Here is a 44,872-nt window from a genome sequence, read left to right on the forward strand (position 1 = left end):
CCACCCCTGCACCGCATCGCAGCGCAGATCCCGCAGTCGCTCCCAGGTTTCGTCGTCCTCGACCCCTTCCGCGACCACCAGCAGACCGAGCGAGTGGGCCAGGTCGATGGTGCAGCGGACGATCTCCGCGTCCTCGTTGTCGACGGCCAGACGGGCCACGAAGGACCGGTCGATCTTCAGCTCGCTGACCGGCAGCCGACGCAGGTGGACCAGCGAGGAGTACCCCGTACCGAAGTCGTCGAGGGACATCTTCACGCCGTGCCCGGTGAGTCCGGCGAGGGTGTCGGCAGCGCGCTGCGGGTCCTCCAGCAGCACGTGTTCCGTTATTTCCAGCTGCAGCGCCCCGGCCGGGACGCCGTGCCGGGCGAGCCGTGCCGCGACGCCGCCCGCGAATCCGGGCGTGTGGACGTCGCGCGGGGAGACGTTGACCGCGACCGGGACGAAGAGCCCCTGCGCCCGCCATCGGGCGACCTGGGCCAGCGCCGTCTCCAGGACGTACTCCGTGAGGTGTGGCATCAGGCCGGACGACTCGGCGATGGCGATGAACTCGTCCGGAGGGACCCGGCCGCGCTCCGGATGCACCCAGCGCACCAGAGCTTCGAGGCCGGCCACCTGGCCGTCGAAGCGGACCTTCGGCTGGTAGTGGAGCTCCACCTCTCCGGCGTCCAGCGCACGACGGAGATCGCCGAGGAGCCCGAGCCGGTCCGGGGTGTTGCTGTCCCGCTTCGACTCGTACACCTCGACGCCCGTACGGTCGCGCTTGGCCTGATACATCGCCACGTCCGCACGCCTGAGAAGCCCTTCGGCGTCCAGCGCGTGGTCCGGGTAGACGGCGACTCCGGCACTCGCCTCCAGCACCAGGGTCAGACCGTCCAGGTCCAGCGGGGAGGACAGCTCAGCGACCAGATGGCGGGCGACTCGCTGGGCGCTGGTGGTGGAGTCCGCGGTCGGCAGGAGCACGGCGAATTCGTCACCGCCCAGCCGCGCGGCCTCCGCTCCTCGCGGGAGCGCCAGTCCGAGACGTTCCGCTATCTGCAGCAGCAGCCGGTCCCCGGCCAGATGGCCGAGGGTGTCGTTGACCGCACGGAACCGGTCGAGGTCGATCAGGACGAGAGCGGATCTGGCGCCGGTGGACTCGGCATCCTCCAGGGCCGCCCACGTGCGTTCCAGCAGCCACTGCCGGTTGGGCAGCCCGGTCAGCGGGTCGCGCAGCTGCTCCTCGGCCCGGGCGCGGGCGATCCAGAGGGTGGAGTCCAGGGCGATCAGCGGGACCGCGAAGAGCGGCAGGAGTACGGGCATGGCCATCGAGACGACGCAGATCAGCGGTGCGATGCCGAGCAGGGCCACCGCGACGAGGCCCTGGCGCAACAGGGCGGTGCGGGCGGTGGTCGGCAGCCCGCCGCCCTGGGGAGCCCGCGCGTACCACAGCAGGACCCGGGTCACCAGAAGGTAGGTGGAGGCGGCCAGCAGGACTTCCGGAACGGCGGCAATGCCCCAGTCGAGTGGGTGCCAGGGCGATTCGACGGTCTGCACCTCACCGAACGCGGCGAGCACCAGGGCTGCCGCGCCTATCCCCAGGATGTCCACCGCGCCGTACAGCAGCCCTTGCCACCAGCGGTGTCTGCGAGCCACGCCGACGAGGACGACGACGACCAGACTGACCAGACCGGCGGGCACCCAGCCGTAGAGGAGCAGCACGGCAAGGGTGAGGGCAGCTCCGGAACCGGTGCCGCCCCACCATCGGTCGCGTCCCAGCGCGACCAGATGCCCGACGACGATTCCGGTGAGGACGGCGAGGGACCAGCCGGCCCTGCCGTCGGGGAAGAGTGCGTGTCCTTCGCTCACGGTCCGGTAGAAACCGGTCGCGAGCTGAACAACGGCGATCGCCACGACGACGGCACCCACTTTGGGCGTGAGGCCGACGAAACCTTGCAGCCGCGACACCGGTGCGGCGCTCTCGGTCGGTTTCATTCCGTCCCTCTCACAGCCGGCGGTGCCGATGTCGCCCGATGGTTCGGCTCCATGCCACCACGACCCGATTTCCCACACCGTGGCCGGGCACGGCAGGTGCGCATCTCAACAGTAGGGCGCAGAAGGCTCCTACGGGCAGCGCTCTACAGCTCTTGCCCGAATGCGAACCGACCGTCCGTCAGCATCTGCTATGCGCCGATCGGGTGAACCCGGCCCCCCGACGGCAACCCTTGTCCCTGTCCGTCCGTCTACACCCTTTCTGCCCACCCGTTCACCACTCACCCACCGATCGACCTCATTTCGGAGGCCACCCAACGGGGTTCTGTCCCGTTGCGCCGGTTATGCGACGGAGAACTGTTCTATTCCGCCGGTTCCTCGACGGGTACGGCCGCCTCGCGCGCGGCATCCGGGCCCTGTTCGAGCAGTACGGCGAAGCCGTCCTCGTCCAGCACGGGCACCTTCAGCTGCATCGCCTTGTCGTACTTCGAACCGGGGTTGTCACCCACGACGACGAAGGAGGTCTTCTTCGAGACGGAACCCGTGACCTTCGCCCCCCGACTCTGGAGCGCCTCTTTCGCGCCATCCCTGGTGTGTCCGGCCAGTGTGCCGGTGACGACGACGGTCAGCCCTTCGAGCGGGCGCGGCCCGACCTCCTCCCCCGCTCCCTCGTCCTCCATCCGGACCCCGGCCTCCCGCCACTTGCGCAGGATCTCCCGGTGCCAGTCCTCGGCGAACCACTGCTTCACCGAGGCAGCGATGATGGGGCCGACCCCGTCGGCATCGGCCAGCTCCTGTTCGGTCGCCTCGTCGATCCGGTCGATGGAGCGGAACTGACGGGCCAGCTCCTGGGCCGCGACCGGGCCCACATGGCGGATGGAGAGCCCGGTGAGGATCCGGGCCAGCGGGGTGTCCTTGGCCGCGGCGATGGCGTCGAGCATGCCGAGGGCGTTCTTCTTGGGCTCGCCCTGCTGGTTGGCGAAGACCCGGGCGGTCTTCTCCTCCCCGGTCTTCGGATCGCGCTTGGGCAGTCCGCTGTCCTGGTCCAGGACATAGGCCCGGATCGGCAGGAGCTGCTCGACCGTCAGCCCGAAGAGATCGCCCTCGTCGCGCAGCGGCGGCTCCTCGGGCTCCAACGGCCTGGTCAGGGCCGCGGCCGCGACATAGCCGAAGTGGTCGATGTCGAGGCACTTGCGGCCCGCGAGATAGGAGACGCGCTCCCGCAACTGCGCGGGGCAGGAACGCGCGTTGGGACAGCGGACGTCGATGTCGGCCTCCTTCATGGGCCGCAGCTCCGTACCGCACTCGGGGCAGTGCGTCGGCATCACGAACGCCTGCTCGGTACCGTCACGCAGATCGACGACCGGGCCGAGGATCTCCGGGATCACATCGCCCGCCTTGCGGAGCACCACCGTGTCCCCGATGAGGACGCCCTTCGCCTTCACCACGTTCTGGTTGTGGAGGGTGGCGAACTCGACCTCGGAGCCCGCCACCTCGACCGGTTCGACCTGTGCGTACGGAGTGACCCGACCGGTGCGTCCCACACCGACCCGGATGTTCACCAGCTTGGTGTTGACCTCCTCCGGCGGGTACTTCCAGGCGATCGCCCAGCGCGGGGCGCGCGAGGTGGAACCCAGCCGGCCCTGGAGCGGGATCTCGTCGAGCTTGACGACGACGCCGTCGATCTCGTGCTCCACGGAGTGCCGGTTCTCGCCGAAGTACGCGATGAACTCCCGTACCTCGTCGAGGGAGTCCACCACCTTGTTGTGTCTGGCGGTGGGCAGACCCCATTCGTGCAGCAGCTCATAGGCGTGCGAGAGACAGTCGATGTCGAAGCCCTCGCGGGCGCCGATGCCGTGCACCACCATGTGCAGCGGGCGGGTGGCGGTGACCTTCGGATCCTTCTGGCGCAGTGAACCCGCCGCCGCGTTGCGCGGGTTGGCGAACGGCTTGTCGTCGGCCTCGACCAGCCGGGCGTTGAGCTCCTCGAAGGCTTCCATCGGGAAGAAGACCTCGCCGCGGATCTCGACCAGCGCCGGAATCCGCTCGCCCTTCAGCCGGTGCGGGATCTCGGCGATCGTACGGACATTGGGGGTGATGTCCTCGCCGGTGCGCCCGTCGCCGCGGGTCGCGGCCCGGGTCAGCCGCCCGTGCTCATAGGTGAGGTTGACCGCGAGTCCGTCGACCTTCAGCTCACACAGGAAGTGGTAGCCGGTGGTACCGACGTCCTTGGCGATCCGCTCGCCCCAGGCCGCCAACTCCAGGTCTTCGAAGGCGTTGTCCAGCGAGAGCATCCGCTCGCGGTGCTCGACGGAGGTGAATTCCGTCCGGTACGGCCCCGCGACCTTCTGCGTCGGCGAATCCGGCGTGCGCAGCTGCGGATACGTCGCCTCCAGGGCCTCCAGCGCGCGCATCAGCCGGTCGAACTCGGCATCGCTCACGACCGGCTGGTCGTTCACGTAGTACCGGAAGCGGTGCTCCTCGATCTGCTCGGCAAGCAGTGCGTGCTGCTCCTGAGCCTGTGCGGGCACTGACATCTGCTGTTCACCGGCCATCGTCTCGTCCTCCCGTTACCCGTTGCCCCGTTACTCAGGGTTGTCTGCGAGCGATCTCGCGGCCCGGGCGCAGTGGGCGAGCGCGGCGCGCGCATACGCGGGCGAGGCACCCGCGAGCCCGCACGACGGGGTGATCACCACGGACTCCGTCAGAGTCCCCGGATTCAGCCCCAGCCTGCGCCACAGCGTCCTGACACCCATGACGCTACCGCCCGGGTCTGACAAATCACCCGAGGCCGGGTCGGTGCCCGGCACCACCCCGAGGAAGAGCTGGGTGCCGCCCTCGACCGCTTCCCCGATCGCATCCTCCTCACGCTCGGTGAGGAGCGAGAAATCGAACGAGATGCCGTCGGCCCCGGCCCGGCGCAGCAGCGCGAACGGCACGTCGGGTGCACAGGTGTGCACGACCGTCGCCCCGTCCCCGGCCGCCGCCAGGACATCGCGCAGGGTGCCCTCCACGACCTGGCGGTCGACGGCCCGGTAGGTGCGGTAGCCGCTCGCCGTCCTGATCCGCCCGCGCAGTACGCCGGTCAGCGACGGTTCGTCGAGCTGGAGGATCACTTCGGCGCCCGGCACCCTGCGCCGTACCTCCGCCAGGTGGGCGCGCAGTCCCTCCGCCAGTGAGCCCGCCAGGTCGCGGCAGGCCCCCGGGTCGCCGAGCGCGGCCTCGCCGCCCCGCCGTTCCAGTGCGGCGGCCAGCGTCCAGGGACCGACCGCCTGGACCTTGAGCGGGCCCTCGTACCCCTGGGTGAACTCCTCCAGCGCGTCGAGGTCCTCGCCGAGCCAGGACCTGGCCCGGCGGGTGTCCCGTCCGGGCCGGTCACTGATCCGCCAGCCGCTGGGCTCGACATGGCCGTACAGGTCGACGAGCAGCCCGATGGTCCGCCCGATCATGTCCGCACCGGGCCCGCGGGCCGGCAGTTCGGCCAGATACGGCAGGCCCTCACCGTCCCCGAAGGACCCGGTGACGGTCTTCGCCGCCTCCCGTGCGTCTCCCCCTGGCATGGAACCGATTCCGGTGGCCGGGCAACCCCTGAACTTGCTCTTCTCGCTCACACGGGAAGCCTAAGGCCGTGCCCGGCCCGTCCGGTCGGTGGTGGTCAGCCGGTCGGCAGGAGGCGATCACGCCCGTCGGCCGTAGCCCGCCCGTCCGGTCCGCACGGCCACGGGCCGGGCGACGTGGCGGTCAGCGCCCGGGGCGCACCGTGAGGTCGTTGACCTCGGCGTCGCGCGGCAGGTCGACGGCCATCAGGATCGTGGTGGCCACCGACTCCGGGTCGATCCAGCGGGAGGGGTCGTACTCCTTGCCCTCCTGCCGGTGGACCTTGGCCTGCATGGGGCTGGCGGTGCGCCCCGGGTAGACGGACGTCACCCGGACGCCGTTGGCGTGCTCCTCCTGGCGCAGCGAGTCGGCGAGCGCCTTCAGGCCGTGCTTGCTCGCGGCGTACGCGCTCCACTCGGCGTGCGCCGCGAGACCGGCGCCCGAGTTCACGAAGAGCACATGGCCCTGGGCGACCCGCAGTTGCGGCAGGAAGAGCCGGGTCAGCTCGGCGGGCGCGACCAGGTTGGCGTTGAGCTGGAAGTGCCATGCCTTGGGCGTGAGGTCACCGACCTTGCCGAGCTCGACGACGCCCGCGACATGCAGCAGCGAGTCGACCCGCTCCGGCATCGCCTGCTGGGCGAACGCCCAGGAGAGCCGGTCCGGGTTGGCGAGGTCACCGACGAGCGTACGGGCGCCGGGGTGGAGCGCGGCCAGCTCCTTCGCGCGCCCGGCGTCACGGGCCAGCAGCACGGTCTCGTCACCGCGCTCCAGAAGACGACGGGTGACGGCTGCGCCGATGCCGGAGCCTGCGCCGGTGATGACATGAGTGGACATGGCCCCCATGATCGCACCCTGCCCGACCGCACCCGCCGACCGGTCGCTGCGGGCCGGTCACCGGTGGCCGGACGTCGCAGGCGGCTCACCGCGGCCCGGTCACTGCAGGCCGGACCACTCCTCCAGGTAGGCCAGGGCGCCCACGCCGTCCTTCGCGAAGAACACCAGGTCGCTCAGCGGGAGGGGCAGGAAGCCCTCGTCCTCCATGCGCTGGAACTGCTGGCGCAGCCCGTCGTAGAAGCCCGCCGTGTTGAGCAGGACCACCGGCTTGTCGTGCTTGCCGTGCTTCTTCAGCTCCAGGATCTCGGTCGCCTCGTCGAGCGTCCCGGTACCCCCCACCATGATCACGACCGCGTCGGCCTTCTCCAGGAGCAGCGCCTTGCGCTCGGCGAGATCGCGGGCGATCACCATCTCGTCCGCGTCGGTACGCGCCTTCGCGGCCAGGAAGTCGACCGACACCCCGACCAGCCGTCCACCCGCTTCCTGCACGCCGTCGGCGACGACCTTCATCAGCCCGCTCTCCGACCCACCCCAGACGAGTGTGTGTCCGCCCCGGCCGAGCCTTTCGGCGAATTCGCGAGCGGGCCGGGTGTAGCGGTCGTCGAGGTCGGCGGCGGAGAGGAAGACGCAGATATTCATGCAGTAACCGTAAAGGGAACCACTGACACACCCGGTGACACGCCCTGGCGGCCGGGTAGGGATCCGGCCGGCGTCGGGGCAGAAAGGGGAAGAAATCGGCCCGCGAGGCGGCTGAACCAGACATGACTTCCACACAAGGCCACATCATCACCGTCGAACCGGGCACCGAGCATGTACACGTGGTGCGCGACGGGCAGGTGCTCGCCGAGAGCCGGCGCCCGCTGGTGCTGCGCGAGACGGGCTGTCCGGTCCGCTACTACCTGCCGCCCGAGGACGTCCGTACAGAACTCCTGACCGCTTCGGACACGCACACCCACTGCCCGTTCAAGGGCGATGCCTCCTACTGGTCGCTGCCGGACGCGGCCGATCTCGTCTGGGCGTATCCGGATCCCAAGCCCGAAGTCGCCGCGATCAAGGACCACTTCTGCTTCTATGACACCGAGACGGCTTCCGACTGATCGCCAAGCGCGTTACTGGCCTGGGGAATTGAAGAATCTCAAAAAATTCTGGGCCGAAACGATGACTTTTCCGCAGCATCGCAGTCAACCCTCACATGGACAGGACTCTCTCCCGCGACGGCACTTCGATCGCGTATCGGCGCCGGGGTGAAGGACCGCCGGTGATCCTGGTGGGCGGGGCACTGAGCACGGCGGCGACCGAAGCTCCCCTCGCTCGCCTCCTCGCGCCGCACTTCGAGGTGGTCACGTACGACAGGCGCGGCCGCGGCTCCAGCGGCGACAGCGGGCCGTACGCGGTGGAGCGCGAGATCGGGGACCTGGCCGCGCTCGTCGCCGTGGTCGGCGGCCGGGCCTCGGTGTTCGGGGTCGGGGCCGGCGGGGCACTGGCCCTGGAGGCCCGGGCCGCGGGGCTTCCCGTCGACCTGCTGGCGGTCTACCAACCGCCCTGCACCGTTCCTAGCCAGTGTGCATGAGTGGGTCCTGGACCCACTTGTGCGTTCTGGGCGCATCCCGAACGGTGTTGGATGCACTGGGTTTCCCGCTTCCTCGTCCCGTTCGGCGGCACGTCTCTGGGGGCGTGGTCCGTTGCGGGTGGGCGGGTTCCCTCACGTCCTCGGGTGCCTGGCCTGGCCTGGGCGGTCCGATGCCCCGCACGATCACTCCGGTCGTGTGGGGGCGGTGCCGTCCGACGCCGGACCGGGTGTCCGAGGGCGCGTCGTCCGATCGCGATGCCGGCGGCATCATGACGGGACATCTTTCGCTTGGGGGTGGCCAGCGGTTTCTGCCAGTGCTGAGCACCCCACATCGAGGTATAGGCGGGATCGACCGCGACAATGCTCAGGCCCTGTTCGGCGGACATGGAGACGAGCCGGGCCTTGAGTTTGCCGGTCGGGATGCCGGAGATCAGCTGCCGGAACCGTTTCTTGCGGCCGTGTTTCTCCCGCGTTTTCTCGGTGGTGAAGTCGAGGTCTTCGATGGCGATCGCGGTCACGCCGCACCGCTTGGCCCAGTTGATCAGGCGGGTCAGGGCGTGGCGGATCTGGGCATCGCGGTGAGCGGTGGTGCCGGAGAGGTCGTAGAAGAACCGCCGGGGCTCGCCGATAGGGTTGCCGTGTGGGTCGAGGTGGTAGGCGGCGAAGTGGTCGGCGTTGGTGTCGACGCCGATCATGCCCCGGGCGCGGGCAGTCTCCAGCGGGATCGTGTGCATGGCGGGGCGTTGCCAGGATGCGGTGAGGTACCAGCGGCCACGCTGGGTGTCGAGGTGGATGCGGTAGGCGACGGCCCGGTTCGCGGTGATGCGGTCGGCCCACTCCACGCCCCGGTGCGCGAAGCCGATACGGACGGTGAGGGTGTAGCGGCCATGAGGGGTGTTGGCCAGGTGTGCGAGCGGGGCGGGCAGTTTGATGCTGACCTCGCCGTCCGGGGTGACGTGGATCGTTTCGTTCCCGAACCGTTTCCCGGACTCGCCGTCGGCGGCGATGAACCAGCGTTCCGCTTCCCAGCGTTCTCGCCACTGCTCTTCGGTCAGCCGGGCGTCGGTGAGGTGGTGGCGGGTGTTCAGGAGGTGTCTGCCGCCCCGCACGACCCGGACACGTCCGGCCTGCCGATCACGGACCGCGGCATCGTGCCGGGCCTCCAGTACAGCGAGGCGGCGGGACTTGTGGAACCACTCGCCCTTGGAGCGGTAGCCACCGGCTGCCCGCTTCGTTCCCCTCGCGCCGATGGGGAGGGACAGGCGGTGCCGCAGCGTCCCGATCCCGGCCTCCAGATTCCGGATGTGCGCCGCCTGACAACGGCGGGCCAGCGCCCACTGATCGTGGGTGGCTTTGGTGATCGCACCGGCGATCCGCGACGACGACAGCGGCGTCAGGTCCCGCTTGCGCGACGCCCAGGTGTCCGCGCTGTGCTCCAGACCATCCGCACAACGCGCCCTGAGATCACGGGAAGCCAGACGACCCTGATGCTCACCGACCGCACGCAGAACCTTCTCGTCCCGGGGCGTGAGGCGCTTCAGACGGTCCCGGACCGCCACCCCACAAGGCCCGGGCACCACGAAGGATGCCGCCAACTCCCGCACACCACCCACCACAACACCCCCTCCCACGAGACCGGACAACCACTACCCAGCCCAACGAGCACCAGACGCCAAGGTCACCCATTCGGCCCCAGAACTACCGTTCCCGCCCCGCGAAGCCGCCGACAGGACCCACTCCTGCTCACTCCAACGCACTTCAACTCAGCAAACCGACAGCAGCTCACAACCCCCGGGGCCTCGGGGGTGCAGTTCAATGCCTGCTGCACGGCCCGGCTGCACCGGCTGCTGTCCGCCAGGGACCGCGGCGGGGCCGTGGAGCTGTTCCTGTCCGTGACGGGCGTCCCGGCCGACGTGATCGTCCGGATGCGACGTGCACCGCTGTGGCCCGGCCTGGTGTCGTTGGCCCACACGCTCGCGTACGACGGCGCGCTGCTCGGGGACAGCTCGATCCCGGCCGAGCGGTTCGCGTCCGTCACGTCACGGACGCTGGTGGTCTGCGGCGGCTTCAGCCCCACCCGGGCCTGGCTGTCGACCCGCGCCCTCGCGGACGCACTCCCGCGCGCCCGCCACCGCACCCGGACAGGCCAGACGCGCGATCTGGCTCCCCAGGCGTTGGCCCCGGTGCTGGCGGAGTTCTTCGGCAGGGACATGTACGCGCGCCAGGCTTCCTGAGCCCGGGGCCTTCGGGCCCCTCCTCGATCCGCCCCGCCGAGCTCAGGCTCCGAGCCCGAGCTCGAACCAGACAGTCTTGCCGCCCGGCCCGTACGCCCCCTCTCCTATGGCACACCCGCCCCAGCGGTCGGCGACGAGTTCGAGGATGGCCATGCCACGCCCGGCTTCGGCGTGGGGGTCGGCGGGCGGGGCGTACGGCTTGGGCAGGTCCGGGCTCATGTCCCAGACGCTGATCCGGAGCACGGGGTGCCGCCACTGGAGCCGAACGGCGGCGGGCCCTTTGGTGTGCCGCACGGAGTTGGTGGTGAGTTCGGACGTCAACAGCTCGGCGCGGTAACTGAGTTCGTCGAGTTCATGAGCACCGAGGATGGCCCGGAGGGTCGTACGGGCGATGCGGGGGCTGCGCGGGTCGCAGGGGAAGGCGAGCTCGTACTGCCAGGGTTCGGCGAACGGGATGGGGGCGGGGTGGTGGATGTGCGGGGCGTAGGGGGTGGGTTCAGCCCTCACGGACACCTCCTGAGGTGCGTGCGAGTGGTCGAGTGGTCTCAAGTGGACGTGCGCCACGGGTGGTTGCGGCTGGGGTGGCGGTGGCAATGCCGGTCCGGGGCCCGCCGTTCCCGGGCGGGCGGGGTGGATCGGTGCGCTTCCGTCATCGACTGCGCGAGTGGCACGCATCACAGAGTAAGAGAGAAACTCATAACGGTGCTACCAAGTCACTCCGAAGAGTTAACTTCCCACACTCGGTGGAACGTCGCGCTCTGAGTAGGCACACTGTGCGCGAACCAAGGAGAGGACGCATGGCACCGCGACAGACCCCAACCATCCTGCAACGTCGATTCGGCATCGAACTTCGGCGGCTACGCGAAGGGGCAGGAATGACCGCCCCTGCAGCGGCCGATCTCCTGGGCACTGACCGCACGGTCATCTCCAACGTGGAAGCCGGCCGCTTCGGCATCAGCGAAGAGCGCCTCCATCGACTCGCCAGCATCTACGAGTGCAACGACTCCTCCCTTGTCGACGCACTGGCCGGGCTGACCGGCGGACGGAAGTCAGGCTGGTGGGAGGAGTACCGGGGCAAGATCCCGCCAGGCTTTCTGGACGTATCGGCCCTTGAGCACTACGCCGTGCGCCTACGAACCGTCCAGATCGCGCACCTTCCTGGCCTGTTTCATACTGAGGACCATGCACGCGCGATTTTCGAACTCTTCGTCCCGGCCATGCCACGCCTCGAAATCGAGCTACGCGTGGCACACCGCTTGGCCCGCCAGTCCGTGGTCACTGGAGAGCACCCGATCCCCTACACCGGCGTGATCCACGAAGCCGCGATCAGGATGCAGATCGGAGGCCTCGGTGTCACACGCGCTCAGCTTCTGCACCTGCTGGATGCAAGTGAACGCCCCAATGTCACGCTGCACGTCATCCCGTTCGCAGCCGGTGGCTTCCCGCTCCTCGGCGACTCATCCGTCCTGTATGCAGAGGCTCCCAATCAGCATCTGGACACGGTGCAGTTGGACTCGCCCACCGGAGCCGTCTTCATCGACTCCCCCACACAGCTGGCGAACTTCCGTACCAGGCTGGACATGGTCGAGAAGGTGGCGTTGACTCCCGTCAAGTCCAGGGATTTCATCCGCTCAGTCCTCAGAGAGTTGTAGAGGGGTCTCACGTGTCCGGCCTGCATTGGCTGAAGTCGTCGTTCTCCGACGCAGGAGGCAACAACTGCGTCGAGGTTGCCGCAGCAGAGGGCACAGACATCGCGATCCGCGAGAGCGCGCGCCCGGAACGCATCGTCACGACGAACCGGGCCGCACTCCGTGCGCTGGTGCTCGGAGTGAAGGCCGACGGGGTCGGCCTCAGCTGAACGAGAGAGACTGAACTCCGGGAAAGCCACCCGGGCGGCCACACTGTCAGGGTCGGCACAGCGCCGTTGCAACCGGGCTCGGCCGCCGGGTTCAGGGGCTCTTGACCGCCCGCCTTCTGCGGACTCGCGGGAGTGCCGCATTTCGGCCAGTAGGCAGCGTCACATTGCAGTAGGAAATTAGAGCATGTGGTGATCTCGCGCATGACCACGGGTGGGGACGGGATACCGAGGTAGCAACGACCGTTACGACTGGACGACTTGGCCGGTCCGGCGCCGTCATCGGCGTCGGTGCCGGAGCGTCGGAGACATCACAGGCTGCGTCCGGCGCCAAGGGCGTCCCGTCGGATGCTGCGGCGCGTACGGAATTCACGGTGCTGCTGGGTGAGTTCCGTCGTACTGCGGTCCTGGTCCCGTTCGACGCTTCGGGGAGTCCGTGGTCGGCCGACCGGAACGGTGTGCGGTGGATCTGTGCGTTCTCGGACGAGGAGGCGCTGGCCAGATTTGCCTATTGGCGGAGTGCACTTGTTCTGCAGGTGCGGTATTCCGGTATGGGGCAGTCGCAGATGCCCTGGCGAGCGAGAAATCTGTTGGCCGCTGCACGAGTCCGTGAGGGATGCTGCACGCGTGATTGAGCGAGATGCCGCGGTTCGGATCGTCGAAGAAGAGCTCGAACGCGACTACCAGCGTGAGTTGTCGGCAGGACTGGATCCGATGCGCATGGCTGTGGCGCACGTAGAGCAGCACGAGCTGGTCTGGGTGGTCTCCTGGACGTCCGAGGAGTACCTGCGGACCCGGAATCCAGACTTCATGCTCGCCGGGAACGGGCCGTACTTGGTTGACCGCCTCAACGGGGGTCTCCACCAGATCGGTGTCGTCTCCGCGGTAACTAAGGCTTGGGAGGTTGACTACCGAGTTCGCATACGAGGTCAGGTCGTGCGGACCGCGGTGGACGATCTGCACGATGAGGTTCGGGCAGCAGCGGCTGCTCGCGGACGGATCCATGCCATGCACACCTTGCGCCAGAGGCTGCCGGTGCTGACCCACGCCCAGGTCATCGAATACGTGACCGCCTTGAAGGACGGCGAGGCTCCGCCACACCTCGTCGAGGTCGCTAACAGAGAGCTGGTGCCGCCTGTCGATCCAGTTCTGTCAGTGCAGACCATCCGCAGGCCTGGGCAGTGCTGAAGAACGCTGGCCTGGCAACGGCCCTTCAGTGCCGCCCCGCCGATCAGCCGGACGCCGCCGCGGTCTCCCGCCGGACAGTCGTCGCGATCGTCGCCGAGCCGACCACGCGGGTGCCGTCGTACAGCACGACCGCCTGGCCGGGGGCCACGCCCCGTACCGGTTCGGTGAACGAGACGTTCAGCGTGCCGTCGACCAGTTCCGCCGTCACCTCGGTCTCGCCGCCGTGGGCGCGGAGCTGGGCGGTGTAGGTGCCGGGGGCGGCCGGGGCCGTGCCGCACCAGCGGGGCTTGATGGCAGTGAGCGCGGTGACGTCGAGGGATTCGACCGGGCCGACCGTCACCGTGTTGTTCACCGGGGAGATGTCCAGGACGTAGCGCGGCTTGCCGTCGGGGGCGGGGTGGCCGATGCGCAGGCCCTTGCGCTGGCCGATGGTGAAGCCGAAGGCGCCCTCGTGGGTGCCGACCTTCGTACCCGACTCGTCGACGATGTCGCCCTCGGCCGTGCCGAGCCGACTCGCCAGGAAGCCCTGGGTGTCGCCGTCGGCGATGAAGCAGATGTCGTGGCTGTCGGGCTTCTTGGCGACGGCGAGGCCCCGGCGCTCGGCCTCGGCACGGATCTCGTCCTTGGTGGTGAGGGTGTCACCGAGCGGGAACATCGCGTGGGCGAGCTGCTTCTCGTCCAGGACGCCGAGGACGTACGACTGGTCCTTGGCCATGTCGGAGGCGCGGTGCAGCTCGCGGCTGCCGTCCTCGTTCAGCACGACGGTGGCGTAGTGGCCGGTGCACACGGCGTCGAAGCCGAGCGCGAGGGCCTTGTCGAGCAGCGCGGCGAACTTGATCTTCTCGTTGCAGCGCAGACACGGGTTGGGGGTGCGCCCGGCCTCGTACTCGGCGATGAAGTCGTCCACGACGTCCTCACGGAAGCGTTCCGCGAGGTCCCAGACGTAGAACGGGATGCCGATGACATCCGCGGCGCGGCGCGCGTCGCGGGAGTCCTCGATCGTGCAACAGCCGCGCGCTCCGGTGCGGAAGGACTGCGGGTTCGCGGAGAGGGCGAGGTGCACACCGGTCACGTCGTGGCCCGCCTCGGCGGCACGGGCCGCGGCGACGGCGGAGTCGACACCGCCGGACATGGCGGCGAGCACACGGAGGGGGCGCTGGGAAGTCTCAGTCATAGCTCCACCAGAGTACGGGGCTCCGGGAACCGAACGCTCGCGGATATGCGTTGTGGATCACATGGGGACCAAGGGGACGCCGGGCGCCAAGAGCTCCGGGGGCGCGAAGTCCGGGCACGGCATCAGCCGGCGCGGGCTGCTGATCGGCGCTGCCGTCACGGCCGCGGGTACGGCTGTGCTGGCGCGGGAGCAGCTGGAGCACGCCTGGTGGCGGCTGCCCGGGGTGGACAAGCCCCGCAAGCCCGGCGAGGTGGATTACGCGCGGGCCCAGTGGATATCGGCCTCGTCGGCGAACTGGCGGAAGGCCGACCGCCCCGACGACTACACCATCGACCGGGTCGTCATCCATGTCACCCAGGGCAGCTACCAAAGCGCGGTGAAGGTCTTCCAGAACCCGGGGCACGGGGCTGCGGCGCACTACGTGGTGCGCAAGGACGGCCATGTGACGCAGATGATCCGCGAGCTGGACGTGGCGTTCCACGCGGGGAACAGGTCGTACAACGAGCGCAGTGTCGGCATAGAGCACGAGGGGTTCGTGGACCGTCCACAGGACTTCACGGCGGCGATGTACGGGGCGTCGGCGCGGCTGACGGCGGCGATCTGCGGGCGGTACGGGATGCCGGTGGACCGCGAGCACATCATCGGACATGTGGAGGTGCCGGGCACGGACCACACCGATCCGGGGACGCACTGGGACTGGGACCGGTATCTGAAGCTGGTCCGGGCGGCGGGCGCGCGGTGACGACGAGGCCCGCCCGATCGCCGGACGGGCCCGATGTCAGCTGAGTCCCGCCGTCCGTGCCCGTTCCACCGCCGGGCCGATCGCGCGGGCCACCTCGTCGATGTCCTGCTTGGTGGACGTGTGGCCGAGCGAGAAGCGCAGGGTGCCGCGGGCCAGGTCCGGGTCGGTGCCGGTGGCCAGCAGTACGTGGCTCGGCTGGGCGATCCCCGCGGTGCACGCGGAGCCGGTGGAGCATTCGATGCCCTGGGCGTCCAGCAGCAGGAGCAGGGAGTCGCCCTCGCAGCCGGGGAAGGTGAAGTGGGCGTTGGCCGGGAGCCGCCCGCCCGGTGTCGGGTCGCCGCCGAGGACGGCGTCGGGGACGGCCGCCAGCACGGCCGCGACCAGGTCGTCGCGGAGTCCGCCGATCTCGTGGGCGAACTCCTCGCGCCCGTCGGCGGCCAGCCGCCCCGCGACGGCGAAGGCGGCGATGGCGGGCACATCGAGGGTGCCCGAGCGCACGTGCCGCTCCTGGCCGCCGCCGTGGAGCACGGGCACGGGGGTGTACTCGCGGCCGAGCAGCAGCGCGCCGATGCCGAACGGTCCGCCGATCTTGTGCGCGCTGACCGTCATCGCGGCAAGCCCGGACCGGGCGAAGTCGACTTCCAGCTGCCCGAACGCCTGCACCGCGTCGGCGTGCATCGGTACGCCGAACTCACGGGCCACGTCCGCCAGTTCACGCACCGGCATGATCGTGCCGATCTCGTTGTTGGCCCACATCACGGTGACCAGCGCGAGATCGTCGGGGTTACGGAGGATCGCCTCGCGCAGTGCGTCCGGGTGGACACGTCCGTACGGGTCGACGGGGAGGTATTCGACGTTCGCGCCCTCGTGCTCGGCAAGCCAGTCGACGGCGTCCAGCACCGCGTGGTGCTCGACGGGGCTGGCCAGTACCCGGGTGCGGTGGGGGTCGGCGGCGCGGCGAGCCCAGTACAGACCCTTCACCGCGAGGTTGTCGGCCTCGGTGCCTCCGGAGGTGAAGACCACCTCGCTGGGGCGTGCGCCGAGGGCATCGGCGAGGGTCTCTCTCGACTCCTCGACGGTACGGCGGGCCCGGCGCCCGGCGGCGTGCAGTGAGGACGCGTTACCGGTGACGGCGAGCTGGGCGGTCATCGCCGCGATCGCCTCCGGAAGCATCGGCGTGGTCGCGGCGTGGTCGAGGTAAGCCATGGTGGGCTCGATTCTACGAGCCTGCGGCGGGGCGTACGGCGGGCGCATGGTGCCCCGGCACCCGCGCACGGCCGGATGCGGTCTTCCTCGCCCCGTTCCCGGGCCCGTCCGGGCGGGGAGGGCGTCGGGCTCCGCGCCCGGTTCAGCCGGCGAAGTCCCGGGCGACGAGGCCGTTGCCGGTGACGAGGAGGGGCCGCTCGGCCCCGGTGACTCCGCCGGTACGCGCGGCGGGGCGCGCCATGTCGTTTCGGCGACATGTCGCAAGCACGGCACGGAAAAGGCTGGTGCGGCCGATCAGCGGAGCCCCAGTCTTGAGCCGCACCGCGTGTCCATTTCCTTGCCTCCTGGAAAGGTTCCGATGCACAGACGGTATCGCTCTGCCGCCGTACTGGCGGCAGGAGTCCTCATCGCCGCCCTCGCCCCCACCTCCTCCGGCGCGAGCGCCGCCCCGGCGCCCGCCTCCGTCGGCGCGAACTCCGCCGGCCGCCCCCAGGTCAGCTCCGTCACGCTCGTGACCGGTGACCGGGTGCGGCTGGAGACCTTCCCCGGCGGCCGGAAGGCCGTCTCCGTCGAGCCGGCCCCGGGCGCTTCGCAGGCCGACTTCACCCAGCTGGAGATCGACAAGCAGCTGTACGTACTGCCCCGCGCCGCGCTCCCGTACATCGCCTCCGGCAACCTGGACCGGCAGCTGTTCAACATCACTTCCCTGGTCAAGCAGGGGTACGACGACGCCCACACTTCCGCCATCCCGCTGATTGCCCGCTACACCGGCGGCACGAACCCCACGTCCAAGGGGGCGCCCACCGGTTCGCGCAAGGGCCTGGTCATCAAGAGCCTGCGCGGCTCGGCACTGAAGGCGGACAAGAAGCAGGCCGGGCGCTTCTGGAAGGCCATCGACGACGACGCGCTCGCCAAGAGCGGCGCCGAGGGCGGCGCGAAGAACGCTTCCAAGAACGCTTCGTTCAAGAACGCGGCCTTCGAGGGCGGCGTCGAGAAGCTGTGGCTGGACGCGAAGGTCCACGCCTCCCTCGATCGCAGCACCGCGCAGATCGGTGCGCCCGAGGCGTGGAAGGCCGGCTACGACGGACACGGCGCGACCGTCGCCGTCCTGGACACCGGCGTCGACGCCACCCACCCCGACCTGACCGGAAAACTCGGCGAAGTACGCAACTTCACCGACGAATCCACCGCGAACGACGGCCACGGCCACGGCACCCACGTCGCCTCCACCATCGCCGGCAGCGGCGCCGCCTCGGGCGGCTCGCGCAAGGGTGTGGCGCCGGGGGCACGGCTGCTGATCGGCAAGGTGCTCGACGACAACGGCTCCGGCTCGTACTCCGCCATCATGGGCGGCATGGACTGGGCCGCCCACTCGGGCGCCGACATCGTCAGCATGAGCCTGGGCGGCCAGCCCACCGACGGCACGGACGTACTCAGCCTCGTCCTCGACGGCCTCAGCGAGGAGACCGGCACCCTCTTCGTCGTCGCGGCGGGCAACACGGGCTCCGACTACTCGGTGGGCTCCCCGGGCACCGCGGCGAGCGCGCTGACCGTGGGCGCCGTCGACCGCGACGACAAGCTGGCCCCCTTCTCCAGCCGCGGCCCCCGCGTCGGGGACAACGGCGTCAAGCCCGACCTCACCGCCCCCGGCGTCGGCATCGTCGCCGCCCGCGCGGCCGGCACATCCATGGGCAGCCCGGTGGACGCGGCCTACACCGCCGCGTCGGGTACGTCCATGGCGACCCCGCACGTGGCGGGCGCGGCAGCGATCCTGGCCGGGCGCCACCCCGACTGGAGCGCCCAGCAGCTCAAGGACGCGTTGATGAGCACGACGCGTACCGCCCCCGACCAGACGGTCTACGAGCAGGGCACCGGCCGGGTGGACGTGGCCCGCTCGGTGCGCCAGCAGGTGCGCGCCACCGGCACCACCACCTTCGGCGCCCTGGCACCGGACTCGGGCCCGCGGCAGGTGAGCGTCACCTACACCAACGACGGGGACGCGCCCGTGTCGCTCACCCTGGGCACCACCTTCGACAAGCTCTACGGCTCCCCGGCCCCGGCAGGCGCCATAGGCACCCCCGCGCAGGTCACCGTGGACGCCCACGGCACCACCGACGTGACCGTGACCCTCGACGCGCCTGCACTGCCGGAGGGCGTCTACAGCGGCCGCCTCACCGCCACCTCGGCCGACGGGCAGGCCATCGCGCACACCGTTCTCTCCGCTGTGAAGGACCCGGTCACGCACAAGGTCACCGTGCGCGGCATCGACCGCGCCGGGCAGCCGGCGACCATCTTCCCGCTGATCCTGCTGGGTCCCACGGGCCGCTTCGATGTCGTCCAGGAGGTGCCGGCGGGGAAGAGCCTGACGGTGGACATGCCCGAGGGCATGTACTACCTGCACGGCGTCATCACACAGCACACGGAGGACAACGTCACCAACAGCCTGATAGTCGACCCCCACCTGCGGGTGGACGGCGCCACGGAGCTGGTGCTCGACGCACGCAAGGCGGTCCCCGTGAAGATCCAGACCCCCAAGCGGGCCGAGCAGCGGGGCCCGCTGGTCTTCTCCACCCACTGGAAAAAGGGCGACCGGGAGTTCGCCAGCTTCTTCACCAGCGGACACAGCGGCGGACAGCTCCTCTACGTCACGCCCACCGAGGAGTTCACCGAGGGAACCTTCGAGTTCTCCTCCCGCTGGCAGCTGACCGCACCGATGCTCCGCGCACGCGCGGTCTCCGCCGCCGCCGCGGCCGGTGTCCCCGTCCGTCTGCTCCACAACTCCCCCGCTGTGGAAGGCGTGCGGCGCCTGCGGGTGGTGGACGCCGGTCACGGACGCCCCGAGGACTACGCGGCGCTGCGCGCACGGGGCATAGACGTCCGCGGAGCGGCGGTGCTCGTGGAACTGGAGGGGGTGGAGTACGACGAGGTGGTGACCTCGGCCGCCCGAGCCGGAGCCGCGGCCGCCGTCACCACCGCCGGCGGCAACAGGTACGCGGCCGCGACCTGGCAGCCGGTGGGTCAGCGGCTGCCCGCGATCGGGCTGTACGCCTCCCACGCTGCCGCGCAGCGGCTGCGCGCGCCGGGCACCGTGCTGGAGTTGAAGGGGACCCCGGAAAGCCCCTACCTCTACGACGTCGTGCAGCTCTCCGAACAGCGCGTCCCCGAGCACGTGGTCCACAAGGTCGGGCCGAAGAACACGGCCACCGTGGTCTCGCGCTACCCGGACACGGGCGGGGCGCGCTACGCCGCGGAGGACCGGCTGTCCTGGCGTCCGTGGGAGGGGGAGGATGTGCAACTCTCCATTCGGGCCCGGTATGTCCGCACCGGGCAGGTGCGGACGGAGTACCTGAGCGGTCCCGCCGACACCCGGTGGCTGCACTGGGTCAACCCCCGCAACACCTGGGCGATCCAGGCAGCGGGGACCGGCATGATCGGCCCTCTGCGCACCTACCGGCCCGGTGAGCACGCCACGGAGAGCTGGTACGCCCCCGTGGTGCGCCCGGCGATCCCCCGAGGTGTTGAAGGGCTCGCCCACCGCAAGGGCGACAAGCTGACCATAGGGATCCCCGAGTTCGCCGACACCGCCTCCGGCCACTACGGCTACGCCCTGCCCCGCCAGGACGCCAACACCCCCTACCCCGACGAGACCCGGGCCGTACTGCGTCACGACGGCGAGATCCTCGCCGAAGGCCCCCGGGCGTGGGGCGCCTTCCCCGCGGGCGGGGACGACGGCCGCTACCAGTTGGACCTGAATGTGAAGCGCACCAGCCCCGAGGGCACCCTCTCGCGGGCCACCAGCACCCGCTGGTCGTTCACGGCCCCTCGCCCGGCCGAGGGCAAGGAGTCCCTGCTTCCCCTCCTCCAGCTCGACTACGACGTGGCCACCGACCTCCAGGGCTCCGCCCCTGACTCCGGGTCCTTCGCCTTCGGAGTGAGCGCCCGCCACCAGGACGGTCTGACGGGCCGTTCCGTGAAGGGCATGGAGGTGTCCGTCTCGTACGACGACGGCGAGCACTGGCGGGCAGCGAGGACTTCTGCCCGGGGCGACGGCGCCTACCGTGTCCGGGTCACCCACCCCTCGACTGCCCGCACCAGCGGGTACGTCACGCTGCGGGTCCGCGCCTGGGACGACGCGGGCAACGAGGTGACGCAGGAGATCGAGCGGGCGTACGCGCTGAGGTAGTACGCGAGATCCGGAAGCCGCGACCGGTCCCGGTCGCGGCTTCCGTGCGTCCTACGACAGCCAGTCGCGCCGCGCCGCCTGCCACACCAGCTGCGTACGCGTCGTCGCGCCCGCCCGCTGCATCAGCGCGGTGATCCGGCGCTGCACCGTGCGGTGGCTGACACGCAGCTGGGTGGCGATCGCTTCGTAGCGGATGCCCTGGGCGAGCAGCTCGAACTCCTCGCCGTTGTCCTGGGCTCCGTGAGCAGCACGGCGGCGTGACCCCGGTCCGTGAGGCCATAGCGGCCCAACTGCGGCAATTCGCCGAGGAGGTGGCGGCGGCTCTCGCCGAGGAACCGCAGCCCCGGGGCTGGAGCCACGAGGATCTGCTGATGCTGGGCGGCCTCCATGTCGACCACGCGACTCCTCCACCCCGTGAACGGGGTGGCTTCTCGCTATGCCTGGTTGGCGTCGCGACGGACCAGCCCGGCCCGTAGAACGTTGGTTGCTCCAACGACGTCGGCGTGTGCCCGGTGGCCGCACGAGACGCAGTGGAACTTTTCCTGGGCGGGCCGGTTCTCCTTGGCGGTGTGCCCGCATTCGGGGCAGGTCCGGGAGGTGTTGCGGGGGTCCACAGCGATCACTTCCCGTCCGGCGCTTTCAGCCTTGGCGTACAGGATCGTCAGGAACACCCCCCATCCGGCATCGGCAATGCAACGGTTGAGCCCGGACTTCGCCGCTGCCCCGTTGGGCAGGAAGGTGCCCGGCGTTCCAGGATCGGGCTTCGGCGTGGGGGCCTTGCTCATGTTGCGGATCTTGAGGTCTTCGTGCGCGATGAAGTCGTACTCACGGACCAGGGCGAGCGCGGTCTTGTGCGCGTGGTCGAGGCGCTGTCGGCGCACCTTGCCGTGGAGCGTGGCAACCTTCTCCACGGCCCGCTGGTGGTTTTTCGTGCGGTCTTCGGCTTTGCGGCGCGGGAACCGGGACAGGGCCTGCTGTGCGGCTTCGAGCTTCGCGGCGGCCTTGCGGCCGTGGCGCGGGTTGGGGACGTGTACGCCGTTGGAGTCGGTGAGGAACGAGGCAATGCCCAGGTCGATGCCGGCGACGCTGCCCGTGGGCGGGAGCGGTTCGGGTCGGTCCTGCTCGGCGGTGAGCACGACGAACCACTTGCGGCCCTCGCGCTTGACGCTGACGGTCTTGACCTTGCCGACCACCACACGGTGCTGGTGGACCTTGACGTGCCCGACGCCCTGGAAACGGACCCGGGTAACGGGATCGTGCGGGGTGGAGTTCCACCGGCAGCCGTCGCCGTCCTTGGGAAAATCCACAGTGTCGAACCAGTTCACCCCACGAAAGCGCGGGTAGCCGGGCGTCTCGCCTGCCTTGATCCGGCGGAAGAACGCACCGAACGCCCTGTCCAGGCGACGCAGCGTGGCCTGCTGCGAGGAGAAGGACCAGCGGCCCTGCCGCTCCGGGTCGAACGTCCGGATCTCCTTCAGCTGTGCTGACTGCACCCCGTACTTGATGCTCGTCCTCGACACGTGCCGGAAGGCGTCACGGCGTTCCTGCAATGCCCCGTTGTAGAGCGAACAGTGGTCGCGCAGCATCTCGCTCAGGGCCTGTGCCTGACCCACGGTGGGCCGCATGAGGAATTTGTACGCACGGATCACCGGCCCACCCCCTTTCCGGTCGAGCTCGCTCGATCGTACTACGCTTGGTTTATGTCACCACGCTGGGAACCGAATCCCGAGGTACGTCGGGGCCGTCACGTCGTCTACAACCTCCACGCACACTTGGTGTTCGTGACAAAGTACCGGCGCGAAGTCTTCAACGACGCCATGCTGACGCGCTGCGAGGAGATCATGAGGAACGTCTGCACGGACTTCGGCGCGGAGCTGATCGAGTTCAACGGCGAAGAGGATCACGTGCACCTCCTGGTGCACTACCCGCCGAAGGTCGCCCTGTCGGCCCTGGTGAACTCGCTCAAGGGCGTGTCCTCCCGCTACCTGCGACAAGAGTTCACCGGCCGTGTCAACCGCTTCATCATGCACGGCCGTTTCTGGTCGGGCTCCTACTTCGCCGGTTCCTGCGGTGGCGCACCGCTGGATATCGTCAAGCAGTACATCGAGCAGCAAAAACGTCCGCTCCAGCCTGAGAGTTAGAGCAGTCCCGAGATCGGATTCCCTCCCCGCCTGAAGGCGGGGATTCCCTCCGAAGAGAGGGATGGTGATCACAGCCTCGGCGCTGCTGGATGCGGGGCCGGACGGCGAGCAGCAGGTGGCCGGGGTGGCCCGCCGCCGGTTGAGACTGGTCACCCTCGGCAGACGCCATTGGCTGGACGGCACGGACGCCCACCAGGAGTCCGCAAAGCCTCACCCGTAGGGATTCCGCAAGGCCTCACCCGCCCTCCGCACCCGGCTCCGCACCCGCCTCCCCGTACAGTGCCACGACCGCCGCCGCGTGACGGGCGAGAACGGTCCGCGCCTCCGGCGGCGAGAGCACTTCGAGGTTCGGGCCGAAGGAGAGCAGGGAGCGGGCCCACTCCACCGAGTCCACGGCCAACTCGGCCCGCACCCAATCCCCTTGCTCCTCGGCCGACGCCCAATCCCCTTGCCCCTCGGCCCGCACCCACTCCCCTTGCCCCTCGGCCGACGCCCGCTCCTCCTGCTCCTCGGGCCACGGTTCCCCGGTCAGCGCCCCGGCGTGGAGGCGTACGAACAGATCGAGCCGGGAACGGTGCACGCGAACCCGCAGCCGTACGCCATCGGGCCGCTCCTCGACCCGCTTGCGCAGTGCGTCCCACAGATCGGCCAGTTCCACCCCCGGCCGGCGCACAACGGGATCGTCGGTGAGAGCGGCCCGCTGCACCCGGTCCACCCGGAACAGCCGGGGCACACCGTCACGGTCCGCGACCAGGTACCAGACGCCCGCTTTCACGACGAGGCCGTACGGATCGACGAGGTAGGCGCGTGGGGTCTGCGTGCCGCTGTGCCGGTAGCTCAGCCGCAACCGCCGGTCGGTGAACACGGCGTCGTGCAGTTCGGCGACATCGACGACCGGTTGCGGGCCGCTCATCCAGCGCACCGGGTCGACCAGGATCCTTCGGCTGGTCAGCTCGGCGGCGGGTCGGTGCGGTGCGGGCAGTGCCGCCATCACCTTGCGCAGCGCGGACCCGAGCGCCACGTCGAGGCCGAGCGCGGCATGGGCGCCCTGAGCGGCGAGAACGAAGAGGGCGCGCGCCTCGTCGGTGGTGAGCCCGGTGACGTCCGTACGGAATCCCGGCAGCAGCGTGAGACCGCCGCGCCGCCCCCGCTCGGCGTAGACGGGGACGCCGGAGGCGGAGAGCGCCTCGATGTCGCGGTAGATGGTGCGTACGGAGACTTCGAGGCGCTCGGCGAGCTCGGTGGCGGGCACGAGGCCGCGAGTCTGGAGCAGCAGGAGGATCGAGAGCAGCCGGTCGGATTTCACTCCACCAGCTTCCCCCCTGGCCCGCGCCCCGCCCGCCGCTCCCGTGCGGCTATGCGCGCGGTGCCCGCGCCAGTTGGCGGGACTGGGCCACCAGCCGGTCCGCACTGTCCCAGACGTCCGCGTCCTCCTCCAGGAAGCCGCCCGCGAGGTTGCGGGTGGTGATGGAGACGCGCAGCGGGCCGGGGGCGGGGCGGCAGCGGATGTGGGTGGTGAGTTCGATGGTCGGCGTCCAGCCCTTGAGGCCCAGCTCGAACGAGGTGGGCGGCAGTGCGTCGACGGTGAGCAGGAGCGAGAGCGGGTCGGCGTCGCGGCCGTCCGCGAGACCGAACCAGCCGCGCATCTCACCCTTGCCGGAGGGAGCGCCGACGGCCCAGCCGATCGTCGCCGGGTCGAGCTTGATGTCGAGCCGCTCCGTGATGGCGGAGCTGCCGGGGATCGGGGCCGGGCCGTCGCCCGGGCCGAGGCAGTGCGCCGGCGGCGGGATGGCCGGCGGCTTCGCCGATGTGCGTACCTCGTCGGACAGCGCGTCCAGATCGCCGTAGGTGGCGATGACGCGGATGCGCTCCACCTCGGTGCCGTCCTCCGCGTACTGGAAGAGGGAGGCCTGGCCGGTGGAGAGGGTGCGGCCGGTTCGGACCGTCTGGGTGCGGATCACCGCGGGGCCCGGGACGGATGCGGTGAGGTAGTGCGCGGAGACCGAGAAGGGGTCCGGGTGCGGCAGGGCCTCACCGAGCGCACGGCCGAGCATGGCCAGCAGATAGCCGCCGTTGACGGCGTGGATGATCGTCCAGCCGGCGGAGAGCTCGGCGTCGTAGACGCCTTCCTCGCGACGGGTGACGGCGGTGTCGCGGTCGAACTCGCTGTTCCCGATGGATACCTGCGCGGCCTGAGCCGTCTGCGCTGCTGCCTGTGCCATGCGATGCACCGTACACCGATTGTATTACTAAGCGGTAGCTTTTAAGTGCCCGGAAGATGTCGGCGCACGGTGCGGAGCCCTTTCCGGCATTCCTCCCGTGCGTGGGCGGCGCGAAGTCGCGTCAGGCGGCTGCGGGGCCCTCCTCGGCCGACGCCGACCGCCGGTTGTAGGCGCGCGGGGCCCGCCAGTGGTAGCGCATCGCCAGCAGCCGCAGTACGAAGGCCATGATGACCGCGGTGCCGCTGGTGAACGCATTGAGCGTGCCGAAGCGGATGCACAGCACGATGATGGTGGCGCCGACCATCGCGGGCACCGCGTACAGGTCCCGGTCCCAGCGCAGCAGCGAAGGCACCTCGTTGGCCAGTACGTCGCGCAGCACACCGCCGCCGACCGCGGTGGCCAGCCCCAGGGCCGCCGACGCGGTGAGGCCGAGACCGTAGTCGTACGCCTTGACCGTGCCCGTGACGCAGAACAGCCCGAGGCCGGCCGCGTCGAAGACATTGACGCCCACCTGGATCCGTTCGACGTGCGGATGCAGGAAGAACACCAGGCCGGCGGCGAGGAGCGGAGTGATGAAGTAGCCGAGATCCGTGAACGCCGCGGGCGGGACCGCCCCGATGACGATGTCACGGAACAGCCCCCCGCCCAGCGCGGTCACCTCGGCGAGTACCGCGATGCCGAAGACATCGAAGTTCTTGCGTACGGCGAGCAGAGCGCCGGAGATCGCGAAGACGAAGATTCCGACGATGTCGAGCGCATGCTGGACGGAGGGCGTGAACAGTTCGTTGAGCACCGGGCAATTGTGCCGGTACTACTCCTTCGGGCTGTCCTCCGGCGTATCGGACGATGCGGCGCCGTCGTCCGCGGCGGTCTCGTCGGCCTCCGGCTTCTGCACCGTGACGATCTCGATCGCCTCGCGCGCCGCCGCCGTCACCGTCTCGCCGGGCACCTGGTCGGGCGCGTTCTCCGGGTGGTGGCAGGCCACCTGGTGCCCGGTCTTCAGCGCGACCAGCGGCGGTTCCTGCGTCTTGCAGATCTCCGTCGCCTTCCAGCACCGGGTGTGGAAGCGGCAGCCGCTGGGCGGCGAGATCGGCGACGGCACGTCGCCCTTCAGCAGGATGCGCTCGCTCTTGGCCGAACGGCGCTTCGGGTCCGGGATCGGGACCGCCGAGAGCAGCGCCTTGGTGTACGGGTGCATCGGCGCCTTGTAGAGCGACTCGCGGTCCGCCAGCTCCACGATCTTGCCGAGGTACATCACCGCGATCCGGTCCGACACGTGCCGTACGACCGAGAGGTCATGGGCGATGATCACGTACGTCAGGCCGAGCTCGGCCTGGAGGTCGTCGAGCAGGTTCACGACCTGTGCCTGGATCGAGACGTCCAGCGCCGACACCGGCTCGTCCGCCACGACCAGCTTGGGGTTGAGCGCGAGCGCGCGGGCGATCCCGATGCGCTGGCGCTGACCGCCGGAGAACTCGTGCGGGTAGCGGTTGTAGTGCTCCGGGTTGAGGCCCACGACCTCCAGCAGCCGCTGCACCTCCTTCTTGACGCCGCCCTCGGGCGTGACGCCCTGCAGCTTGAAGGGGGCACCCACGATCGTGCCGATCGTGTGCCGGGGGTTCAGCGAGGAGTACGGGTCCTGGAAGATCATCTGCATGTCGCGGCGCATCGGGCGCATTGCGCCGACGCCGAGGTGCGTGATGTCCCTCCCCTCGAACTCGATCTTCCCCGCGGTGGGTTCGAGCAGCCGGGTGATCAGCCGGCCCATCGTCGACTTTCCGCAGCCGGACTCCCCGACGACGCCCAGGGTCTCGCCCGAGCGCACCTCGAAGTCGATCCCGTCGACGGCCTTCACGGCACCGGCACTGCGCTGCAGCAGCCCCTTCTTGAGGGGGAAGTGCTTCTGCAGCCCGGTCACCTTGAGCAGCACCTCGCGGGAGGCTGCGTCCTTGACCGCCGCGCCGTTCCCGGCGGACCTCTGCGCCGGAACGTCCACGCCCTTGTCCTCGCTCGTCACGGCCTTGTCCTCGCTCACAGCTTGGGCGCAATCTCTTCGGTCCAGATACGCTCCCGCTGCTCCTGCGACATGTGGCAGGCCGCCCAGTGCCGGCTGCCCACCTCCTGCAGCTCGGGCCGTACGGTGCGGGTCACGTCGTCCTTGGGTACATCCGCGTACGGGCAGCGCGGGTTGAAGGCGCAGCCCGACGGGATGTTGATGAGCGACGGCGGGGAACCCTTGACCGGGATGAGCCGGTCGGTCTGGTCGCGGTCGAGGCGCGGCATCGAGCCCAGCAGACCCCAGGTGTAGGGGTGCCGGGGCTCATAGAACACCTTCTCGGCCGGTCCGCGCTCGACGCAGCGCCCGCCGTACATCACCAGGATGTCGTCGGCGAGCTCGGCCACGACGCCCAGGTCGTGGGTGATGATGATGACCGCGGAGCCGAACTCCTTCTGCAGGTCCCGGATCAGGTCGAGGATCTGCGCCTGGACGGTCACGTCCAGCGCGGTCGTCGGCTCGTCGGCGATCAGCAGCTCGGGGTTGTTGACCAGCGACATGGCGATCATCGCGCGCTGGCGCATTCCGCCGGAGAACTCGTGCGGGTAGCTGTCGACGCGCTTGTCGGGCTGCGGGATGCCGACCCGGTCGAGCATCTCGATCGCACGCTTGCGGGCGGTCTTCTTGTCCACGTCGTGATGGACCCGGTACGCCTCCACGATCTGCTTGCCGATCGTGTAGTACGGGTGCAGCGCGGACAGCGGGTCCTGGAAGATCATGGCCATGTCGCGGCCGCGCAGCTTGCGCACCTCGTCCGGGTCCGCGGACAGCAGTTCCTTGCCGTCCAGCCAGATCTCGCCGGAGACCTGTGCCTTGCGCTTGCCGTACTGGCCGGCGGTGTGCAGGCCCATGATGCCCAGCGAGGTGACGGACTTGCCGGAGCCGGACTCGCCGACGATGCCGAGGGTCTTGCCCTTCTCCAGCTGGAAGTTGAGCCCGTCGACGGACTTGACCAGACCGTCGTCGGTCGGGAAGTGCACCTTGAGGTCGCGCACTTCGAGGAAGGCGGTGGGAGCGGGCGAGCCGGCCGAGGCAGGTTCGCCCAGCGCGGCACCGCTCTTGTGCAGTTCGGTCATCCCAGCCTCACTCGCGGGTCGATGACGGCGTACAGAATATCGACGACGAGGTTGGCGACGGCGATCGCGAGAGCCGCGAACAGTGTGACGCCGAGGATCACGGGCAGGTCCTTGTTACTGATGGCCTGGACCGCCGCGAGCCCGAGCCCCGGCAGGTTGAACGTGGACTCGGTGAGGACGGCGCCACCGAGGAGCACGCCGATGTCGAGGCCGAAGACGGTGAGGATCGGCGTCATCGCGGAACGCAGGGCGTGCCGGGTGATGACGGTACCCTCGCCCAGACCCTTGGAGCGGGCGGTGCGGATGTAGTCCTCGCCGAGCACTTCGAGCATGGTGGCTCTGGTGAGCCGGGCATACATCGCGGCGTTCAGGAAGGCGAGCACGATCCACGGCAGGATCAGTGTCTGGAACCAGGTGCCGATGCTGTCGTCCGTGGAGAGGTTGTCGGCGATGTGCACCCAGCCGAAGTTGTGCACGAACAGGCCCATCGCGACCATGCCGGTGAAGAAGATCGGCAGGGAGACGCCGGCGAGGGCGGTGGTCATCGCGGCACGGTCCCAGATGCTGCCGCGCCGGAGCGCGGAGACGACACCGGTGGCGACACCGCCGAGGAGCCACAGGACGCAGGCACCGGCGGCGAGCGCACCGGTGACGGGCAGGGCGTCCTTGAGGGTGCTCCAGACCGGTACCTCCGTGCGGAAGGAGTAGCCGAAGCAGGGTGCGGCGCAGTGGGTGACGTCGTCACCGTTCGCGTAGTCGCGCCCCATCGGGATGCCCTTGACGAAGTCCCAGAACTGGACAAGAAGGGGGTCGTCGAGACCCAGTTTGATCCGGATGCCCGCGAGCTGCTCGGCACCCGTGGCCTTGCCGGCGAAGAGGACGGCGACGTCCTGACCCGCCCACTTGGGCAGCATGAAGAAGATGGTGAAGGTCGCGAACAGTACGACGAGCACCATGATGACTACGGCGAACAGGCGCCGGATGAGATAAGCAAGCACTGTGCGCGGCCCGGCGGTGGCCGGGAACCCCTTGTGGGGGCTCCCGGCCACCGCCACGGCCATCACCTGCCCTTCGGACTGGCGGGTTTCGGCGGCGGTGGGGCAGTCAACCGGGTTGACTGCGAATGCTGTTGACTACAGCGGCTACTTGACGACGCCGAGCGAGACGTAGTCGTAACGGCCGTTGTAGGCGTCGGACATGTAGGCGTTGGTCAGCCGCTTGCCGCGCCAGGTGATGTTCTTCTCGTAGATGAAGGGCATCCAGTCGGCCTGGTCGAGGATCCGCTTGTCGAGAGCCTTGTAGATCTCGCCGGCCTTGTCCGCGTCGGTCTCCGCGATCGCGTCGTCGAAGAGCTTGTCGATCTGCGGGTCCTTGATCTGCGACTCGTTGTAGTTACCGGTCTCCGCGAGGAACCGGCTGTCCCACAGCGGCTGACCGAAGCCCTGGCCGGACGGGAAGTCCGGGCCCCAGCCGCTCATCGTCATGCCGTAGCCGCGCTTCTTCACGACGGACGGCGAACCGGTGATGCTGGACGCCTCGGCGCCGTCGATCGGGTCGACCTCGATCTTGATGCCGACCTTGCCGAGCTGCGCCTGGAGCGCCTCGGCGACGTCGACCTCGCCCGGGTTGTTGTTACGGGCGGTGAGCTTGGTGGAGAAGCCGTTCGGCTGGCCGCACTGCTTCAGCTCGTCCTTGGCCTTGGCCTCGTCCGGCTTGCCCTTGCGGGCGAGGACACCGTACGGGTCGTAGTCGCTGTGGCCCTTGATGGAGGCCGGCAGGGTGCTGTTGGCGATCGCGCCACCGGCGATCTCGCCACCGCGGGTCTGCTGCAGGGCCGCGAAGTCCGTGGCGTAGAAGACGGCCTTGCGGCAGTGGACGTCGTCCAGCGGCTTCGCCGTGTGGACGAGCGCGACGTAGCGGACGAAGGACGTCTGCATGTTGTCGACGCTGTCCTTGTGGTCCTGGACGGCGGTGACGCGGCCGGACTGGGTCATGCCGGTGCCGTTGAGGTCGACGTCGTAGTCGCCCTCCATCAGCTTCTTGTCGTTCTCCTCCAGGTTGGCGGAGATCGTGACGGTGACCTTGTCCGGGAGCGCGGCACGGACCGGGTCCGAGGACTTGTCCCACTTGTCGTTGCGCACGAGGACGATGCTCTTGCCCGGCTTGTACGTCTCGAACTTGTACGGGCCCGAGGAGAACGGCCGCTGGGTGTACTTCGCCTTGGTGTCCTGCGACGCCTTCACGGGCGTGCCGGACGGCATGGCGAGGAACTGCTCGAAGTCACCGTTGGGCTTGGGCAGCTTGAAGATGACGGTGCTGTCGTCGGGCGTCTCGATCGCCTTCAGGCCGAGCTTGTCCGGGGACGAGTCCTTGTAGGGGCCCTTGTACTCGCCCTTGGGGTCCAGCGTCTGCTTCAGGTACTGCGGGCCACCGGTGATGGTGTCCGTCGCCCAGATGCGCTCGATGCCGTACTTGACGTCCTTGGACGTCACCGGCGAGCCGTCCTCCCAGGTGATGCCGGGACGCAGCTTGTACGTGTACGTCTTGCCGCCGTCCGAGATCACACCGGGGCCGGTGGCGAGGTCACCGACGAGCTTGGTGGAGGCGGCGCCCGGCTTGGTGTCGTACGTGACCAGCTGGCGGGTGTAGAAGCGCATGAAGTCCCAGGCCATGCCGTAGTAGGCACGCTGGGGGTCGGCGGAGTCGAGGTCCTGCTTGCCGACCATCTTCAGCGTTCCACCCTTCTTGGTGGACGCGTTGGCGACCTTGTTGAACGCCGCGTTGAAGCCGGCGCCCTTCGCCTTGCCGCCGCTGCCGCCGTCGTCGCCGCCGCCGCCGCACGCCGTGGTGGTCATCAGCGCCGCGACCACGAGGGCCGCACCAGCGGTGAGCCGTCGTTTCGAGGTAACTGTGGACATTTTCTCGCAACCTCCGAGATCGCGGTCCCAGGCCATTGCTTGCCGGAGAACCATGGGAAGAGCCACCTGACAGTGCGGCAGGGGCAAGTCGTGGGTTATCGGGTCCCCTTGGGATCCAGTGCGTCGCGCAGCCCGTCCCCGAAGAGGTTGAAGGCCAGTACGGTGATGAAGATCGTCACGCCGGGGAAGACCATGAACATCGGGTCGTGCTCGTACGTCTCCAGGGCGTCCCGCAGCATTCCGCCCCAAGAGGCCGTGGGCGGCCGCACACCGGCGCCGAGGAAGCTGAGGGCCGCTTCGGTCAGGATGTTGGTGGGGATCATGAGCGTCGCGTAGACGGTGATCGGCGCCACCAGGTTCGGCAGCAGCTCACGGAAGAGGATGTGCACCCGCCCGCCGCCGAGACTGCGCGCCGCTTCCACGTACTCGCGTTCACGCAGCGAAAGCGTCTGGCCGCGAACGATGCGTCCCACGTACGGCCAGCCGAAGAAGCCGATGACGGCGACGAGTACGGCGATGCGCACGCCGCTGCCGGTGAGGCCGAGCAGGTCGTCGGGGAGGACCGAGACGAGGGAGATGATGAAGAGGAGCTGCGGGAAGGACAGCAGCACGTCCATCACCCGGCTGATCACCGCGTCCACCCAGCCGCCGAAGTAGCCGGCGATGATCCCGAAGAGCGTGCCGAGCGCGACGGCGACCAGGGCCGCCAGGAACGCCACGAGCAGCGAGATCCTGGCGCCGTAGACGATCCGGCTGAAGACGTCGCGCCCCTTGTTGGGCTCGACGCCGAAGAGGAAGTCGCCGCTCACGCCGCCCAAAGATCCCGTGGGGAGATTGGTCAGCGGATCGAGCTTGTCCTGGTGGAAATCGTTCGGCGGGTGTCCCAGCAGACCCACGATCAGGGGCGCGAAGACGGCCACCACGATCAGGACGAGGACAACGATGCCACCCGTCAGAGCGACCTTGTCCTGCTTGAGGCGGTTCCAGGCAATCTGCTTGAGGGAACGCCCCTCGACCTTCTTCACCCCGGAGTCGACTGCGGGACCGCTGGTCGCGATCGGGTCCGCTTCCGTGGTCGGCTCGTGCAGTGGTGCCGTCATCGTGGCAAGGACCCCTCTCAACCGGCGGTGGCCGGGCCGAACTGGCCGCTGTGGCGGCGCGATCAGTCAGTCGTACGCAGAGGCGGCAAGACGCCCTTGCTGCGGGAGTCTTCATTGCCGTCGCGCGAGGTAGCCATAGCGTCAGGCGAATGGATGCCTAACCGTGATGCGGTCAGGGGTGTTCCGTTATCCGGACGCATGTGAACGCCCCTCGAACACAGGTCAGTTGAGGCGGAAGGGGACACGCGCGCAGAATCGCGTCGCTTTCACCATCAGACACCCCCAGCAGGGAAATCTCGGACATGGGGAGTGCCGGCCCGCGGCGAGGGTCCGGGCGACGTGCCGGTTCACCCGGGCATGGACGGGAGCGGGCGGCCGCATTCCGGAAGTCCGGTGCGTACAGCGACATTTCGGGTGCCGGGGAGCTGCGACTCCGCTACCGGCAGGATCAGTACGCGCCCTGCGGCGGCGGATAGCCGTAGCCCGCCACCGGGGCCGCCGGTGCGTGGGCCTCGCGGTCGTAGAACGGACGGGAGTTGGCAAGCAGCCACATCGCGACCGGGTCGTACTCGTCGGACATCGCGACGGTGGAGACGGGCAGCCCCTCCGGGACCGCGCCGATCGACTGCTGCATCATCGCGCGCACCGCGTCGACCGAGCTCTGGCCCGTGTCGTAGAGATCGAGACCGATGGCCAGATACGGGACGCCGAGCGCAGGCTGCACCCACGCGCGGCGCAGCGAGCGGATCGCGGGGGTGTGATGGGCGTTCTGCGAGAGCAGGGCGTAGAACTGCGGGATCTCGATGGCCGGCTCGGTGAGCCGGAGCGGGCCGGCGGGCATCCGGTCGAGGCCGGTGGCGATCCGGCGCAGATCCAGCCAGGGGATGCCTACGCCGCCGCCCGGGGCGTGCGGGTTGAGCCAGATGCCCCAGCGGTCGGGGAAGAGGGCGCGGGCGATGTCGCGGCCACCGACCAGTTCATGGGCCCGGTTCCAGCCGCTGGCCGAGAGCTCCTGGGCGGAGGTCACACAGGGCGCGTAGCCGAGGCCGTCGACCTCCATGTTCCCGTACTGGGCGTCGGGCGAGCCCGCCTGGCCGTGCCAGAGGAGCATCCAGATCCGGCCGTTCGCGAGGGCCTGCAGCAGTGCCTCGTACGCGTCGTAGCGCCCGGGCGTCACTTGGCGCAGCATGTGCTCGACCTGCCCGGCCGCCGCGGTGCCTGACGCACTCACCTGGTCCCGCCCCTCTTCGATCCACTGTGTCGGCCCGCCGCTCCCGGGGCACACGGGTGCGGCATGGTGCCGTGGCACCAGCCATCAAACCAGCTTATGCGCCGGTCCTGACACCGACTTGACGCCTCGGGCCGACGCGGTGATCCGCTCCGAAGGCGTCCGCGGGCGCCGCGCCGGGCGCTAGTGGCCCGCGCGCCGGTAGAACGGCAGGACCTTCTCCCGCATCCAGTCGCCGACCGGGTCCTGCGCCACATCGAGCAGGACCAGATTGACCGGCCAGGGCACCTCGACCCGGCCGAGCGCACGGCCGAGGGCGTCCATCGGGGCGTTGCGCCCGGCACCCTCCCAGGTGGAGAACTCGACACCGATGAAGAGGACGGGCTCGCCGCCCTCGATGCTGGCCAGCACCCGGCGGGCGGTGAGCACGACACCGCTCTCCTCGAACTCACCGGCCGCCGCGGAGAGGAAGTCGACGGGCTCCTCCTGCCAGGCCGGCTCGTACAGCCGGACCCGGCCTCCGCTGGCCGGCCCGTCCAGCGGGGTGCGTCCGGCGCGGCAGAGCTCGGCCACGGCGGGCGGCGGCAGCGGCATCCCGACGGCGCCGCCCGGGTTCACGGCGATGCCGAGCTGCGGGGGCAGGCCGCGGGCGAACTCGCGGGCGGGCGCGACGGTGAAGGACATCTGGGTACCGACGCAGCTGAGGAACTGCTGTTCGGAGCTGAACACGGGAACGTACGGAGCGCCCTCGATCTCCAGCGTGGGCAGGTCCAGGTCGGGGGAGTCGGGTCCGCCGCCGTTGGGCAGGGGCACCCAGACGTGGCTGCGCCCGAGCACCTCGACGAGCCGTCCGCCCGCCTCCGGGCTGCCCACCGAGGCCATCAGAACTTCTTCGAGCTCATTGGCCGGCCATCCGCTCTGCGGATGGGACTGGACCTGTGCCGGAATGTCCACTGCTTCCCCTTCTTGCCCGAGCCTTCCGGCAGAAGATTAACGTCCGGCCGCCAGGCCCTCCGGCCCCTCACCCCCCAAGCCCTATGCGTCCGCGAACGCGATCCGGCCCAGTTTCCCCGCCGCTTCCCGGTCCAGCAGCACCGCCGAGACACATCCGGGCGGCAGCAGGCCGGTCTCGGTGTTCCGCAGCAGCCTTCCCACCGCCCTGCGGTGCCGGGCGAACGCGTATCCGGAGACGCCGCGTCCGCGCTCCCGCTGGCCCTCCCTCGCCGTCTGCGGTGTGACGTCGAGCAGGACGAGGTGGAGGACGCGGGCCCGGCGCCGCGCGTCACGGGCCAGCCAGCCGCGTACCCACGCCTGGGTTCCGCAGTCGTGGACGACGACGGACTCGCCGGAACGCAGCGCCCGCCACAGTCCCCAGTAGTGGGCGACGCGGACGAGGGGGCGGTAGAGGGCGTACGGGAGTAAACGGGGCATCAGCCGCGCCCAGCGGTCCCGGGTGTCCTGGGAGTCGATGGCACGGGCCGTGGTGACCGCCCGCCGGATGAGCGTCGATTTGCCGCTGCCGGGCAGCCCGGAGACCACCACCACGTCGCCTGCCGCGAAGTGCAGGCTGTGCGGGCTGCGCCCGGCCCGCTCCCGCAGATCCCGTACGACTGGCGCGTGCGTGCCGAGCGTCTCCGTGGCCGGAGCCCCCGGCTGTGCGGGCATCGCGCCGTGCGCGACCCCCGCGGTCGTCGCGTACCGCTGCAACGTCATCGCCCTCCCCCTGTCGGGTCACCCACGTATGCCCATGAAGTGTAAAGAAAAGGTAATGCGACACAACCGTCCACGCCGCTGATTTCCCATGAGGGACCGGGGCTCCACTCCAGTGCGATGCATGCGATGATGACCCGGCCAACTGCATAAAGGCCGCTTGAATCCGCGCGGGAGAGTTCCGGTCACTGCATGTGCCGGGCGCCGAAGGAGCAAGTTCCTCCCTTGAATCTCTCAGGCCCCGTACCGCGTGGATGAGGCAGATCTGAAAAGCGGGCCGCTCTGCGGCTCCACCCAAGGTGCAAGCCGAACCCTTCAGGGGCTCTCGGCGAACCTCTCAGGTTCCGATGACAGATGGGGAGGGATTGTCCTCGTCGTCATGCCCTGGGAGCCATATCCATGAGCACCGCCCCCCGTCTCACCGCCCTCGATGCCCTGCACCGTTCGCTGGGCGCGACCATGACCGACTTCGCGGGCTGGGACATGCCCCTGCGGTACGCCAGCGAGCGCGACGAGCACAACGCGGTGCGCACCAGGGCCGGCCTCTTCGACCTGTCGCACATGGGCGAGATCACCGTCACCGGCCCCGCGGCCGCGGCCTTCCTGAACTTCGCTCTGGTCGGCAACATCGGCACCGTCGCCGTGGGCCGCGCCCGCTACACGATGATCTGCGCCGAGGACGGCGGGATCCTGGACGACCTCATCGTCTACCGCCTGGGTGACACCGAGTACATGGTCGTCGCCAACGCCGGGAACGCCCAGATCGTGCTGGACGCGCTGACCGCGCGGGCCGACGGCTTCGACGCCGAGGTGCGTGACGACCGCGACGCGTACGCGCTGCTCGCCGTCCAGGGCCCCGAGTCCCCCGCCATCCTGGCCTCCGTCACCGATGCCGACCTGGACGGACTGAAGTACTACGCCGGTCTGCCCGGCACGGTCGCCGGTGTCCCCGCCCTCATCGCCCGTACCGGCTACACCGGCGAGGACGGCTTCGAGCTGTTCGTCGCCCCCGAGCACGCCGAGCAGCTCTGGCAGGCCCTCACGGCGGCGGGCGCCTCCCGCGGCCTGATCCCGTGCGGTCTGTCCTGCCGCGACACGCTGCGCCTGGAGGCCGGCATGCCGCTGTACGGGCACGAGCTGACCACCGAGCTGACCCCGTTCGACGCCGGTCTCGGCCGGGTCGTGAAGTTCGAGAAGGAGAGCGACTTCGTCGGCCGCAAGGCCCTGGAGGCCGCCGCCGAGCGCGCCGAGACCGCCCCGCCGCGCAAGCTCGTCGGCCTGATCGCCGAGGGCCGCCGGGTGCCGCGCGCCGGCTACCCCGTCGTCGCCGGGGGCCAGGTCATCGGCGAGGTCACCTCGGGCGCCCCGTCGCCCACCCTGGGCAAGCCGATCGCCATCGCGTACGTGGACGCCGCGCACGCCACGCCCGGTACCACGGGCGTCGGAGTGGACATCCGGGGCAGCCACGAGCCGTACGAGGTCGTGGCGCTGCCGTTCTACAAGCGTCAGAAGTGACGTCCGCGCACCTCGGAAGTGACGCAGTCGCGTCTCACACCGTAAGACCACCGTTCATCAGCACTCCCCCGCGTACAGGAGAATTCAGGTCATGAGCAACCCCCAGCAGCTGCGTTACAGCAAGGAGCACGAGTGGCTGTCGGCCGTCGAGGACGGTGTGGCCACGATCGGTATCACCGAGTACGCGGCCAACGCGCTCGGCGATGTCGTCTACGCCCAGCTCCCCGAGGTCGGTGACACGGTGACCGCGGGCGAGACCTGCGGCGAGCTGGAGTCGACCAAGTCGGTGAGCGACCTGTACTCCCCGGTGACCGGCGAGGTCACCGAGGCGAACCAGGACGTCGTGGACGACCCGTCGCTGGTGAACTCCGCTCCCTTCGAGGGCGGCTGGCTGTTCAAGGTACGCGTCGCGGAGGAGCCGGAGGACCTGCTCTCCGCCGACGAGTACACCGAGTTCTCCGGCAACTGAGACCCCAAGGGACCACCTGATGTCGCTTCTCAACTCCTCCCTCCACGAGCTGGACCCGGACGTCGCCGCCGCTGTCGACGCCGAGCTCCACCGTCAGCAGTCCACCCTCGAAATGATCGCCTCGGAGAACTTCGCTCCGGTCGCGGTCATGGAGGCCCAGGGCTCCGTCCTCACCAACAAGTACGCCGAGGGCTACCCCGGCCGCCGCTACTACGGCGGCTGTGAGCACGTCGACGTCGTCGAGCAGATCGCCATCGACCGCATCAAGGCGCTGTTCGGCGCCGAGGCCGCGAACGTCCAGCCGCACTCCGGTGCGCAGGCCAACGCCGCCGCGATGTTCGCGCTGCTGAAGCCGGGCGACACGATCATGGGCCTGAACCTGGCCCACGGCGGCCACCTGACCCACGGCATGAAGATCAACTTCTCCGGCAAGCTCTACAACGTGGTCCCGTACCACGTCGACGAGACCGGCGTCGTGGACATGGCCGAGGTCGAGCGTCTGGCCAAGGAGTCCAAGCCGAAGCTGATCGTCGCCGGCTGGTCCGCGTACCCGCGTCAGCTGGACTTCCCCGCCTTCCGTCGCATCGCGGACGAGGTCGGCGCGTACCTGATGGTCGACATGGCGCACTTCGCCGGCCTGGTGGCCGCGGGTCTGCACCCCAACCCGGTGCCGCACGCCCATGTCGTCACGACCACCACGCACAAGACCCTCGGCGGTCCGCGCGGTGGCGTCATCCTGTCGACGCAGGAGCTCGCCAAGAAGATCAACTCCGCGGTCTTCCCGGGCCAGCAGGGTGGTCCGCTGGAGCACGTGATCGCGGCCAAGGCGGTCTCGTTCAAGGTCGCGGCGACCGAGGAGTTCAAGGAGCGCCAGCAGCGCACCCTGGACGGCGCCCGCATCCTCGCCGAGCGCCTGGTCCAGCCGGACGTCACCGAGGTCGGCGTCTCCGTGCTGTCCGGCGGTACGGACGTCCACCTGGTCCTCGTCGACCTGCGCAACTCCGAGCTGGACGGCCAGCAGGCCGAGGACCGGCTGCACGAGCTGGGCATCACGGTCAACCGGAACGCCATCCCGAACGACCCGCGGCCGCCGATGGTCACCTCGGGTCTGCGGATCGGTACGCCGGCCCTGGCCACCCGCGGTTTCCAGGCCGAGGACTTCACCGAGGTCGCGGAGATCATCGCGTCGGCGCTCAAGCCGTCCTACGACGCGGACTCCCTGAAGGCCCGCGTCGTCGCGCTGGCCGAGAAGTTCCCGCTGTATCCCGGCCTGAAGTAGCCCGGGTCACAGGTGTCCCGGAGTAATCCGGGACACAGTTCGTCACGTTTCGGGCGGGGCACCGCGCACACTGGACAGTGGGCGCGGTGCCCCATCCCTTGTCCCCGCTGCTCTTCGGGCCGGTCGGCCCGTACCGCATCACCCGGCAGACAACGGCGTCTACCAACCCTTAGGAGTCCCCCCGTGGCCATCTCGGTCTTCGACCTGTTCTCGATCGGCATCGGCCCGTCCAGCTCCCATACGGTCGGCCCGATGCGCGCCGCCCGGATGTTCGCGCGCCGGCTGAAGAACGAGGGCCTCATCGCCCACACCGCCTCCATACGCGCCGAGCTGTACGGCTCGCTCGGGGCCACCGGTCACGGCCACGGCACCCCCAAGGCCGTCCTGCTAGGTCTGGAGGGCGAGTCGCCCCGCACCGTGGACGTGGAGGCCGCCGACGACCGGGTGGAGCAGATCCGCACCAGCGGCCGGATCAACCTCCTCGGCATGCACGAGATCGACTTCGACGCCGACGAGCAGCTGGTCCTGCACCGCCGCAAGGCGCTTCCGTACCACGCCAACGGCATGACGATCTTCGCCTTCGACCACGAGGGTGCCCTCCTCCTGGAGAAGACCTACTACTCCGTCGGCGGCGGCTTCGTCGTCGACGAGGACGCGGTGGGCGAGGACCGGATCGTCCTCGACGACACCGTGCTGAAGCACCCCTTCCGCACCGGCGACGAACTGCTGCGGCTCTCGAAGGACACCGGCCTGTCCATCTCCTCGCTGATGCTGGAGAACGAGAAGGCCTGGCGCACCGAGACCGAGATCCGCTCGGGTCTGCTGGACATCTGGCGCGTCATGCAGGCCTGCGTCGCGCGCGGCATGTCCCGCGAGGGCATCCTGCCCGGCGGCCTCAAGGTCCGCCGCCGCGCCGCGAACACCGCCCGCCAGCTGCGCGCCGAGGGCGACCCTCAGACCCATGCGATGGAGTGGATCACGCTCTACGCCATGGCGGTCAATGAGGAGAACGCGGCGGGCGGGCGCGTCGTCACCGCACCCACCAACGGCGCCGCGGGCATCATCCCGGCCGTGCTGCACTACTACATGAACTTCGCGGCCGGTGGTGCCACCGAGGCGGAGAAGGAGGACAGCGTCGTCCGCTTCCTCCTCGCCGCCGGAGCCATCGGCATGCTCTTCAAGGAGAACGCCTCCATCTCCGGCGCCGAGGTCGGCTGCCAGGGCGAGGTCGGCTCCGCCTGCTCCATGGCCGCGGGCGCCCTCGCCGAGGTCCTCGGCGGCTCCGCCGAGCAGGTCGAGAACGCCGCCGAGATCGGCATGGAACACAACCTCGGCCTGACCTGCGACCCGGTCGGCGGTCTCGTCCAGATCCCGTGCATCGAGCGCAACGGCATGGCCGCGGTCAAGGCCGTCACGGCGGCGAAGATGGCGCTGCGCGGCGACGGCAGCCACAAGGTCTCCCTCGACAAGGTCATCAAGACCATGAAGGAGACGGGCGCGGACATGAGCGTGAAGTACAAGGAGACGGCGCGCGGCGGGCTCGCGGTGAACATCATCGAGTGCTGAGCGACACCATCGGTGCCCGGTCGGCCACCGAAGAACGGAACCGGGGCCGGTGACCCGGCCCCGGTTCCTTCCGGGCATCGGTGAACCTCGTGCCCGGCGTCAGATGGCGTCGAGCTCGACCTCCTCGTAGACCCGCTGCCACCAGGTGGCGACGTCGTCCCTGAAGGCGGCCGGGTCCTGGCCGCGGAGCCCGTCCCTGATCTTCATTCCGAAGGCGACCCGGGCGGCTTCGGCCGGGTCGTCCTCCTCTTCGGGGTCGTCCGGCTCCAGTTCGTCGAAGTCGTCCAGGTGCTCGCTGCGGTGGTCCCACGCCGCCAAGGCGTCGAGGAAGGCGAGCAGCGAGCTGTTGACGAAGCGGGGTTCGAGGAGGGACGGGTCCGGGATCACGACCCGCCCCTCCGCGTCGAGTACGTACTCCAGGGCGTGCGAGGACTCGTGCCGGCCCAGTCGCCAGTACGGTCCCTCGCCCGCCTTCGCCGTCACCCGGGTGAACGCTGCGCCTTCCTCGGACGGGTAGAACATCCCGTACACCTCGTTCGGCAGCCCGTAGGTACGGGCCACCTCCAGAGCCTCAAGCACGGGTTGCGGCCACTCGCCCGCCGACGCGACCGCGTCCGCGTCCAGGCCGAGGATGCCGGCCTCGTCCCAGGACTCGGGTGTCAGCCACTGCGGTGCGTACTTCACTGGTCATTCCTCCAACCGGGTTTCCGTACATTCAAAAGCGGTTGGTCTCATGCATGGGACTCGGGAGCCTACCGAACAGCAGTCTGAGCTGCCCATTCCGGTTCCGGCAGCGTCCTGTTCCACGTCGGTTCCGGATCGGGTGGGCACGAGGGCTTCAACGTGGTCGGCGAACGTCCGGTTGGCAGCGTCCGGTCACAGGTAGAGCTGTCGCTCGCAGGTGCGGCAGTGGGTCTTGCCGTCACGCTTCTCGATCTGCCGGTGCTCGCACGCCTCGGATGTGCTCCCTGCCTTGTTCCTGGCCTTGGCCTCCTTCCCGGTCTCCGTCCCGGCAGGCGCGTCCCTGGCGTGCGACTGGACGCGCACCATGTGGCCGAGCTCCGCGACGCACGGGCCGCACGCGTACAGGTCGCCCGTCGCGCCGGGCGTGCGCACGGAGCCGATCCACAGCACGCGCACGCCCTCGCGGCGGCAGTACAGCCAGCAGTCACCCGTCACCCACGCGTTGCCGTCGTCCGTCCGCGCGGCGAGCGGCCACGCATCGCGCCACGGACGTTCGACGGCCGGGGCGAAGCTCACCCCGCACCTCCGCCCGCCCGGGCCGGCTCACCCGGCTCACTCGACCCGGCCGTCGGGCGCATGACCGCGTAGTCGCGGAAGTGCCGGTGGTAGCGCCGGTGCCGGGTCTCCTGCGTGTGCCGGCGCTGCCACTCCTCGACCGGTGCCGGATGGCTGTACGTGCCGGACCGCGCGCCGCACTCGGTTTCGTCGCCGGACACGCAGCGGATCTCGTACTCCGGCTCCGCTGACGCGTCCTGCTCGATGGTGAACGGTACGTAGCGGAACACGCGCCGGGTCACCGCACCGCCCCCTTCTCGATGACCGCCGCCAGCGCGCGGGCCACGGGCGCGGAGCACTCGCCGAGGGTCACCAGGGCGTACCCGGCGCCGTCGGTGCGCGACACGGGACGGACGTCCAGCGCGGGAAGCTGGATACCTGCCCGCCGAAGCGCCGCACCGAGCGCGTCCCGCGCCTCCTCGGCTTCGTTGATCTTCCGCACCGCTCGCTGTCGTGTCGTCATGGGGTTCCGTTCCGTTCGCCCGACATCGATGTGAGATGTGGGGGCTTGGACTACTGTGCGTGTTCCGGGCATTACGAGAATGGACCCGGAACAAGGAACGAACACCACCGGTGGGCTGTACTTCCCAGCCGCGCGACGGTAGTTCCACACCTTCCACGGAGGAGGACGTCATGCCGCCGAGACGGGTGGTCACGGGCCGGAGCCGGCAGCCACGTCAACGGTTCGCCGAGGAGCTGCGGTTGCTCCGCTCGCGGAACGGCGACAGCCTGCGCAAGCTCGGCGAAGTCCTCGGCTGGGACTGGTCGTTGTTCGGCAAGATGGAGAGCGGGGAGACCCTCGGCGGTCCGGAGGTCGTGCAGGCGCTCGACCAGCATTACGGGACGCCCGGCCTCCTGCTCACGCTGTGGGAGCTCGCGGTCGGCGATCCCACCCAGTTCCGCGAGCAGTACCGCCGGTACATGGCCTTGGAGGCCGAGGCGGTGAGCCTGTGGCACTACGCCGTGAGCGCGCCGCCGGGCCTGCTCCAGACGGGTGGATACGCGCGCGAGGCACTTGCGGCGGACGGCACTAGAGGCGAAGAGCTGAACCAGCAGGTCGAGGCGCGCATAGGGCGGCGGGAGCTGCTGGAGCGGGACGACGCACCACCGTTCCGCATCATCCTCTCCGAGGCGGTGCTTCGCACGCAGTTGCGCGACGCGCAGGCGTGGCGAGAGCAGGTGGAGCACCTGGTCGAGGCCTCGGACCGCTCGAACATCACCCTCCATGTACTGCCGTTCAGCGCCGGTCCGCATGGCTTGATGAACACCGCTGTGAAGTTCCTGCGGTTGCCGGACGGCCGCACAGTGGCCTACACCGAGAACGACGTGCGCGGTGAACTCATCGAGGAAACAAGCAGGGTCGAGTCCTTGCAGCGCCTCTATGATGCGGTCCGTGACCTGGCGCTGTCTCCGGTCAAGTCACGGAAGTTCATCCTGCGGATGTTGGAGGAAGTGCCGTGCGAGCCATCGACCTGAGCAACGTGACGTGGCGCAAGAGCAGCTACAGCAACACGAACGGCGGCGACTGCATCGAGGTCTCCGACGACTTCCTGAGCGCCGCCGCCTGGCGCAAGTCCAGCTACAGCAACACGGACGGCGGTGCGTGCGTCGAGGTGGCCGACGGCTTCCCCGCCGTCGTGCCCGTACGTGACAGCAAGAACCCGGGCGGTCCCGCGCTTATCTTCGAGTCGGCCGCCTGGTCGTCGTTCGTGACGGCCGCCAAGGGCGGGGAGTTCACCGTCTGAGCCACGCGACAGCATTCGCACGACCGGCCCTCGCCCAGCAGCGGGGGCCGTTGTCGTGCCGGAGCGCAAGCGGTCCCCAACTCATCGACTACACATGATGATTGACATCCCGCCATGATGGTTCCCGGCGTAACCTGACGGACCCGCGGGCCGGTCCGCGCAGGGTTCACGGTCCGCGGATGGGGGTGGATCCTCCGGCAGCGGGCAGTGTGGGAGATGTCCACGATCCGGGAGGGGGCCCGATGAGGCGTACAGAAGTGGCCAGACAGTTGGGCGGATTCGTCCGGGAGCACCGCACCGACGGCGCGAAACGTCTGCGGCAGGCGGGCATCTGGCTGGTGGTCGGAGCGGCGGGCACAGCCGTCGGACTGCCGGTGGCGATCGCGTCGGTGGGTACCGTCCATGGGGCCCCGAAGCTGGCGGGGCTGCTGCTCGGGGTCGGCCTGGTGGGGTGGGGGCTGGGGATCTGGCGCCTGGTGCAGGCGTTCCGTACCCGGGAACAGTCCTTCGACATCCATGAGCGGGGGTTCACCCACCGCGTGGCGGGCGACGCCACCGTCATCCCCTGGGAGGACGTGGCGCTGGTGAGCGCCTCCGGCGGCGACGGCCGTGCGCTCGCGGATGCTCGCGGCATGGGCTCCACGTGCGAGATCCGGCTGCACAGCGGACGCCGGATCCGCGTCGACGCCTTCACCGAGGACATGCGGGAGCTGGCCACGGTGGTCCACGGCGCGGTTCACCTCGGAGAGTTCCCCCGGGGCCGGGGCCAGGGACGCTGACCGGCCCTGCCGGGGCCCCGCGCCGCGAGGAATGCCGCTGCGGCGCCAAGCGCACCTGATAGCCTCAACAAGGGGCGATTCGTTTCGCCCCCTTTTTTGTTTTCTCTGCACCTTTCCCCTCTGCTTTTTCCCCTCCCCCTTTTTCTCCGCCGATCCGGGACGTGAGCGATGTCTGAGAACCCGAGCATCTGGGAAGTGCGGGTGGGTATCTACGCCACTCAGCAGCAGGCCGAAGAGGTCGAGGAACGCATCGCCAGGCTGCTGTGCCCGGACCCGGACCACGCACCGCCGTGCCCAATTCCGTGGTCGGCGTCCCTTTACCACGTGTCGGGGCAGCCCGAGGAGGACGACTCCTACCCGGAGCTGATTGAACAGGCCGAGGCGGAGAAGCACCTCCACTCGTAGCCGCCCGAACGCCCCCGGCAGCTCCGGACAGTCCGGAGTGGTCCGGAGCGGTCCCGTGCACTCGTGATGCGTCGGCTCACGGAACGGAACGGATAATGAGCTCCGAAGGTTTCACACCCGAAGTGCGTGACTGGCTGACGGCAAACGGCTGGTCGCCAGGCCGCGACATCGGAGACCATGCCGAAGAGCTCATTCAAGTCCGGGTACAGGATGCCCAGCGGCAAGGCATCGCGCTGACGCCGATGCCCGCCGCGGTGCACGTCATCCACACATTCGGCCTGCTGCACCTTACCCATCCCACGGCGCAGGACATCTCCTGGATCACGGCCCCGACCCTCGGATATGAGGGCGATGCGAGAGCCATCCAAGAACTGGCATTCGGACTGGGCACAGAACTTTTCCCTATTGGTTACGAGTCTTCCGAGTATGGAATTCTCTTGATCGACGAGAGGGGACGCTTCTTCCACCTCCACCACACAGGCGGGTACTATTTGGGAGAAAACACGGCGGATACTTTCTCCCGATTCCTGATCGGTGCACCCGACCCTGACGCGGAGGATTTCTTTGCCTGAGCAGTTCCCTGCTGTGGCCGCCGAGGACGGTCAGACCGTGCTGTCGCGCCGCCGATGGGACGAACAGGGCCTGCCGACGAAGAACTGACGCAAGTACAAGGGATGACTTCCCCGCCGGCATCGAATCGGCGTCGGCCGGGCGGACCTCAACTGAGCAGCGAAGCGTCGCGGGGCGCTCTCGTGCGGCTGCGGAGCATGACCTGATTGCCCCTCATTGCCCGCGCCGGTTCTTCGACGGCTG

At 69.4% G+C, this 44,872-nt stretch carries 43 protein-coding genes, 5 pseudogenes and 1 riboswitch; of the genes and pseudogenes, 21 read left to right on the top strand and 27 right to left on the bottom strand.

Annotated elements, in window-relative coordinates:
* From GA0115254_RS04240 to GA0115254_RS04260, 5 genes are all read right to left on the bottom strand, one after another.
* The coding region (locus tag GA0115254_RS04240; protein WP_093893919.1) for a putative bifunctional diguanylate cyclase/phosphodiesterase at window positions 1-1,971 on the bottom strand (1,971 nt) is incomplete at its 3' end.
* Between the two features lie 359 nt (window positions 1,972-2,330).
* Window positions 2,331-4,523 (bottom strand): NAD-dependent DNA ligase LigA, encoded by a 2,193-nt coding sequence (ligA, locus tag GA0115254_RS04245; protein WP_093893920.1) that lies wholly within the window; start codon window positions 4,521-4,523, stop codon window positions 2,331-2,333.
* Window positions 4,524-4,553: 30 nt separating this feature from the next.
* Window positions 4,554-5,579 (bottom strand): methionine synthase, encoded by a 1,026-nt coding sequence (locus tag GA0115254_RS04250; RefSeq protein ID WP_093893921.1) that lies wholly within the window; start codon window positions 5,577-5,579, stop codon window positions 4,554-4,556.
* 130 nt (window positions 5,580-5,709) lie between these two features.
* On the bottom strand, window positions 5,710-6,399 hold the full coding sequence (locus GA0115254_RS04255) for an SDR family oxidoreductase (protein WP_093893959.1): 690 nt from the start codon (window positions 6,397-6,399) through the stop codon (window positions 5,710-5,712).
* 99 nt (window positions 6,400-6,498) lie between these two features.
* Window positions 6,499-7,038, bottom strand: coding sequence for an LOG family protein (locus tag GA0115254_RS04260; RefSeq protein WP_093893922.1), 540 nt, complete (start codon window positions 7,036-7,038; stop codon window positions 6,499-6,501).
* A 122-nt stretch (window positions 7,039-7,160) separates the two neighbouring features.
* On the opposite strand from GA0115254_RS04260, the gene GA0115254_RS04265 reads away from it, so the two are divergent.
* Window positions 7,161-7,496 (top strand): DUF427 domain-containing protein, encoded by a 336-nt coding sequence (locus GA0115254_RS04265; protein WP_093893923.1) that lies wholly within the window; start codon window positions 7,161-7,163, stop codon window positions 7,494-7,496.
* A gap of 95 nt (window positions 7,497-7,591) precedes the next feature.
* Window positions 7,592-7,948 (top strand): annotated as a pseudogene (locus GA0115254_RS04270) (alpha/beta fold hydrolase); the annotation flags it as partial.
* A 4-nt stretch (window positions 7,949-7,952) separates the two neighbouring features.
* Here the strand turns inward: GA0115254_RS04270 and GA0115254_RS04275 are convergent.
* Window positions 7,953-9,582: pseudogene (locus tag GA0115254_RS04275) on the bottom strand (IS200/IS605 family accessory protein TnpB-related protein).
* A gap of 174 nt (window positions 9,583-9,756) precedes the next feature.
* Between GA0115254_RS04275 and GA0115254_RS04280 the strand changes: the two are divergent.
* Window positions 9,757-10,203, top strand: a pseudogene (locus tag GA0115254_RS04280) (alpha/beta hydrolase); the annotation flags it as partial.
* Window positions 10,204-10,245: 42 nt separating this feature from the next.
* On the opposite strand, the gene GA0115254_RS04285 reads toward GA0115254_RS04280, so the two are convergent.
* The gene (locus tag GA0115254_RS04285; RefSeq protein WP_256102391.1) at window positions 10,246-10,710 is read right to left on the bottom strand and encodes an ATP-binding protein; all 465 of its coding nucleotides are present in this window, start codon (window positions 10,708-10,710) and stop codon (window positions 10,246-10,248) included.
* Window positions 10,711-11,000: 290 nt separating this feature from the next.
* On the opposite strand from GA0115254_RS04285, the gene GA0115254_RS04290 reads away from it, so the two are divergent.
* From GA0115254_RS04290 to GA0115254_RS04305, 4 genes and pseudogenes are all read left to right on the top strand, one after another.
* Window positions 11,001-11,855 carry a helix-turn-helix domain-containing protein gene (locus tag GA0115254_RS04290; RefSeq protein ID WP_093893925.1) on the top strand — a complete coding sequence of 285 codons (855 nt, stop codon included), beginning with the start codon at window positions 11,001-11,003 and terminating at the stop codon, window positions 11,853-11,855.
* Between the two features lie 11 nt (window positions 11,856-11,866).
* Window positions 11,867-12,061, top strand: a complete 195-nt coding sequence (locus tag GA0115254_RS04295) for a DUF397 domain-containing protein (RefSeq protein ID WP_093893926.1) — start codon at window positions 11,867-11,869, stop codon at window positions 12,059-12,061.
* Between the two features lie 288 nt (window positions 12,062-12,349).
* A pseudogene (locus tag GA0115254_RS45590) lies at window positions 12,350-12,570 on the top strand (SseB family protein); the annotation flags it as partial.
* Between the two features lie 115 nt (window positions 12,571-12,685).
* On the top strand, window positions 12,686-13,246 hold the full coding sequence (locus GA0115254_RS04305) for a YrhB domain-containing protein (protein WP_093893928.1): 561 nt from the start codon (window positions 12,686-12,688) through the stop codon (window positions 13,244-13,246).
* 43 nt (window positions 13,247-13,289) lie between these two features.
* On the opposite strand, the gene mnmA is transcribed toward GA0115254_RS04305, so the two are convergent.
* Window positions 13,290-14,420: a tRNA 2-thiouridine(34) synthase MnmA gene (mnmA, locus tag GA0115254_RS04310; RefSeq protein ID WP_093893929.1), complete on the bottom strand. Its 1,131-nt coding sequence runs from the start codon at window positions 14,418-14,420 to the stop codon at window positions 13,290-13,292.
* 61 nt (window positions 14,421-14,481) lie between these two features.
* Between mnmA and GA0115254_RS04315 the strand changes: the two genes are divergently transcribed.
* The gene (locus tag GA0115254_RS04315) at window positions 14,482-15,162 is read left to right on the top strand and encodes an N-acetylmuramoyl-L-alanine amidase (protein WP_093893930.1); all 681 of its coding nucleotides are present in this window, start codon (window positions 14,482-14,484) and stop codon (window positions 15,160-15,162) included.
* Window positions 15,163-15,198: 36 nt separating this feature from the next.
* Here GA0115254_RS04315 and GA0115254_RS04320 read toward each other — a convergent pair whose 3' ends face one another.
* A complete protein-coding gene (locus GA0115254_RS04320; RefSeq protein ID WP_093893931.1) occupies window positions 15,199-16,368 on the bottom strand; it encodes a cysteine desulfurase family protein in 1,170 nt (389 codons plus the stop codon).
* A gap of 142 nt (window positions 16,369-16,510) precedes the next feature.
* Complete coding sequence (locus tag GA0115254_RS04325; RefSeq protein WP_093893932.1) at window positions 16,511-16,690, bottom strand: hypothetical protein; 180 nt, start codon at window positions 16,688-16,690, stop codon at window positions 16,511-16,513.
* A gap of 36 nt (window positions 16,691-16,726) precedes the next feature.
* On the opposite strand from GA0115254_RS04325, the gene GA0115254_RS04330 reads away from it, so the two are divergent.
* The gene (locus GA0115254_RS04330) at window positions 16,727-20,551 is read left to right on the top strand and encodes a S8 family peptidase (RefSeq protein WP_093893933.1); all 3,825 of its coding nucleotides are present in this window, start codon (window positions 16,727-16,729) and stop codon (window positions 20,549-20,551) included.
* Window positions 20,552-20,602: 51 nt separating this feature from the next.
* On the opposite strand, the gene GA0115254_RS47395 is transcribed toward GA0115254_RS04330, so the two are convergent.
* A complete protein-coding gene (locus GA0115254_RS47395; protein ID WP_370740825.1) occupies window positions 20,603-20,851 on the bottom strand; it encodes a helix-turn-helix domain-containing protein in 249 nt (82 codons plus the stop codon).
* Here GA0115254_RS47395 and GA0115254_RS45600 point away from each other — a divergent pair.
* Window positions 20,791-20,949: pseudogene (locus tag GA0115254_RS45600) on the top strand (TetR family transcriptional regulator); the annotation flags it as partial. The gene GA0115254_RS47395 and the pseudogene GA0115254_RS45600 sit on opposite strands and share 61 nt — an antisense overlap.
* A gap of 36 nt (window positions 20,950-20,985) precedes the next feature.
* On the opposite strand, the gene GA0115254_RS04340 reads toward GA0115254_RS45600, so the two are convergent.
* Entirely contained in the window at window positions 20,986-22,200 is a 1,215-nt protein-coding gene (locus GA0115254_RS04340; protein WP_093893934.1) for an RNA-guided endonuclease InsQ/TnpB family protein, read from the bottom strand.
* A gap of 51 nt (window positions 22,201-22,251) precedes the next feature.
* Here GA0115254_RS04340 and tnpA point away from each other — a divergent pair, with 51 nt between their 5' ends.
* Both tnpA and GA0115254_RS44215 read left to right on the top strand, forming a co-directional pair.
* Window positions 22,252-22,692: an IS200/IS605 family transposase gene (tnpA, locus tag GA0115254_RS04345; RefSeq protein ID WP_093893935.1), complete on the top strand. Its 441-nt coding sequence runs from the start codon at window positions 22,252-22,254 to the stop codon at window positions 22,690-22,692.
* Between the two features lie 61 nt (window positions 22,693-22,753).
* The gene (locus GA0115254_RS44215; protein ID WP_370740824.1) at window positions 22,754-22,912 is read left to right on the top strand and encodes a hypothetical protein; all 159 of its coding nucleotides are present in this window, start codon (window positions 22,754-22,756) and stop codon (window positions 22,910-22,912) included.
* Between the two features lie 15 nt (window positions 22,913-22,927).
* On the opposite strand, the gene GA0115254_RS04350 is transcribed toward GA0115254_RS44215, so the two are convergent.
* The 11 genes from GA0115254_RS04350 to GA0115254_RS04400 all read right to left on the bottom strand — a co-directional run bounded on the left by GA0115254_RS04350 (window position 22,928) and on the right by GA0115254_RS04400 (window position 35,005).
* Window positions 22,928-23,998 (bottom strand): helix-turn-helix transcriptional regulator, encoded by a 1,071-nt coding sequence (locus GA0115254_RS04350; protein ID WP_093893936.1) that lies wholly within the window; start codon window positions 23,996-23,998, stop codon window positions 22,928-22,930.
* A gap of 49 nt (window positions 23,999-24,047) precedes the next feature.
* Window positions 24,048-24,914 (bottom strand): thioesterase family protein, encoded by an 867-nt coding sequence (locus tag GA0115254_RS04355; RefSeq protein ID WP_093893937.1) that lies wholly within the window; start codon window positions 24,912-24,914, stop codon window positions 24,048-24,050.
* Between the two features lie 121 nt (window positions 24,915-25,035).
* A complete protein-coding gene (locus GA0115254_RS04360) occupies window positions 25,036-25,707 on the bottom strand; it encodes a trimeric intracellular cation channel family protein (protein ID WP_093893938.1) in 672 nt (223 codons plus the stop codon).
* Window positions 25,708-25,725: 18 nt separating this feature from the next.
* On the bottom strand, window positions 25,726-26,910 hold the full coding sequence (locus GA0115254_RS04365; protein WP_370740826.1) for an ABC transporter ATP-binding protein: 1,185 nt from the start codon (window positions 26,908-26,910) through the stop codon (window positions 25,726-25,728).
* A gap of 35 nt (window positions 26,911-26,945) precedes the next feature.
* Window positions 26,946-28,046, bottom strand: coding sequence for an ABC transporter ATP-binding protein (locus GA0115254_RS04370; RefSeq protein WP_093893940.1), 1,101 nt, complete (start codon window positions 28,044-28,046; stop codon window positions 26,946-26,948).
* Entirely contained in the window at window positions 28,043-29,044 is a 1,002-nt protein-coding gene (locus GA0115254_RS04375) for an ABC transporter permease (RefSeq protein ID WP_093893962.1), read from the bottom strand. Before GA0115254_RS04375 ends, GA0115254_RS04370 begins: the two co-directional genes overlap by 4 nt.
* Window positions 29,045-29,188: 144 nt before the next feature.
* Window positions 29,189-30,964: an ABC transporter substrate-binding protein gene (locus GA0115254_RS04380; RefSeq protein WP_093893941.1), complete on the bottom strand. Its 1,776-nt coding sequence runs from the start codon at window positions 30,962-30,964 to the stop codon at window positions 29,189-29,191.
* A gap of 95 nt (window positions 30,965-31,059) precedes the next feature.
* The gene (locus GA0115254_RS04385; RefSeq protein WP_093893942.1) at window positions 31,060-32,064 is read right to left on the bottom strand and encodes an ABC transporter permease; all 1,005 of its coding nucleotides are present in this window, start codon (window positions 32,062-32,064) and stop codon (window positions 31,060-31,062) included.
* A 448-nt stretch (window positions 32,065-32,512) separates the two neighbouring features.
* Complete coding sequence (locus GA0115254_RS04390) at window positions 32,513-33,295, bottom strand: enhanced serine sensitivity protein SseB C-terminal domain-containing protein (RefSeq protein WP_093893943.1); 783 nt, start codon at window positions 33,293-33,295, stop codon at window positions 32,513-32,515.
* 180 nt (window positions 33,296-33,475) lie between these two features.
* Complete coding sequence (locus GA0115254_RS04395) at window positions 33,476-34,246, bottom strand: enhanced serine sensitivity protein SseB (RefSeq protein WP_093893944.1); 771 nt, start codon at window positions 34,244-34,246, stop codon at window positions 33,476-33,478.
* Window positions 34,247-34,327: 81 nt separating this feature from the next.
* Window positions 34,328-35,005, bottom strand: coding sequence for an AAA family ATPase (locus GA0115254_RS04400; protein ID WP_093893945.1), 678 nt, complete (start codon window positions 35,003-35,005; stop codon window positions 34,328-34,330).
* Window positions 35,006-35,163: 158 nt separating this feature from the next.
* A riboswitch (glycine riboswitch) is annotated at window positions 35,164-35,261 on the top strand.
* A 140-nt stretch (window positions 35,262-35,401) separates the two neighbouring features.
* Here GA0115254_RS04400 and gcvT point away from each other — a divergent pair.
* The 4 genes from gcvT (at window position 35,402) to GA0115254_RS04420 (ending at window position 39,831) form a co-directional block, all read left to right on the top strand.
* The gene (gcvT, locus tag GA0115254_RS04405; protein WP_093893946.1) at window positions 35,402-36,517 is read left to right on the top strand and encodes a glycine cleavage system aminomethyltransferase GcvT; all 1,116 of its coding nucleotides are present in this window, start codon (window positions 35,402-35,404) and stop codon (window positions 36,515-36,517) included.
* Window positions 36,518-36,608: 91 nt separating this feature from the next.
* Complete coding sequence (gene gcvH, locus GA0115254_RS04410; RefSeq protein ID WP_093893947.1) at window positions 36,609-36,986, top strand: glycine cleavage system protein GcvH; 378 nt, start codon at window positions 36,609-36,611, stop codon at window positions 36,984-36,986.
* A gap of 19 nt (window positions 36,987-37,005) precedes the next feature.
* Window positions 37,006-38,265 carry a serine hydroxymethyltransferase gene (glyA, locus tag GA0115254_RS04415; protein ID WP_093893948.1) on the top strand — a complete coding sequence of 420 codons (1,260 nt, stop codon included), beginning with the start codon at window positions 37,006-37,008 and terminating at the stop codon, window positions 38,263-38,265.
* Between the two features lie 183 nt (window positions 38,266-38,448).
* Complete coding sequence (locus GA0115254_RS04420; protein WP_093893949.1) at window positions 38,449-39,831, top strand: L-serine ammonia-lyase; 1,383 nt, start codon at window positions 38,449-38,451, stop codon at window positions 39,829-39,831.
* A 99-nt stretch (window positions 39,832-39,930) separates the two neighbouring features.
* Here GA0115254_RS04420 and GA0115254_RS04425 read toward each other — a convergent pair whose 3' ends face one another.
* From GA0115254_RS04425 to GA0115254_RS04440, 4 genes are all read right to left on the bottom strand, one after another.
* On the bottom strand, window positions 39,931-40,515 hold the full coding sequence (locus GA0115254_RS04425) for an SUKH-4 family immunity protein (protein WP_093893950.1): 585 nt from the start codon (window positions 40,513-40,515) through the stop codon (window positions 39,931-39,933).
* 192 nt (window positions 40,516-40,707) lie between these two features.
* Window positions 40,708-41,091, bottom strand: a complete 384-nt coding sequence (locus tag GA0115254_RS04430; protein WP_093893951.1) for a hypothetical protein — start codon at window positions 41,089-41,091, stop codon at window positions 40,708-40,710.
* The gene (locus GA0115254_RS04435; RefSeq protein ID WP_093893952.1) at window positions 41,088-41,372 is read right to left on the bottom strand and encodes a DUF7848 domain-containing protein; all 285 of its coding nucleotides are present in this window, start codon (window positions 41,370-41,372) and stop codon (window positions 41,088-41,090) included. Before GA0115254_RS04435 ends, GA0115254_RS04430 begins: the two co-directional genes overlap by 4 nt.
* On the bottom strand, window positions 41,369-41,593 hold the full coding sequence (locus tag GA0115254_RS04440; RefSeq protein ID WP_093893953.1) for a hypothetical protein: 225 nt from the start codon (window positions 41,591-41,593) through the stop codon (window positions 41,369-41,371). The genes GA0115254_RS04435 and GA0115254_RS04440 overlap by 4 nt, the downstream gene beginning before the upstream one ends.
* Before the next feature lie 170 nt (window positions 41,594-41,763).
* On the opposite strand from GA0115254_RS04440, the gene GA0115254_RS04445 reads away from it, so the two are divergent.
* The 5 genes from GA0115254_RS04445 (at window position 41,764) to GA0115254_RS04465 (ending at window position 44,631) form a co-directional block, all read left to right on the top strand.
* On the top strand, window positions 41,764-42,606 hold the full coding sequence (locus tag GA0115254_RS04445) for a helix-turn-helix domain-containing protein (protein WP_093893954.1): 843 nt from the start codon (window positions 41,764-41,766) through the stop codon (window positions 42,604-42,606).
* A complete protein-coding gene (locus GA0115254_RS04450) occupies window positions 42,588-42,875 on the top strand; it encodes a DUF397 domain-containing protein (protein ID WP_093893955.1) in 288 nt (95 codons plus the stop codon). The genes GA0115254_RS04445 and GA0115254_RS04450 overlap by 19 nt, the downstream gene beginning before the upstream one ends.
* A 242-nt stretch (window positions 42,876-43,117) precedes the next feature.
* Window positions 43,118-43,654, top strand: a complete 537-nt coding sequence (locus GA0115254_RS04455) for a hypothetical protein (RefSeq protein ID WP_093893956.1) — start codon at window positions 43,118-43,120, stop codon at window positions 43,652-43,654.
* A gap of 168 nt (window positions 43,655-43,822) precedes the next feature.
* Window positions 43,823-44,059: a hypothetical protein gene (locus GA0115254_RS04460; protein ID WP_093893957.1), complete on the top strand. Its 237-nt coding sequence runs from the start codon at window positions 43,823-43,825 to the stop codon at window positions 44,057-44,059.
* Window positions 44,060-44,154: 95 nt separating this feature from the next.
* Window positions 44,155-44,631, top strand: a complete 477-nt coding sequence (locus GA0115254_RS04465) for an SUKH-3 domain-containing protein (RefSeq protein WP_093893958.1) — start codon at window positions 44,155-44,157, stop codon at window positions 44,629-44,631.
* Window positions 44,632-44,872 lie beyond the last annotated feature (241 nt).

The organism is Streptomyces sp. Ncost-T10-10d, assembly GCF_900091955.1.
Classification (GTDB): Bacteria; Actinomycetota; Actinomycetes; order Streptomycetales; family Streptomycetaceae; genus Streptomyces.

Coding starts and splice junctions, on each gene's coding strand:
- ligA (WP_093893920.1), bottom strand. CDS start 4,523: ATGGCCGGTGAACAGCAGATGTCAGTGCCCGCACAGGCTCAGGAGCAG.
- GA0115254_RS04255 (WP_093893959.1), bottom strand. CDS start 6,399: ATGTCCACTCATGTCATCACCGGCGCAGGCTCCGGCATCGGCGCAGCC.
- GA0115254_RS04260 (WP_093893922.1), bottom strand. CDS start 7,038: ATGAATATCTGCGTCTTCCTCTCCGCCGCCGACCTCGACGACCGCTAC.
- GA0115254_RS04265 (WP_093893923.1), top strand. CDS start 7,161: ATGACTTCCACACAAGGCCACATCATCACCGTCGAACCGGGCACCGAG.
- GA0115254_RS04290 (WP_093893925.1), top strand. CDS start 11,001: ATGGCACCGCGACAGACCCCAACCATCCTGCAACGTCGATTCGGCATC.
- mnmA (WP_093893929.1), bottom strand. CDS start 14,420: ATGACTGAGACTTCCCAGCGCCCCCTCCGTGTGCTCGCCGCCATGTCC.
- GA0115254_RS04315 (WP_093893930.1), top strand. CDS start 14,482: ATGGGGACCAAGGGGACGCCGGGCGCCAAGAGCTCCGGGGGCGCGAAG.
- GA0115254_RS04320 (WP_093893931.1), bottom strand. CDS start 16,368: ATGGCTTACCTCGACCACGCCGCGACCACGCCGATGCTTCCGGAGGCG.
- GA0115254_RS04330 (WP_093893933.1), top strand. CDS start 16,727: ATGCACAGACGGTATCGCTCTGCCGCCGTACTGGCGGCAGGAGTCCTC.
- tnpA (WP_093893935.1), top strand. CDS start 22,252: ATGTCACCACGCTGGGAACCGAATCCCGAGGTACGTCGGGGCCGTCAC.
- GA0115254_RS44215 (WP_370740824.1), top strand. CDS start 22,754: ATGGTGATCACAGCCTCGGCGCTGCTGGATGCGGGGCCGGACGGCGAG.
- GA0115254_RS04355 (WP_093893937.1), bottom strand. CDS start 24,914: ATGGCACAGGCAGCAGCGCAGACGGCTCAGGCCGCGCAGGTATCCATC.
- GA0115254_RS04370 (WP_093893940.1), bottom strand. CDS start 28,046: ATGACCGAACTGCACAAGAGCGGTGCCGCGCTGGGCGAACCTGCCTCG.
- GA0115254_RS04380 (WP_093893941.1), bottom strand. CDS start 30,964: ATGTCCACAGTTACCTCGAAACGACGGCTCACCGCTGGTGCGGCCCTC.
- GA0115254_RS04385 (WP_093893942.1), bottom strand. CDS start 32,064: ATGACGGCACCACTGCACGAGCCGACCACGGAAGCGGACCCGATCGCG.
- GA0115254_RS04400 (WP_093893945.1), bottom strand. CDS start 35,005: ATGACGTTGCAGCGGTACGCGACGACCGCGGGGGTCGCGCACGGCGCG.
- gcvT (WP_093893946.1), top strand. CDS start 35,402: ATGAGCACCGCCCCCCGTCTCACCGCCCTCGATGCCCTGCACCGTTCG.
- gcvH (WP_093893947.1), top strand. CDS start 36,609: ATGAGCAACCCCCAGCAGCTGCGTTACAGCAAGGAGCACGAGTGGCTG.
- glyA (WP_093893948.1), top strand. CDS start 37,006: ATGTCGCTTCTCAACTCCTCCCTCCACGAGCTGGACCCGGACGTCGCC.
- GA0115254_RS04440 (WP_093893953.1), bottom strand. CDS start 41,593: ATGACGACACGACAGCGAGCGGTGCGGAAGATCAACGAAGCCGAGGAG.
- GA0115254_RS04445 (WP_093893954.1), top strand. CDS start 41,764: ATGCCGCCGAGACGGGTGGTCACGGGCCGGAGCCGGCAGCCACGTCAA.
- GA0115254_RS04455 (WP_093893956.1), top strand. CDS start 43,118: ATGAGGCGTACAGAAGTGGCCAGACAGTTGGGCGGATTCGTCCGGGAG.
- GA0115254_RS04460 (WP_093893957.1), top strand. CDS start 43,823: ATGTCTGAGAACCCGAGCATCTGGGAAGTGCGGGTGGGTATCTACGCC.
- GA0115254_RS04465 (WP_093893958.1), top strand. CDS start 44,155: ATGAGCTCCGAAGGTTTCACACCCGAAGTGCGTGACTGGCTGACGGCA.